The following is a 57671-nucleotide window of genomic DNA, read 5'->3' as shown; positions in this document are numbered from 1 at the left end:
TGGGAAGGTGCAGTAATGCGTGCAAAACTAACCAAAACCCCCTACCCACTAACGCTCTACACAGAAATGTTTTTACGCGCATTGCTTAGGTAATTGCGCATTTTATTTCCCAATTAAAAGACGATCGGTCTAAAAGGATTCAACATGAAAAATGAATTTAAAGCCATTGTTATTAATAACATTGATAATACCTATACAGCCGCGTTGCAAACAATAACAACAGATCTATTACCCAACAATAATATTGAGTTAGACGTACTTTTTAGTACCCTTAACTACAAAGATGGCTTAGCCATTACAGGAAAAGGCCCTGTTGTACGTACTTTTCCAATGATCCCCGGGATTGATTTAGTAGGTAAAATCACCAAAACTACGTCTAATGAATTCCAAAACGGTCAACTCGTTTTGCTCAACGGTTTTGGTGTGGGTGAGAAACACTGGGGTGGACTTGCACAGAAAGCATCGTTAAACTCAGAGTGGCTTATTCCACTCCCCGTAAAATTATCACCTAAACAAGCGATGCAGATAGGTACAGCAGGATACACTGCTATGCTCAGTATTATAGCACTTGAAAAACAAGGCATAACACCTGACTCTGGTGATGTACTCGTCACAGGTGCAAACGGTGGCGTAGGAAGCTTTGCCGTGTATCTATTAAACCTATTAGGATACAGCGTAGTTGCTGCGACTGGGCGCCTTGAACAAACAGATTACTTAAAACAACTTGGAGCAAAACAAGTAATTCATCGTGATGAATTATCAACTCCAGGTAAGGCGTTAGCTAAAGAACGATTTGCCGCGGCTATTGACTCTGTTGGCAGCCACACACTTGCTAATATTTGTGCATCATTAAAATATGGCGGCGTTGTGACAGCGTGTGGTTTGGCACAAGGTATGGATTTACCTGCGTCCGTAGCCCCATTTATTTTGCGCGGGATTTCATTAATGGGTATTGACAGTGTTATGCGCCCAAAACCTGACAGAGTAGAAGCATGGCAACGTTTAGCTGAGCTTGTAGAAAGTAGCTACTTAGATAAAATATCGACCGAAATTAGCCTACCTGATGTCATTGAAGCAGCTAATAACTTAATGGCAGGAACAATACGAGGTCGAGTTGTAGTTAATTGCCAAGCCTAACACTAACAAGCCGCAATACGATAATCGCGGCTTTTATAAATTAGCTCAACGTGTTTATGCACCTAAAGCGGCTAGCTTTTCTTTAAGCTCTTCTTTTGATATCAAATTCATTTCGTGTTGCTTTTTAACTTTACGGATAGTATCAAAATTATCTAATTTGAAGCGTGCTTTAGCTAGTCTCTCAGTCATTTCATCTACAGAAATCACATCAAGCTTTACTGCTTTTTCAAGCTTTTCTTTTTCTTGGTCATATTCTTTTTGAAAAAGTGCTTTTTCTTGGATTATAATTTGGTCTTTTAGCTTTTTTTCGATTTCTATCGCTTCATCTTCAAGCTCTAGTTTCTTTTCAAGTAAAGGCTCTACGCGATTCAATGATTCTTGTAATGCGGCGTCTATATTTTGACCTTCATTCTCTAATAGGTTCTCAACATATTTTTTACCAATATCTTGATAACCAATATTGAGTTGCCCTTCAATTGATGTTATTTCTGAGCGAATTGCTGATAATTTTGAATTTTCTTTAAGTGATGTGCTCATATCTGAGCTTAATTTTGACGTTGATTCGCTGATATTTGAACCAATTGATGTAGCTTGTGTTTTAATTTTGTTGAAAAGTCCCATGTATACTATTCCTTAAATCTATCATCCGATGTAGTTGGCGTCATGCCTAATCTTATTAAAGCTTCGTAAGCTTACCCATTCCTCTGACGTTTGTAAAATCGCAATTTTAGATATTAGTAATTTTCTTGTATCAAATTTTGCTCATAAAAATTATAATTACTTTATTAGATATTTGAAAAGAATGTACTTATGAGCAATGAAGATTTATTCGGAAATAACCCACTGCAAGGTGTAAAACTGGAGCAAGTTGTATCAGAGTTAGTCGAGCAATATGGTTGGGAACTTTTACACGCTTATTTACAACTAAATTGCTTTAAAAATAACCCTGATATCAAATCTGCAGTTAAGTTTTTACGAAAAACTCAGTGGGCCCAAGATAAAGTTGATAACTTTTATCTTTATCGTCTAAAAAATCTACCAAAGCCTGATGACGTACAGTATGAGCTCCCACCCCGTGATCGTATTATTCCTGAAGGTGATAAGCCTGGTGAACCTTGTGAACTAAGCTTTAGTGATGCAAAACGTATTCAGGCTAAAAAAGAAGCGAAAGACCGCGCTCGCACCCGTAAAAATCGCTCAAATGCAAGTAACCCTTGGGGTAACTAAGCCCTTATAATTATAAATCCGCTTTTGAATAAATCATAAAAGTCGGCAATCCTGACTTTTATGATAAGAGCAATTAAACTACTATACTTGGTGTTCGCTCAAGCTAACCAGTTTAATGCACCTCAGCTTTATTTTTAGACATAACGATTAGCACCAATCGACTTAAATATTTAACCATTCTATCGGACTAAATAAAGCGCTAACTGCGTTAGTAATTTTTCATGTACGACTGCATGGATTCAGGAGGTAGAGCAATGCAGGAGCAATTGCCGAGAACAACACCATGTCAAAATTTCAGCCTTGTTATCACTGTATTTATCTTTCGCTATAAATGGTCATTACCTCAACACGATTGGTATAAAAACCAAATCCATCCTACATTTTATATCGCTATGCTTATTATACTGAAGCTATTGACTAGAAGCCTCTAACTTTGCGGATCACAATGCACTTACCTCTTGATTTAAACCTAGCTCTTTCTGCCTTTTTTTAGTTAACCCTAAAGAAACTAAGCGATATGATTCTTTAAGGTAATATTGCAGATCTTCTTTGTTTGTATTATTAAACTGCTGAATCCACTTCATTCCACGATTAGCAAAATATGGGGCTGGTTTATAGCCTTCACTTTCACTTAGAAAAACGAAATTTTGCTCTGAAGCTTTAAATGTAAAAGCTGGTGATTGATTATCTGACCAGCCACCTATAGCAAATACTTTACCGTCAACTTTCCAGACATGGCAATTACCCCATTGAATTATATAGGTAGTAGCTGGAAAGGATCTGCAAAACTGATTAAACTCTTCGTAGTTCATTATAAATCCTGAGCGTCATAATAAGCCACTAGAATGACTTATTTTACCTTGTTGATAAGCAAACCATAGCTGAGTTGCTATTTGGGTTCAATAACTTATACCAATCTGGATAGATATGGAGTCTATTTAATGACAAAAAAATTGCGCTATAACTAGAGCCTGTTGACCTTTCGTGATTAATTTTGCAGCAATAATCTATTTAGTATTTAGGCAAGGCAGAGCCTGTGTATGTGGTTGTACCCCATGAATAGGCGATAACGCAGTATAAATGCCAAACATGCGCTGCCCAAAGGGTTGTTCCTAGGGGCGTGAGCAGGACGCACAAGCTTTGCTCGGTTTTTACTTATTCTCACATGGATGTGAGCTAGTAGAATAACGCAGGAGCAGTTATCGAGCCCGCTAGGTTACAAACCTCGCGCCGCGATTAAATCGCCCCTAGATTGAACAAATTTCAATCCACAAAGGTCAACACGCCCTAGGCAAAAAAATTTATATCTAATTGTTCTAAAAAAAATTTTTTAACGAAGTTATAGTCTTGATTTAATTAGTTAAATTGTTCAAATATTTATGCAGATTGGTATTAATAGCTTTTACGTTTTTACTTACCTTTAGTCGCTTCGTTATCCCTAAATTTAAGCTGGTACTACCTCGAAAAATCACTGACAAAAAAACAATTTGAATTACCATCATTTACAATCTAGTATCTAATACAGATACTAATTTAGTATCTAATATTATTATAATTTTAAGGAATGGAATAAAAATGAAAAAATTAATCTTAGCAGGAACAGTAATAGTATTATCGTGTATGAGCAACTCTGCAATATCATCAAATGGCGCTAATTTTTCTAGAGGTGATTGGGTTGTTGAATGTAGATTAGATAATGGTAGAGTTTGGCACTTTCAAAGTTCTGATTTAGGAGAGGCATTGGATAAGTCACTAGAATGCGAAGGCTCATCAACTGTATTTCAAATAAGATTTTAAGATCTTTATTATAATAAATTATTACGAGTCACTTAGTGAGTTGAAGTTAACCTACACTATTATATTTTTTAATTAACCCTAAGGCACCCCTTAGTTACCTTTTGGGTCAGTAGCAGCACTGTCAAAACGTTTTGGATCTTTTGGGAAGTAAAGTTCAGACTGTTGATCACATAATGAAAACTCTCGAGTATTTTTATACGGTAACTTCATAAAGCCAGCAACTCCTACGTCTATAATCCCCACCGCATATTGCATCAATTTATTTAACAGCCGTTTAAATTCAGTTTCTTTGCTTGCATCCAATAAACGATAGTAATGATGTATTTTCATTCGATCTGGTAGAGCTTCAAAAATAATACACCCCGTATGATGGATCTGATTAAGCTCAAATACACATTTTATCACTTTATTTGGCAGTTTTAATTGCTCATCAGGATCTTTACCATCTTCAAAATAAGAATGCGGTCTCGTTACATCTGAACTTTTTAAATTCATAACTTCATAATCAAGTTCAGGAAGTTGTTCAAATTTAAATGCACCGGTGCCATCTCGCTCTAATTGAATCGTCTTACGTGCATCAAACAGGCAACACTTAAATAATCCTTTTTGGCTTATACCTTGCGCTAGCATCACCGTATTATTAATAGCTTGCGTGAATGCATGACCTAAACTCTTATCATGCATAATTAAAGATGATTCCACATACAACGAGTCTTCTTTCCAATGAAAGCTTAAACCTCCTACTGCGGGATATTTCGCTAATCGACTAATTGATGCTAAAAATGCTTTTTCAGTATCACCAGTATCAAATAGAAACTCTTTATAATAGCGATCAAGTTGGGCATCGTTTACATCTAATAATTGCTGATTATGATCTGCTTGGCGCAAAAATTGTTTTCGTGAGCTGTAAACAACTGTATCTGGGTGCTCATTATCACTGCCGTACCAAAATGGAATATGTGCTCTTAGCTCTTTATTTAAAGTTACTGGCGGTAAATATGCTTTTGCCATACTTGGCATATTACGTATAAAATAATCACCCGCGTGATCGCGTATTGCTTTGTCTTTTGACAGCATGCCATCAATCACTTTAGCAAGCTCTATAGGTAATCCTAATGAACTTGCAGGAATAACTTGAGCGCCAAACCGGCATGACTGTGCAGAAGCCAGTGCATATAAGGTAGAAGCCACCCCTTGTTCATCAAATCGCGGGGATGATTTGGCACCTGACATTTGCTCATCACCTATAAAGTACACATCCCCCATTCGCGCATTAGTAGTACTTAAATCACCAGACATTAGATCCATAAAATTACTGGCTATCGGGTTACCCGCACTGTCGACTTGGGCATACACAGAACTCCCCCAATCCACCAGCGATAACCCTTGGTTAGCTTCATCCCACACTAAGTTAGAAGGCTTGATATCACCATGAACTATAGGCTGAGGCGTTAGCCCATTTTTTTGATTACGTAGATCAATTAATACATTACGTAATTTAAGCGCAAGATCTGTAATTGCAGCAGCACTAAAACGCCCTCGTTTTAGTGATACCTTTTCTAAGTCTTCTCCTAAAGCGCGGGCCATCATTAGGATCCCTTGCTTTTTTATTCTCTCAAAAGCATAAAATTTCGGTACTAGTGGGTTATCAACCTGAGAAAGCATATACGCTTCATCTTCAAGCCTATCACGCACACTTTGAGCGAGTGTAATACGAGAAAATTTGAAAACCCATGGTTGTTTTTTGTCATCTAGTCCTGCAAACACAAAGCCAAATGCGCCAGAGCCAATCATTTCTACATCAGAATAACCAAGTAAGGTAAGCTGTTTTATACAGATATTAAGCCATTGGCGATGTTTTTTAGCATCATGATGCGAAAGCAAATACACAGACTGCTCTTCATTGATGTAAAAATTACGGATTTCTTTGGCTTTCACTGAATATCTCAATAATGTGGTTTTTGATACGTTATGAGCTCAATTATTCTTTTTATAGCATTGAATTACAAGAAAACCCCACGACTATTTAGCACCTGCTGGCACAGCAGATTAAAAATCATTCAGCTCAGTGAGCAAATCAAGACATGACGTATGTAATCGAGCAAAATAGCAAACCCCCCTTAGTGAGACTTAAAGGTGTTAGCTTGGTTTTGTAAGGTGTAGCTAAGTATTTTATGCAGGCTTTATTAAGAGAGTCAATATAGTATATAAACCTAATTAACTGGTATTTAAACAGCTAGGGCGTGTTGACCTTTCGTGATTGATTTTGCAGCAGACTGTTTGGTATTTAGGCAAGGCAGAGCCTATGTCGTGTGGTTGTTCCCAATAAATAGGCGATAACGCAGTATAAATGCCAAACATGCGCTGCCCAAAGGGTTCTTCCTAGGGGCGATTGACTCTTTGTCGCTCGGTTTTTACTTATTCTCACATGGATGTGAGCTAGTAGAATAACGCAGGAGCAGTTATCGAGCCCGCTAGGTTACAAAACTCGCGCCGCGATTAAATCGCCCCTAGATTGAACAAATTTCAATCCACAAAGGTCAACACGCCCTAGTGCTCGCTGTTTAAATAATCAATTACATCCTCTTGTAGATCAACGTACTCATCATCATTCATATGTAAAACATCGAGTGCTTTCACCTCAATTGTATTCCATTCAGTTAAGGGGGTCCCCCGCTTAACTAAGTTGACTAAATTCTCTGACATCTTAAGGATTGCAAAGCTAATTTGCATATCACTGTCTGTAACATCGTCTAGAATACTCAAGTCATGGTGGTTGAGTATTAATTTACATATCTCTTTTGGTAAGTGCCAACTGTTTGCAAAATAATACCCAACAATCGCATGGTTTGTATTGTATAAACGCTCTTCAATCTCAGTGATACTTTCTTTACCGGATTGGTTAGATAAATGAAGTGCTTTTAAGTAGCTATCGTATTTAATAGCCATTGGCGGAACACCGCAATCATGAAAAAGACCTAAAGTGTACAAAGATTCAATGGCTATTTGCTTCTTAAATCGCTGACCAATCATCATATTTACATTAGCTATTTCTGTCGATGTGTCCCAAAATCGCTCTAAACTGATACAGCTATTTTCTGCAGCGAACATATGCTTTAATTTAAGCCCTTGTACCAGCGCGTTAACACCATCCCAACCAAGAAACATAACGGCTTGCTTAATATCTGACACAGTACGAGATAGACCATAGGCGGGGGAATTTATAATTTTTAGTATCGCTGATGAAATCGCTAAGTCTTTAACAACAACATCTGCTGCATCAGCAATAGAAGCATCCTCTAGTGCTGCTAAATTTTGTAAATCACTGAGTATTTGCGGTTTTGGTGGGATAATAAAATTTCTGTTTATATCTGTTAATATTTGTTCATTAATTTCTATCATATATATTAAATCCCAAAGTCGATTATTAAATAATACCGAAGAACAAATAGAGTATTAATATTAGAAGGTGATCGAGACAATGGCAAATTGGCTTTAAATGTATAAATACAGCAAATAAATACATGATTAGTAGCATTAGCATGGCACCAAAAAAATACTGTACATACATACAGTCAATTTGAATCGCGAGTATATTTGTACCAATCGTGTTAAGTTAATGACCATTTATAGCGAAAGATAAATACAGTGATAACAAGGTAGAAATTTTGACATGCAGTCGTACATGAAAAATTACTAACGCAGTTAGCGCTTTATTTAGTCCGCTAGAATGGTTAAATTTTTAAGCCGATTGGTATTAGCTACTGCCTTAAAAAAACGGCAAGCCAAGGCTTACCGTGTAATAATAACTATTGCTTGCTTAGCTTTACAAGCGTATACCACCATCAATTTCTACAACGCGACCGGTGAAAAAGTCGTTTTCGATAATGTACTGCGCAGTATGGGCAATTTCCTCCGCTTCACCAAAACGCCCAACCGGCGTTACTGCTAACATGCGCTGCTTTGCCTCTGGTTTCATGGCGTCGGTCATTGCTGTGCGAATAACACCTGGCGCAATAGCACCCACTCGAATACCAAAACGGCCAAGTTCTTTAGCCCAGCCTGTAGTCATAGCAACAACACCCGCTTTAGATGCTGCATAGTTAGTTTGACCAATATTTCCAGCACGAGCAACACTGGACATATTTACAATCACGCCACCTTTGCCCGACTCAATCATGTGACACGCAGCTTCACGGCCCGCTAAAAACACACCGGTTAAGTTCACATCAATTACTGACTTAAATTGATCAAGTGCCATTTTAGCAACCACTTTGCCTTCTTTTGCTTTGATAAACATACCATCGCGTAAAATACCGGCATTATTAATTAATACCCCAATATGACCAAAATCATTGTTGATTGTATTAAACGTACTCACTATGGCGTCTTCATCCGTTACATTGGCAACGTATGCTTTTACAGTAGTGCCATGCCCCTCAAGTTCAGCCACTGCTGCATCAAGTAAGTCTTGCTGCATATCAATCAAGGCAATGTTAGCGCCTAACTGAGCAAATTTATGCGCCATTGCAAAGCCTAAGCCTTGTGCGCCGCCGGTGATCACTACGGTGTTGTTTTTAATTTCCACCTGTTACTCCTTTGAGAATAATTTAAATATGGCACTAAAATCATCACTGCCAGCACCTTGATGCTGCAACATAGTATAAAGATTTTTTGCCATTGACCCCATTGGGGTTGATGAATTACTTTGCTGCGCTGCTTCCATCGCAAGGCCTAAATCTTTTGCCATTAAATCAACCATAAAGCCCGGTTTATAATTGTTACTTGCGGGAGCTGTGTCCATTACGCCTGGACACGGGTTGTAAAGTTCAAGCGTCCAGTTGCGACCCGAGCTTGCCGTCATAATATCGCTCAGTACTTTTGGATCTAGACCATTATTAATACCCATTTGAATTGCTTCGCTGGTACCTGCCATTAAAATGCTCAGTAGCATGTTATTACAGATTTTTGCGACTTGCCCCGCACCGATATCTCCAGCATGAAAAATATTTTTACCCATATCAGCAAGTACAGGTTGTGCTTTAGCAAAGTGATCATCAGCACCGCCTACGATAAAGGTCAGTGTGCCTGCTGTTGCGCCTGCAACTCCACCCGATACCGGCGCATCTACAAAAGCAATGCCATGTTCACTAAGTTCAGCCCCTACTTCACGCGCCGATGCAGCATCAATGGTCGAGCAATCTATTACTAAGGTCGATTTTGCTAAAATATGTACAAGGCCAGTCTCACCTAAGTACAGTGATTTAACGTGCTTACTCGCAGGGAGCATACTGATCAACACATCAACATCACTTGCACAGTGTTTGGCGTCTGTCGCTTCAATCGCGCCCTGCTCGGCAAGTTGATTTACGACCGATTGGTTTAAATCAAACACCTTAACCTGATGGCCTGCTTTAACAAGGTTTGCAGCCATAGGGCCGCCCATATTTCCTAAACCAATAAAACCGATAGAAAGTGACATATCATTATCCTTGTGTAAGTTGTTTAAGTGGATGCGAGTCATTATCCCAGCGAGCAGTAAAGAAACTCTCAATTAATTGCGCAGGTAATTGCTCAATTGTTTTAAATTGCCAGTTGGGTGCACCGTCTTTATCAATCAGTAACGCGCGGATACCCTCTTGAAATTCACCGACTTCACCACAGCGAACCGACATAGCCAATTCCATTTGAAAACACTCGCCTAAGCTTTTACCTTTTGAGTTAGCAAGTTGGCGCTCAACTAGAGCACAACTTAATGGGCAACCATGCTTTAATGATTTTTGCGCACGTGTAATCCAAACGTCATCAGTGTCTAGGTTTAAAATGTAATTAACTTTCTCTTTTAAATCTGTAAACTCAGCGAGTTTTTGAATAGTCGCTAAATTAGCTTTTACATTTCCTTTTGGCATGCGCCCGGATATGTTATCAAGCTCGGTTAGTAATGTAGTGAGTTTATCGTGATTTAACGCAGCAGTTTTTCCCCACTTAATCGCAGCGAGTTGATCAATCATACTGTCGTACTTATCAGCTTTAACGTAGTGATCAGCCAACGATACAAACATCGCATCATCGCAATTAATAGACGCTGCGGTTAGCCCTAAAAACAAGCCAACATGCTGGGGCATTTTATGTAAAAAGTAACTTCCGCCTACATCAGGGTATAAACCAATTGTTAATTCTGGCATGGCAATACGGGATGTTTCGGTCACAACACGGTGGCTAGCACCCGCCATTAAACCAAGGCCACCGCCCATTACAATCCCGTTACCCCACACCAAAATCGGTTTGTCGTAACAATGGATTAAATGATCAAGACGATACTCTTGGGTAAAAAAATCTTCAATTAAGTTGGCAGGCTCGCCAGTTTTCATTGCGTTATGTAAGCTAACTACATCACCGCCAGCACAAAAGGCTTTCTCCCCTGCACCTTTGAGTATAACCATGGCAATATTACTATCATCTGCCCATGCAATTAGCTGCGGCTCTAATAGTTTGATCATGTCAAAATTGAGGGCGTTTAACGATTTAGGAGCGTTGAGTGTTGCAAAGCCAATCAACGAGCCATTTTCTGCACGCGCTGTTTCAAAAACGACGGGGGCATCCTGTGTGTTTAATAGCGTTAACTCAACCATTAGCCGTTCACCCAATTTGCCTTACGCTTTTCTAAAAAGGCGTTAACCCCTTCTTGCTGATCTTCTGTATCAAACAAACCAACAAACAACTCGCGTTCGAGTGGTAATGCATGTGCCATGGGTTGAGTGCGACCTTTTTGTATCAACGTTTTACAAGCGCTTACAGCAACAGGGCTTTGATCGGCTACTTGGTTAGCAAGTTTAAGTGCTGCGGAAAAGCTTTCACCTTGTGGTACCACTTCTTCGACTAAACCTATTTGCAGGGCTTTATCCGCTTTTAAGCGCTCGCCACACAAAATCATCCGTTTTGCCCAGCCTTCACCAACAAGCCAAGCAAGGTTTTGTGTGCCACCAGCACACGGCAGTAAGCCAACTTTGGCCTCTGGCAATGCCATTTGTGCTTGCTCTTCCGCTATACGAATATCACACGCCAAAGCCACTTCTAAACCGCCCCCCATGGCATAGCCATTAATTGCAGCAATTGATACACCTCTAAACGCTGTTAATGCTTCAAATGCTTCGCCAAATACCTGCGACATGGTCGCTGCTACGCCTTTATCACCACCTGCGAATACATTTAAGTCAGCGCCCGCACTAAAAAACTTTTCACCTTCACCAGTGATCACTAATGAATAGACGTTTTTATTATCGTTTAGCTCATTTACCGTGTCTTTTAAGGCTATCAAGGTGTCTTTAGTCCAGGTATTCGCTGGCGGGTTAGACATGGTTAAAATCGCTACGTGGCCTTCAATGGTTAAATCAATACTTGGGTTTGACATTTCGCGTTCCTTATAGAATATCGGCTGCTGATTGCGCTAAAATACGACGAGCAATAATCACCCGCATAATTTCGTTAGTACCTTCAAGAATTTGATGAACGCGTACATCTCGGACATGGCGCTCAAGTGGGTATTCTTTGATATAACCGTAGCCACCATGAATTTGTAATGCATCATTACACACTGTAAAGCCTACATCGGTGGCAAAACGTTTTGCCATGGCGCAATAAGTGGTTTTTTCACTGTCGCCTGAGTCGAGCTTAAACGCTGCTAATCGCACCATTTGGCGCGCTGCAACAAGTTCAGTATTCATATCGGCTATTTTAAATTGCAGTGCTTGAAACGCAGCCAGTGGTTTACCAAATTGCTCGCGTTCTTTTAAATATTCACGGGCTGTTTGTAGTGCGGCTTGGGCAGTGCCAATTGAGCAGGTTGCAATGTTGATGCGTCCGCCATCTAGGCCTTGCATTGCAAATTTAAAACCTTCTCCCTCAGCGCCTAATAAGTTGTGTGCAGGAATACGCACATCTTCAAAACTAATTAAGCGTGTAGGTTGTGCATTCCAGCCCATTTTTTCTTCAGCTTTGCCATATTCAACACCTTTAGCATCAGCAGGGACTACAAAAGCAGAAATACCGGCAGCGCCATCACCGCCAGTACGTGCCATGACTACCAATACTTCGGTTTCACCCGCGCCAGAGATAAACATTTTTGAGCCGTTGATCACGTATTCGTCGCCATCACGCACCGCTTTGGTTTTCAATGATGCAGCATCTGACCCAGAGCCTGGCTCTGTTAAACAGTAAGACGCTAGTAACTCGCCCATAACTAGTTGGTCACAATATTGCTCTTTAGTTTGCTCAGTACCAAAGCTTGCGATCATCCAAGTGGCCATATTATGAATGGTCAACATCGCAGTTGTAGCTGTACAGCCCATCGCAAGCTGTTCAAAAATAATGCTTGAATCTAAACGCGATAAACCTAAACCACCGGCTTCCTCTGGCGTATAAAGACCACAAAACCCTAACTGACCTGCGGCTTTAATGGTGTCTTTTGGAAAAATATGTTCGCGGTCCCACTTTGCTGCGTGTGGAGCGAGTTCTGATTCAGCGAATTGGCGAGCGGTTTGTGCAAATGCTTGTTGATCTTCAGTTAAATTAAAGTCCATAGCAGGCCTCTTATTTATAATTTGTTGTCGGTAAAATCTATTCGTGAAGAGCAACGAAGGCTGAAAATGTGCCCGCCTTCGCGCCCCTCTTTTTTATTATGTGGAGTAAGTTAAATTAATTACTTAAGGTTGATACTCATATTGGGGCCTGACGCAATATCGTCTTCAAACCAGCGTGAGGTAATGGTTTTAGTTTCAGTGTAAAAACGAATACCTTGTTTACCGTAAGTATGCGTGTCACCGTAAAAAGAACCTTTCCAACCAGTAAATGAGAAGAACGGCAGCGGCACAGGAATTGGCACGTTAATACCCACTTGGCCAACTTCAATTTCGTGTTGGAACTTACGTGCAACAGCGCCACTTGATGTAAATAACGACGTGCCGTTACCAAATGGCGAATCATTAATAAGTGCAATGGCTTCATCTAGCGAATCAACAAACATACATGCCAGTACAGGACCAAAGATTTCTTCTTTGTATAAATCCATGTCTGTCGTTACATCAGTAAATAAGGTAGGTCCTACCCAGTTGCCTTGCTCAGAACCTACAACAGTAAAGTCAGAACCATCAATTAAACACGTTGCACCTTGCTCTTTACCTTGGGCAATCAATGATAAAATACGCGCTTTGGCAGCCGGTGATGTTTGCGGGCCGTATGCCGCATCTTTATCATCCCATACACCTGGACGAACATTAGCAAAGCCTGCTTTAATGTCGTCAACCCAGTCTTTTGCTTGACCAACGAATACCGCCACTGAAATTCCCATACAGCGCTGACCTGCAGCACCAACAGATGCCCCAACGAGATTATTTACCACGTGCGAACGACTAGCATCAGGCATGATCACCATGTGATTTTTTGCACCCACACACGCTTGTACACGCTTTAAATTTGCAGTGCCTTTAGAGTAAATGTATTCACCTACACCACAAGAACCCACGAATGAAATTGCGCGCACGGCTGGATCTTCTAATAAACGGTCGACCTGTGGCTTAGTACCATGTACCACTTGTAATACGCCTTTTGGCGCGCCCGCTTCAATAAACAGCTCGGCTAAACGCATAGGCGTTAGTGGATCTTGTTCAGACGGTTTTAAAATAAAGGTGTTACCGCACACAATCGCCAGTGGAAACATCCACAGTGGGATCATTGCAGGGAAGTTAAACGGCGTAATACCTGCGCATACACCCAGTGGTTGCATATATGAATAAGTGTCGATTTTGCGTGCCACATTCTCCATCGTCTCGCCCATCATTAACGAGGGTGCATTTGCTGCTTGCTCAACCACTTCAATACCGCGCCAAACATCACCTTTGGCATCTTCAAACGTTTTACCAAGCTCATGACAAATGATGGTCGCTAATTCGTCATGATGTTCTTTTAATAACGCAGCGTATTTCATCATAATGCGCGCACGCTCAGTGATTGGTACATCTTTCCAGGTTTTAAAGGTGTCTTTAGCTGATGTAATCGCTGCATCCATTTCTGCGTCTGTGGCACACGGAACTTGTGCTAACACTTCTTGGTTTGCTGGATTAACAACATCAATAAGTTGATCTGATGTTGATTGAATAAATTCGCCGTTGATCAGTAATGGTACTTGGTGCATAACGCACTCCTCCCCAGAGGGTAATTGGTTAAGCCGCAGTAGTTATTATTAAAAGAGCCTGCGGCTGTGAGAGTTTAAGTTTTTTAAAAATTAGAGTGTTTCGACTGCTAAGGCTACCGCTTCACCGCCACCAATACATAAAGAGGCAACGCCTTTCTTAAGACCACGATTTTTAAGTGCATGAATAAGGGTAACTAAAATACGCGCACCGCTGGCACCAATAGGATGACCCAGTGCACAGGCACCGCCATTAACGTTAACTTTGCTTTCATCAAGTTTTAACTCGTTGATGGCAAGCATAGTCACCATGGCAAAGGCTTCATTAATTTCCCAAAGGTCAACGTCGTTCGTTGTCCAGCCTGCTTTTTCAAGTAAGCTATTCATAGCGCCAACAGGCGCAAGTGTGAATTCACTTGGTTTTTGTGAGTGTGTGCTGTGCGCTACAATACGACACAGTGGCGTAAGCCCTTGTGCTTTAGCATGTGATTCACTCATCAAGATAAGTGCAGCGCCACCGTCAGAGATTGACGATGAATTTGCAGCAGTAATAGTACCGTCTTTTTTGAATGCAGCACGTAGACTTGGGATTTTTTCTGGGCGTGCATTACCTGGTTGTTCGTCAATGCTAACTGTCACGTCACCTTTACGGCTACTCATAGTATGCGGTGCAACTTCGCTATCAAAATCACCATTTGCAATCGCTGCATTGGCTTTACTAAGCGAGTTAAGTGCAAACGCATCCATTTGTTCACGGCCAATACCGTATTCATCAGCAGTATCTTGAGCAAAACAGCCCATCGCTTTATTATCGTAGGCGTCTTCTAGGCCATCACTCATCATGTGATCTTTAATTTCACCGTGACCCATACGCATACCGCCGCGTGCTTTTGGTATAAAATACGGCGAATTAGTCATGCTTTCCATGCCACCTGCAATCGCGCTATTAATTGAACCCGCTTTAATTAAATCATGCGCGAGCATCGCCGCTTTTAAACCCGACCCACATACTTTATTAATTGTGGTAGCACCCGTGCTACGCGCAAGGCCTGCTTTTAACATGGCTTGACGTGCGGGTGCTTGGCCTAAACCAGCTGGCAATACACAGCCCATAATGACTTCATCAATAGCATTATCGCTTAATCCCGTATCAGCAAGCGCGCTGGCAATGGCTGTTGCACCTAACTCAGTGGCATCTGCACCGCTAAGGGCACCCATAAAACCACCCATAGGGGTACGTTTTGCTGCTACAATAACAACGGCTTCGGTAGTCATAAAAAAGGCTCCATTTTATAATTGGCAATATTCATGTGTGAGCGATAAGCCAAACACTGTATTTATAATCTGCTTATGAGCATACATAATATTTACGTTTACGCCAACGTAAATCTAAAATCAAGATTTATACGCTCAACAAAAGTGTAAACATATCTTTATTTTTCTGTAGATTAATACAAACAGTGTAGCCTCAACCCCTGCTATAACTGATAACTGCCTTCAATACACTGCACATTATATTAGTCTAAAGTATAAGTTCTACAATCCACTTTACCTTTACGTAAACTTCACTTATATTGGAGTTATTCGAATGAGGTAAAAACACTATGAATCAAGATAATCAAACAAATTTTGCAAGTTCTGCCGCAGAGCCTGCAAGTAATGAACAAACTTTTAGTATCAGTGAACTGGCTAAAGAGTTTGATATAACCACCCGCTCAATTCGCTTTTATGAAGATCAGGGCTTAATTTCACCTGAGCGTAATGGCCAAACCCGTATTTATTCAAAACGCGACAAAGTGCGTTTAAAACTTATTTTACGTGGTAAGCGTTTAGGTTTTACTTTGGCTGAAACAGGCCGTTTGTTTGAACTTTATGATGCAGATAAATCCAGCGCTAAGCAGTTAGTGACTATGCTTGACTTAATTTCAGATAAAAAAGCTGATTTAAGCCAACAAATGGATGACATTAAAGTAGTCTTGATGGAATTAGTCACCGCAGAGCGTCGTTGCCGCGATACCTTAAATAAATTAGATGAATAAAAGAGCTTTAAACTATAACGATTAAATGACTATTCATTAACAGTCTCTCACACAGGAATGAATCATGAGCACTATTTCACTATATAAAGAAATGAACTTTGGCCTAGGCGAAACAGCCGATATGATCCGCGATCATGTTAATAGCTTTGCCAGCCAAGAAATTGCCCCTTTAGCAGAGAAAACCGATCTTGATAACGCGTTTCCTAACCAGCTTTGGCCACAATTAGGCGAAATGGGTTTGTTAGGTATGACAGTATCTGAAGAGTTAGGTGGTGCGGGCCTTGGTTATTTAGAACACGTAATCGCGATGGAAGAAATAAGCCGCGCCAGCGCGTCTATTGGCCTAAGCTACGGTGCTCATTCAAACTTGTGTGTTAATCAAATTAATCGTAATGGCTCGCAAGCGCAAAAAGAAAAATACCTACCTAAATTAATTAGTGGTGCACATATTGGTGCGCTGGCGATGAGTGAGCCTAATGCTGGCTCTGATGTCGTATCAATGAAGCTTAAAGCTGAGAAAAAAGGCGATAAGTACATTTTAAACGGCAATAAAATGTGGATCACTAACGGCCCTGATGCCCATACTTTAGTCATCTACGCAAAAACTGATTTAACCGCAGGCGCTAAAGGCATTACCGCATTTATTGTTGAAAGTAACTTCCCTGGTTTTTCTACGGCGCAAAAACTCGACAAACTGGGCATGCGTGGTTCAAACACTTGTGAACTGGTTTTCGAAAACTGCGAAGTGCCAGAAGAAAACATCCTTGGTAATTTAAATGAAGGCGTTAAAGTACTCATGAGCGGCCTTGATTACGAGCGCGTAGTACTTGCAGCAGGCCCACTGGGCATAATGCAAGCCTGTATGGACATCGTTGTACCGTATATTCATGAACGTAAACAGTTTGATACACCTATTGGTCAATTCCAACTTATTCAAGGTAAAATTGCCGACATGTATACACAAATGAATGCAGCTCGTTCATACGTATACACAGTAGCGCGTTCGTGTGATCGTGGTGAAACAACCCGTAAAGATGCTGCTGGTGCAATTTTATATGCCGCAGAGCTGGCAACCAAAATGGCATTAGATGCCATTCAAATCCTCGGTGGCAATGGCTACATTAATGAATACGCAGCTGGACGTCTATTACGTGACGCAAAACTGTACGAAATTGGTGCAGGTACGTCTGAAATTCGCCGCATGTTAATCGGCCGCGAATTATTCACTGAAAGCCGTTAAGGATAAACGCGATGACTATTTTAAAATCAAGCGTTAACCCCCACGATCCGCAGTTTTTACAAAACCATAAAAACATGGCTGCGCTGGTTGATGATTTACGCGATAAAGTAAGCGAAATTAGCCAAGGTGGCGGCCTTGCTCTTATTGAGCGCCATGAAGGTCGCGGTAAAATGTTTGTTCGTGAACGTATTAGCACATTAATTGATGAAGGCTCACCCTTTTTAGAAATTTCACAATTTGCAGCCTTTGGTGTATATGAACAAGCCATTCCGTGTGCGGGTGTTGTTGCCGGTATTGGCCGCGTAAAAGGCGTTGAATGTATGATCATCGCCAATGACGCCACAGTCAAAGGCGGAACGTATTTCCCGCTAACAGTAAAAAAACACCTACGCGCGCAAGATATTGCTGAGCGTTGTCATTTACCCTGTATTTATTTGGTTGACTCAGGTGGTGCAAACCTGCCAGAGCAAGACGATGTATTCCCAGATAAACTGCATTTTGGTCGTATTTTTTACAATCAAGCCCGTATGTCTGGAAAAGGTATCCCGCAGATTGCTGTGGTTATGGGCTTATGTACCGCAGGTGGTGCATATGTACCCGCCATGGCTGATGAAAGCATTATCGTAAAAGAGCAAGGCACTATATTTTTAGCCGGCCCGCCGCTCGTTAAAGCGGCCACTGGTGAAGAGGTAACAGCCGAGGAACTTGGTGGCGCTGACGTGCACTGTAAAACATCTGGCGTGGCTGACCATTACGCTGAAAACGATGCTCATGCGCTATCAATTGCGCGCCAATGTATTGAACGCATTAACTATCAACGCCCTACTTCACCATTATTGGATGATGCGCTCAATAAAGTAAAAGCGCCACGTTACGACATTAGCGAGCTATACGGCATCGTCGGGACTGATCTGAAAAAGCCCTTCGATGTACGCGAAGTAATCGCCCGCACTGTGGATGACTCATCATTTGATGAATTTAAACGTTACTTTGGTGACACATTAGTGACTGGTTTTGCGAAAATTTATGGACACCCTGTTGGCATTGTTGCTAACAACGGCATTTTATTTAGTGAGTCAGCCCAAAAAGGCGCACACTTTATTCAACTGTGTGCCCAACGCAATATCCCCCTCGTATTTTTACAAAATATCACCGGTTTTATGGTGGGTAAAAAATACGAAGCAGAAGGTATTGCTAAACACGGCGCTAAAATGGTGATGGCGGTATCATGTGCTGATGTACCAAAATTTACCGTTTTAATTGGTGGCTCTTATGGCGCTGGTAACTATGGTATGTGTGGCCGCGCATTTGAACCTACCATGATGTGGATGTGGCCAAATGCCCGTATTTCGGTCATGGGCGGCGAACAAGCTGCAGGTGTAATGGCACAAGTTAAACAAGATGGTTTAGCGCGTAAAGGCCAAAGCATGACTGATGAGCAAGTTACTGAGTTTAAAAAGCCCATTATTGATCAATATGAGCAGCAAGGTCATCCGTATTATGCCAGCGCCCGTTTGTGGGATGACGGTATTATTGACCCCGCTGATACGCGCAATGTGCTTGGCTTAGCGCTAAGCGCAGCAGCTAATGCACCTAAACGTGATTCGCAATTCGGCGTATTTAGAATGTAAGGAAGTGAGTATGTCAGTAACACTACAAATAACTAAATCAAATGTGGCTGTCCTCGTTTTAAGTCGCCCTGAAAAGCGCAACGCCTTTAACGAGCAAGTAATCCAAGAGCTAATTCAATGTATTGAACACGCCAATACCTTAGACGTGCGCGCGTTGGTTTTAAAAACCGAGGGCGAGCACTTCTCGGCTGGTGCGGATCTCAATTGGATGAAGTCGATGGCAGATAATGACTTTGCTGAAAATCTTGCTGACTCAAAACAACTTGCCAAACTTATGCATGTATTAGCAAGTAGTCCACTGCCCACAGTCTGTGCCGTGCAAGGTGCCGCTTTTGGTGGCGCACTGGGTTTAATTGCCTGTTGCGATATTGCCATTTGCCAAGACAACGCACAATTTTGTTTAAGCGAAGTTAAACTCGGCCTAATACCTGCGGTCATTAGCCCTTATGTAATAAGAGCGATTGGCGAACGCGCTGCAAGACGGTACTTTTTAACCGCAGAGATTTTTGATGCACACACAGCCAAACAGCTAGGCTTAATACATCAAGTAACGGGCAAACTTGAATGCGCCCTTGATCAGCTACTTGAAACATTGATCAATAACGGTCCTGTTGCCGTACGTGCTGCCAAACAATTAATTAACGATGTTGCCGGGCACGAAATTAATGGTCAAATTGTAAACTTAACCGCTGAGCGCATTGCTGAAATACGCGTATCTGAAGAAGGCCAAGAAGGGCTTACTGCCTTTTTTGAAAAACGCCCGCCAAATTGGCAAAAATAGGGATCCCCATGAGCACACAATCATTACAAAAAATTCTTATTGCTAATCGCGGCGAAATTGCATGCCGTGTGATGCGAACTGCAAAACAAATGGGTTTAACCACTGTTGCGGTTTATTCAGATGCCGACAAAAATTCACAACATGTAAAGCTTGCCGACGAAGCCTACCATATTGGTGCAGCGCCAAGTAAAGACTCCTATTTAGTCGCTGATAAAATTATGCAAGTAGCGCTGGCTGCTGGCGCTGACTGTATACACCCAGGTTACGGGTTTTTATCTGAAAACAGTGAGTTTGCAAAAGCTTGCGAAGCAAATAATATTGCCTTTATTGGCCCACCAGCCAGCAGCATTGAAGCCATGGGTTCAAAAACCCGTGCTAAAGAAATTATGGCAGCGGCCAATGTGCCCTTGGTGCCTGGTTACTATGGAGATAAACAAGATCCGGCCTTTTTGCAAGCAGAAGCTGAAAAAATTGGCTACCCAGTACTAATCAAAGCAGCCTTTGGCGGCGGCGGTAAAGGCATGCGTGTTGTAGAGCAAGCAAAAGACTTTATCAGTGCTTTGCAAGGCGCACAACGTGAAGCAATTGCTGGCTTTGGTAACGACTTAGTGTTACTTGAGCGTTACGTAAACAAACCGCGCCATGTTGAAGTACAAATTTTTGCAGATAACCACGGTAACTGTGTGTATTTAGGCGATCGTGATTGTTCATTGCAACGTCGCCACCAAAAAGTGATCGAAGAAGCCCCTGCGCCTGGTTTATCTGATGAACTACGTAAGGAAATGGGGGAAGCCGCTGTTCGATGCGCCCTTGCGATTAATTATCGTGGTGCGGGTACTGTTGAGTTTTTGCTGTGTGGCGATGAATTCTTTTTTATGGAAATGAACACCCGCCTGCAAGTCGAACACCCAGTGACAGAAATGGTGACCGGTGTTGATCTAGTCAATTGGCAAATAAACGTCGCCGCTGGTAAAGCATTACCACTTGCGCAAGATGACATCCAGTTACAAGGTCACAGTTTTGAAGCGCGTATTTACGCAGAAGATCCAAGTAATGACTTTATCCCCTGCTCTGGCACGATTAATGGCTTGTATATACCAGCTCAATCTGAATATGTACGTATTGATACCGGTATTTTACAAGGGGATGAAATAAGCCCTTTTTATGACCCTATGATCGCTAAATTAATTGTTCATGATGACACCCGTGAACACGCATTAGCACGATTAAGAACAGCACTTGAGCAATTCCATTTAGCGGGCTTTAGCTGCAATGTAAGCTTCTTACATAACCTTGCTGATCACGTCACTTTCAAACAAGGTGCGCCAGATACGCATTTTATTGAAGAGCAAGGTGACACCTTACTTACAGTTGATAACAAGCAACGTTTGATGAGTACCGTAATCGCGGCATTTAGTTATTTATCTGGCTTAAATAATATAGCCAATAGCAGCCCATGGGATCGTCTTTCTGGCTTTAAACTCAACATAAAAGCGGCAATTAACATCCCGTTTTCTGATCATATTATAACTGCAACCCCACAGCAAAACGGCTTTATAATCACGATTGACGGAGTTGACTATACAACCTCCGGCAGCATTGAAAATAGCGTATGCAGCATGTTTATTAATGGCGATAAGCACACAAGTCATGTTGTAAACACTGACAATGTAATTACAGTGATGTACAAAGCGCTACAAAGCACGTTTGATGTAATAGACAAACATTATGTGAGCGAGCACGAAAGTGATGCTCTGCCACTTGCAGCGCCGCTCAATGGCACTGTCGTTAAGCACCTAATTGACATTGGTAGCGCAGTCACTAAAGGTGACGCTGTGGTTATCATCGAAGCAATGAAAATGGAATACACCCTCACCGCCCCGCATGATGGCGTGTTACAGAGTTATTGTTTTGCTGAAGGCGCATTGGTTAGCCATGGGGCCTTATTGGCAATTGTCACCGATGAGAGCTCAGCAGATGAATAACACACTCCCAAGCCATGTTCGCATTGTTGAAGTGGGCGCACGTGATGGTTTACAAAACGAAAGCGCTGTAAGCACCCAAGATAAAATAAAGCTTATTACAGCCCTTGCTGATGCGGGTATTACTGATATAGAAGCCGGGGCGTTTGTATCACCCAAATGGGTGCCGCAAATGGCAGACTCAAGTGAAGTAATAAGCGCGCTTACGTTACCTAATACAAATTTAACCGCGCTTACGCCCAATTTAAAAGGCGCAGCAGCCGCGCATGCGGTAGGTATTAAAGAATTTGCTATATTTACTGCCGCAAGCGAAGCATTTTGCCAAAAAAATATTAACTGCTCGATTGACGAAAGTATTGCCCGCTTTGAAGATGTAATGGCGTTTGCCAAAGCACATAATATTCGTGTGCGTGGGTATGTAAGTTGTGTACTTGGCTGCCCGTATGAGGGTGATATAGACCCACAACGTGTACTTGAAGTAAGCCAAAAGCTATTAGCCCTTGGTTGTTACGAAGTAAGCCTAGGCGACACCATTGGTATTGGCACAGCTAAAAAAGTGGACGAGCTGTTAGATGTATTATTAGCACACATTGACAAATCGTTGTTGGCTGTTCATTTTCACGACACTTACGGACAAGCGCTCACAAATATTTACACTGCCCTAAAACGAGGTATAGCAACGGTTGACAGTGCAGTTGCAGGCCTTGGTGGCTGCCCTTATGCAAAGGGAGCGTCAGGAAATGTTGCCACCGAAGATGTAATTTACTTACTCCAAGGGCTTGGCATAAACCATGGTATTGATTTACAAAGGCTAGCTCAAGCTGGTTGGGCAATTTGTACGGCATTAAATAAACAACCTGTGAGCAAGGTTTCCTTGGCACTTAAAAATCAAACTACTGATTAATAGTCTATATTTAACACGTTGATCAGCAGTCATATTAATAAAATGAGGAGTGGGCCCATGGCCGGTTTCGATAAAGTAGTTTCAAGTTATGAAGCTGCAATGGAAGGCTTAAAAGATGGCGATACTATTATCGCTGGTGGTTTTGGTTTATGCGGGATCCCTGAAGGGCTAATTAGCGAAATCAAACGTAAAAAAACCACCGACTTGACCGTTGTGTCTAATAACTGTGGTGTAGACGATTTTGGTTTAGGCTTATTATTGCATGACAAACAAATTAAAAAAATTATTGCTTCCTACGTGGGTGAAAACGCCCTATTCGAACAACAATTATTAAGCGGTGAAATAGACGTAGAACTAACACCTCAAGGCACACTTGCAGAAAAAATGCGTGCTGGCGGTGCTGGTATCCCCGCGTTTTATACAGCCACTGGTTATGGTACGCCTGTAGCCGAAGGCAAAGACGTTAAAGAATTTAATGGCCGTCCTTATATACTAGAAGAATCAATTACCGGTGAATTTGCTATTGTTAAAGCATGGAAAGCAGACCGCTATGGTAATTTAGTATTTCGCCACACTGCCATGAATTTTAACCCAATGGCCGCAACAGCGGGTAAAATAACCGTCGCTGAGGTTGAAGAAATTGTTGAACCAGGTGAACTTGAGCCAAGCCAAATTCATACCCCTGGTATTTTTGTTAATCGCGTGATCAAAGGCAGCTTTGAAAAACGCATTGAACGTGTCACCACTCGCGATTAAGGAGCAATAATCATGGCATTATCACGTGAACAAGTCGCAATGCGCGTTGCACAAGAACTACAAGACGGTTATTACGTCAATCTCGGTATTGGTATTCCTACTTTGGTAGCTAACTATGTACCAGATCATATTGAAGTGATGTTACAGTCTGAAAATGGCTTACTCGGCATGGGTCAATACCCAACAAAAGCAGAACTTGACGCAGATATGATCAACGCGGGTAAAGAAACCGTGACAGCAGCCAAAGGTGCGGCCATATTTAATAGTGCAGATAGTTTTGCAATGATCCGTGGTGGTCATGTAGACTTAACAGTCTTAGGTGCATTTGAAGTTGACCAGAACGGCAGCATAGCATCGTGGATGATCCCAAAAAAGCTGATTAAAGGCATGGGCGGCGCGATGGACCTTGTCGCTGGTGCAAAAAATATTATCGTTACTATGACTCATGCAAGTAAGCATGGAGATTCAAAACTTTTAGAAAGTTGCTCATTACCTTTAACTGGCGTTAATTGTGTAAAGAAAATAGTAACAGATTTAGCCGTACTTGAAGTTAGAGACGGCGCTTTTCATCTGCTAGAACGCGCACCTGGCGTATCTGTCGATGAAATAATTAGTAAAACAGCAGGTAAATTACTTGTTGATGGTGAAATCCCAGAGATGGTTTTTTAAACTAACTCTTAATTTCACTCTGTACCGACCTCATTCCCAGTGCCAATGGCGCTGAGTTACCCAAAATCCCTCGCAAGAGGGATTTTTTTTGCCTATTAATTTTTACAAGTTCGTAATGCTTAAAACTAATGACTATTCACTGATATGATGATTCTCATATTTATCTGCCAAACGAGGGGGCGCTGACTGTTCATACAAGTCGATTAACTCATCAAGCGTTTTTTTAGTGGTAAGAAAAGCGGACAAGCTTTTATCTTTTAGTGTTTCACCGCCACTGTCTTTAATGCGAAGTGGATCGATTGCACGCCCATGCTTATGTATTTCATAATGCAGATGCCTAGCTTGGCTGAGTCCGGTATTGCCTAAATAGCCGATTGTTTGCCCTTGCTTTACATGCACCCCCTTTTTAATTCCCTTTGCAAACCCGTTAAGGTGCGCATATAAAGTCAGATAACCCCTTGCATGTTTTATTTTTACTACGTTACCAAAAGATCCTTCTCGGCCAGCTTTGGTGATTACACCTTTCCCTGCAGCAAAGATAGGTGTCCCAACCGGAGCTCCAAAATCAATGCCCTTGTGAATACGTGTATAACCTAATACAGGGTGCTTTCGTTTACCAAAGTAAGATGATAATCGCGCTCCATCTAAGGGGGTTTTCATTAAAAAACTACCCATTTTACGCCCAGCGTCATTATAAAAATCATTGTTACCTTGTTTATCAGCAAAGGCGTATAAACGAGAGATTTTATTACCTAATACTAATTTTGTGAATTCAATACTTGCAAGTTTCGTTATCGCTGGATTTTCCACTAAAGCGTGTTGTTTATAAATAACAGCGAATTGGTCGCCCCTGCGCAGCTCACGTTGAAAATCGACCGTATACGAATACAGAAGTAGAAACTGCTGGATCACATTCACCGGTATATTATTTTCTAAGGCACTTTTATATAAGCTCGTTTCAACACGTGCAGTAACATAAATGGTGGCAGTTGTGGTTGCCAACTTTTGGGTTGTAACTTGCCAGTTTACAGCTTGCTTTTCTATCACAATACGCTTTTCAAACGCAGCAAAAAAAGTCACTTTTTGTAGAACCCCTTGCTCAAGATACACGGTAAACTGTTCACCTGCGCGTAATTTATTGGCTGGATAGACTGGCTCTAGTTGCTCTGCTATTTGCCAAATTTCTTGCGCAGTTAAACCATAATGCGTGAGTAAATGCGCCAATGTTTGCCCTTTGGCAAGCGCTATTGTCTGCATAGTTGTTTTAACGAGCAATTTTTCTCGATTGTTATTCACGTTGTAATTATTCACTGATTTATCGCTGTGTGCTGTGCAGCAACTCTTCTCAGGTACGCGATTAATACTGGGATCAGTACAGGCACACAAAAGTACCAAGCATATAAAAATAAAGCTTTTCATAATTCTCTCTATTAAATTTTGGGCGCAGTGATCCCCAGGGCATGCCCTGAGGTAATCATTATTAAAGCGCTACAGGTTTAAATATAAATTGGGATTGAGACGTTGATTATTTTCTAATAGCTCAAAATGTAGATGAGGCCCCGTTGTGCGCCCTGTTTGCCCTACCTTGCCAATTACATCGCCTGATTTAACCATCTGGCCGGTTTTAACATTAAGGGCACTTAAATGCGCATACAGAGATTGTTTACGATCATTGTGCTCAATTAGAATCACAGTGCCGTAATTTTTGTGCAGACTCGTATTATCAGCAATAACCACTTTGCCACTAAAGCTTGCAATAATATTTGTACCTGTGGGCGCAGCAAAATCAATGCCTTGATGGGGTTTATCGCCACGAAAACTATTTACATCATCAAAATCAGAGCTGATCCAACCTATCATTACAGGGTTAAACCCTTTCTCTTCATTGACAGTCATATTTGGCGATTGTGCAAACACCATAAAACCTGACGATATAACGCAAAAGCACAGCAGGATAAATACATTCTGTATTTTAAATCTAAATCGGGGTTGATCCAACATGGCAGCTCGGATCCGTTGTTCAAATTCGGCTTTACTCCCTAGAGGATCGCCAAAGAAAGAGCTGCTGGCTTGTGGGATAATCGCTTTGTTTAACCTTAAGCTAACCAATAATGTTTTGGCATAATCCATTTTATGATCTGGATTTTTTGCCAATACAGCTGCGTCACAGTTTAATTCCATGGCCATTAAAAACCGCCGTTCAAACCATTTTATAAAAGGGTTAAACCAAAATACACAACAGATAAGCCGAAACAATAGTACAGTGCGATTGTCATTACGATGTATGTGCATTAGTTCATGCTCTAACAAGAGTTGCTGCTGCACAGGTGACATTTTCTCAATTGTATTGGGTAATACAAGTACATGGGAAAACAAGCCAAATACAAATGGTGAATGGTTTATTTCACTTACTTTGATATTTATATGCTTTTTCATAATAAAAGCTTGTTGGTTAATTGAAAAAATACTGAGATTGGTAATATTTTTAGCATTATTTATCACGCGTTTTATTGCAACCACTCCTGTAATAAAAGTGTAAAAACCGTATAAAAATGAACATAATAAAATACCAAATACACAGTAAACACTATTAACAAACACATTGTTGTGTATCTCTACTGCATCAAAATTAGCATGTGTTCCTACTAACATGGGCGATGCACCTTCAATACTTTGCAGCAGTGCCACAGGTATAACCGTATCAATTGCTAATATTGACAACGGCAGTATAGGCAGTAATGAAAGTCCCGCGAGTAACAGCCAAAACCTTGACCACTCGAAAACACTTTTGGCATGTTTTTTTACCAATACACTTAACCCTGCTAACACCGCACTGCTTATAAAGCACACCAATAATGGGATTATAAAAGTGCTTAGCAACCCATAAACACTCATTCGTTTATTCTCCCTTTACTGGCTGCTGTAAATCGTTTAGCAATTTTTCTAAATCATCAATCTCGGTGTTACTTATCAATTTGCTGTCGGCAAACATCGCTATAGGAAGCGGTCCATCGAGCTCAAGTACACGTGTCGCGAAATCTTTTGTGATACGTGCTAACGTCGTCATTTTATCGAGCTTTGCAAAGTAGATTCGCTTATTTCCTTGTGCTTCACTGTAGATGAATTTTTTTTCACCCATTCGCTCTAAGGTTTTTCGAGTTGATGAGTAACTCCAATCATAAAGTGGTGCAATATGATCATGAAGCTCTCTGGCAGTACGTGGTTGCTTGTACCAAAGTTGCTTTAAAATTTCTAATTCTGGCGCTGTTGGTTGCATAAACCACCTATAAATTCACAATTCTAATTATACTGCGACATAAGTCACACAAAGGCAAGTTAAAACTGCGACAATTGTCACATTAAATATGACAAACAGATAACGCGTTATCATTTTGGGATTTATAGTGCTGATGAGTCGAGGTGTTTAAAAATCTATTTAACCTGAGCTAGAGCATTAACTTCTCTTTAGTTCAGGTTAAATAGCCTTGAAATTTGCGCAGTTCCCTTAAGTAGTCACTACTTTAAAAAATATGTCTCTGCTAAGCCATTATGGATATCGGCTAAGTTAATTTGTATTTCATCAATAAAATCGTGGAGTAAGCCATTTTTTAACGCACGTACATCGTCGCTGGCCAGTTCGCCTGTTGCTTTATCAATTGATTTAATAATATCAGCTGAATTAGGTAGCTGTTGAATTAACGTTTTTAATTCATTCATACAAAATAAAATTGATCGCGGAAACACTTTGCTTAGCATGACAAATTCAATAACATCTGAACGTTGTACTCGAACACCCATTTCTTGGCGGTACATTTGGTATGCGCTGAGTGAGCGCAATAGGCTGATCCATTGAATATTTTCGTACGGTTTTACTTCTTCTTCATTTGTTATAAGCGTCGCCGAGCGAATATCCAATATTCTGGAAGTCATATCTGCACGCTCTATCAGTGAACCAAATCGTATAAAAATATAACCCTGATCATGGTTAATCGTCGCATCCAATGCACCAAATATTTGGTGGGCAGCCTCAATGATCTCTTTTAAGTAATTAAAACGACCACGCTTTGTTAAGCCTTCGTTTTGATTATCTTTGACATAGTAGTACAGTGAATTTATCGCTTCCCATACATCTCTTGGCATTACATCTCGAATAGTACGAGCACTTTCTCGTGCCGAACTGATAGAGTTAAGAATTGATGAACTATTGTCACGTCCCACTAGCAAATATTTTAAAGCATGCTGATCAGAAAAATCAGTATGGTTTTCTTGGTAGTTTTTACGTACACCAATAATATCGATAAGCGGTTGCCAACCAGTGCAAACACCTTTGGGTAAGTCCATCATTAGTAAATTATTAACATTGATAAGACGGGCAATATTTTCTGCACGTTCAATGTAACGAGATACCCAGTATAAAGTTTCACCTACTCTTGATAACATATTATTTAGCCTCTTCGTCAACAATCCACGTGTCTTTACTGCCACCACCTTGTGATGAATTCACCACGAGCGATCCCTTAACCATTGCAACTCGCGTTAAACCACCCGTTGTAACTTGAGTGTCTTTTCCTGATGATAAAATAAACGGTCTTAAATCTACATGTCGACCATCTGGTTGATTATCATCAAATGTCGGAACCGTTGATAAATCTAATGTTGGTTGTGCGACCCAGTTGCGAGGATCTGCTTTGATTTGCGCGATGCACGCTTCTTGCTCTTGCTTGGTTGATTTGGGACCAATCAACAATCCGTAGCCACCTGATTCATTGGCAGGTTTTACAACAAGTTTGTCTATATTTTTAATAACATGATCACACTCTTTAGGATCAAGGCATTTAAATGTAGGTACATTAGCAATTTTAGCTTCTTCTCCTAAGTAATATTTAATCATCTCAGGAACATAGGCATAAACAACCTTATCATCAGCAACACCTGCACCTGGCGCATTAACTAAAGCCACATTGCCTTTAGACCAAGCACGCATTAAGCCAGCAACGCCGAGTTGAGACTCTGGTAAAAAGGCTTCTGGGTCTAAAAACAAGTCATCTATACGGCGATAAATTACATCTACTCGTTGAAGTCCTGTTATTGTTCTCATATATACACAGTCGTCTTTTTCAACAACGAGATCGCGCCCTTCAACTAATTCACACCCCATCTCTTGGGCAAGGTAACAATGCTCAAAGTAAGCCGAATTAAACACCCCCGGGGTTAATACAACTACCTCCGGTTTATCATCTGGGCGAGGAGACATGGCAGCTAACATATCAAATAACTGAGAAGGGTAATCATCTACAGGTAAAATAGACACTTCTTCAAATAGCTCAGGAAATACGCGCTTCATAACAGAGCGATTTTCCAGCATATAAGAAACCCCAGACGGAACACGCAGGTTATCCTCCAATACATACATGGTGCCATTGCCATCACGTACTAGATCTGAGCCACAAATATGCGCCCATATTTTATTTGGCGGATTAATACCAACACATTGCTTACGAAAATTCACCGATTTTTCTAATAAACCTTTGGGGAAAATACCGTCTTTTATTATTTTTTGATCGTGGTATAAATCATCTATAAATAGATTAAGTGCTTCAACACGCTGCTTTAAACCAGTCTCAACACTTTGCCATTCTTTTTTGCCAATAGTACGAGGAATGATATCAAACGGCCATGCTCTATCGATCATGTTACCTTCATTGTAAACAGTGAAAGTAATGCCCATTTCTTTGATGGCTAAATCAGCAACTGCCCTGGCTTTGACCAGCTCTTCCGCCGATAAACTCGAGAAGAATTGCGCTAATTGTTTTCCGTGTGTTCTGATATTTCCTTTGGCATCAATTAATTCATCAAAAAAACCATTTGTTTGGTACTCTTTCCAATCAATTTTCATACACTACTCACCTTATCCATCATTACTATGACGTTATTTAATTTATTCTAATCGAATCATATCCACAGCTACGTCCAGCAGCTGACTACCGCCGCCAAACACGACTCCTTTGAGAGGAGTCACATCAGAAAAATCTCGCCCTACAGCGAGCGTAATATGCTGATCGCATGGCAATACATTGTTAGTAGGATCAAAATCAACCCAGCCAATATTTGGGATAAACACGCCAAACCAAGCATGAGTCGCATCTGCTCCCTCTAATTTCACTTCTCCCTCTGGCGGCATCGTTTCAATATACCCACTGACGTACCTTCCAGCTAAACCAATACTGCGCAAGCACGCAATTGCAAAGTGCGCAAAGTCTTGGCAAACGCCTCTTTTTTGTGAAAAAACAACACTCAACGGGGTGCTAATGGTTGTAAAACCAGGATCATAATGAAACTCATGAAAAATCCTTGCCATCAAATCTTTACATGCGGCAATAATTGTTACTTCAGGCTTAAACGAGATTAATGCATAGTCTTTTATGCCATCATCAATAGGAATAAGCCCTGAGGGTAATACAAACTCAGAGGTTTTTAACAGCTCAGTAGTATTTGGCTTAGCCAATAAATTACGTACATCTTGCCATGGGACGTCTACTCGTTTTAAATTGTCGTTCGCATCGATTAACAACTCAACCTCACTAATCATAGTTACTTTGAGTTTTTTATGCTGTATTGCTATTTCAAATGCGGTTACTTGGTTATTAAAGTAATCACTAAATGATCGTATGTAATTGGGTGTTGGTTCAATTTCAATACGACTACTGTGGCATATTTGCCCACGGTTTGTTTTTGGTGTTAATCGGGCTTGGTTTTGACATAAACTGACATAGTCAGCATAGTTATAGGTTGTTGAATGTTTTATTTTATATTTCACGATTGAGCTTGCTCAATATTAGTCCAGTTTAATTTGTTTGCGGTCTGAGTATGTGAAAAATATTGCAGTAACAACACATCGCAAAACGTTTCTAAATTCATCCGCGTGTTATGATTAAATTCTATTAATTGCTTACGCAACCCACCATCACTTTTTTGTAAGTAATCTTTTTCAGTTACATAACAACTTGTTTTAGATAATAATATAGCTTTTTCATGTGCCGCAATTACTCCTTGACGTCGCTTATTAGGTAAATGAATACACAGCTGATGAATTTGCTCTAATTGAAATAATATTGAACGCGGATACTCCGCATCTAAAAGTAATAACTCCAACCCAGTACCAATGGTTTGATACACTCTATAACGACGCTTATGCGTAATTAAACTCACTTGGCAGCTTAGCGCAACTTCAAGCAAACCGAGTTCTTCTGGCTCTTCTAATTCTTGAGTTAACAAAGCTGCACTTAACGATGTTATTTGCATGCTTCGTTCAACTCGTCGCCCCATTTCTAATAAAAACCAGCCATTACTATTTGGCATACAATCGGTGATAGAACCATTAAACGCCATAATCGTACCAATAACGTTGTCTAAGCTACTTTGCATAGCGCGAGTTGGCACGTTGAGGTTAATATTCTTAAATATTTTAATTTGATCATTAATGCTGTCTATAATTCGCCGACTATCATGAGATAATAGCTCTTGTATTTGTACAGATGCATTGGCGATATACTTGAGTGTATTAACAATACTGCCTGCGCATTGCTCATCTGCTAACAGTTTAAATGCGGCTTCTTTGGAAAAGCTAACATCAGGTAGCTCACGTGTTAAATCAGGTTCAATATACGGATACACGATATATTGCAGATTAATCGCATTCAAAAGTCTCGCTACAATATTTTGCCTTATTAAATCGGGATAAATAGAAAGCTCAGTGTATTTATCGATAAAAATACGTAAAATACGAATGGTATTTTCACATCGCTCTAAGTACCTGCCTAGCCAGAATAGATGCTCTGCCGTACGACTTGAGACCACGCCTTCTAATAAAGTGACGTCCATTCTTTTTCTGATCGGGGCAATATTATGCTCACTGGCCTCAATGCGATCGGCGGTATTTATCCACGTATCTTTTATCCAACCTGAGACGTGTGGATCACTGCTTGTTTCGTTAGAAAAACATAATGCTGAGGGTAAAACCTCTATGCCATTTTCTGTTGTTAATGCATAACAGCGAAATACAACCGGTCTAGCAACTAGCTGACCATCATGCCAAAATGGCGCACTGCTAAACGATGGTTTTTCTTGGAAAAAATAATTATCAGGATCATTACTAATAAGTAATTTAATTTCCTGCTCATCAAGAACCCCGTCTAACTTTAGTTTCGGGTTTAAATGACACAACAGTTCAAGATTATCCCATGATAATTTTTTAGCCTCTAAGACACTATAGTAATTAGGCTCTCCAAGTAACAATGGCTGCTTTAGAAGGTACTGTGATAAATCTGCTAGATGACTCTTGATAGAAGAAGACGATAATACGCCGCTACCAAAAGGATTTAATACCTTAACCGATCCTTCTCGTACTGCCTGTAGTAAACCAGGAATACCATGCAGTGAATATTCTGTTTGCTCTAATGAGTCAATACTACGGTCTGTAACCCAACGCAAAATAACATTTACTTTCCCCAGCCCTTGCAACGACTTTAAACACACTTCCCCACCACGCACAGTAAGATCGGCGCTTTGTACTAATGTGTAGCCAAAATAAGTAGAGAGAAAAGCGTGTTCATTGTAGTTAGGATCGTCGATCCCTTGTGTAAGAATAACGATCCGTGGGTCATCCATATAATGGGTATATTCATCAATCCCTTCTTGAAATAGATTTAAAAACTCTTTGATTTGCTGAACGTTGCAATCGGCAAACTCTTCGGCCATTACACGTCTTGCGATAATACGATTTTTAAGTAGCAAGCCTAAACCTAATGGGCACTGACAATGATCGGCAAGTACTTTAAATTCACCCGCGGATGTTCGGTAAACATCAAGCGCCGTAAAGAAAAGAGATAACTCATTACTTGGTAAACTAAAACCTTCACGTAAATAATTTGGATCCTGAAATAATTGCTGTGCTGGAATATGCCCATCAACGAGAAGTGTTTGATCGCCGTAGATATCTTGCTGTATTAGATTTAATAAACGGGTTCGTTGTTTAATGCCTTCTTCAAGTATTGCCCAATCCGATTTTGATAACATAAAAGGCAATGGGTCAAAATGCCATTGCTTATTACTTTCGTTTTTTATATTACCATTTTGAAGTAGCTGCCTAATTTCAATGGCACGACTATTTACATCATCCGCTGTTAAACTTGCTAAGCGGTTAAACAAGGTATCCCAATGCGCTGGGTTTGAGCCACTGTGATTTGCAAGTTCATCATGAACATGTGTTTTATTAAGATATAAAGATAACCAGCTAGGCAACTCTGGCATCGTATTTGTATTTATATACAAGCTGAACGTGCTCCAATTTATAGTAATTAGCCAACATCAATGCGCCGTTTTACAATGTGAAATACACAGTAAAACGGCATATTCCCAACAACTATCTATGCTTATTTAAAGCTTGGCTGCCTGCGTAAGTCTAATGTATTTGGATAATCCGAATTCATACTTTCCTCATCTGGTACTACGTATTCATTCACATTTTGCACAGCTTGAAAGCTATGTGTAACCGCAGAAGGACTCCAGCTAGGCTCTGTAGATGCCAATAACGATGGTGTATGACCATGCTCCCAAAACCTGGCAACGCGGCGTCCTTCAGCCTCAAATGCGTTAACCGGAAGCGTTTCAGGGTTACGACCACCAGCATGACTTACATGGTACACAAAACCGCCAACAGAACGTCCTTCCCATGTATCAATCAGATCAAATACCAAGGGTGCATGAACACCTATTGTAGGGTGAAGAGCTGTGGGTGGCTGCCACGCTCTATATCGGATCCCAGCGACCATTTCATCTTTTGCTTTTCCTTTTACGGGTCGCAATGGCACTCTTCGGCCGTTACAACTGACGATATAGCGGTCACTCATTGTCCCTTGTACTTTTATTTGTACTCGCTCAAGTGAGGAATCAACATAGCGTGCTGTACCCGAGGCACTCGCCTCTTCACCCAGTACATGCCAAGGTTCGATAGCTGTTCGTAATTCGAGTGTGACGTTATCAAGCTCACGCGTACCACAAACAGGGAACCTAAACTCGAAAAATGGGTTAAGCCAACTTAATTGAAATTGAAAACCAGCTTGTTGTAGATCACGACTTACTTCTGCTAAATCGTTCTCAACATATTGTGGTAATAAAAATTTATCGTGTAATTCTGTACCCCAACGAATTAATGGCTTGTGATAAGGCTTTTTCCAAAACCATGCAAGCAAAGTTCGTAGCAATAGCATTTGTACTAGGCTCATTTGTGAATGCGGTGGCATTTCAAAGCCCCTAAACTCAACAATACCTAAACGCCCAGTTGCTGAGTCAGGTGAATATAATTTATCAATACAAAATTCTGCACGATGTGTATTACCCGTTAGGTCGACTAATAAATTACGAAGTAATCTATCGACTAGCCAAGGTTCTGGCACTTCCCCTTCTGGCATATGAGAAAAAGCAATTTCAAGCTCATAAAGTACTTCATCTCTGGCTTCATCCACGCGAGGTGCTTGGCTTGTAGGCCCAATAAATAAACCTGAAAATAGATACGATAAACCAGGGTGGTGCTGCCAATAGGTAATAAAGCTTCTTAAAATATCAGGCCGACGTAAGAACGGACTTTGTTCAGGCGTTTCACCACCGAGAGTGACATGGTTACCGCCACCGGTTCCGGTATGACGACCATCCGCCATAAATTTGTCCGTTCCTAACCGGCATTCTTTTGCTAAGCCGTATAAGGTGGTTGTGCGGTCAACTAATTGATCCCACGATGTAGATGGATGAATATTAACCTCAATAACACCGGGGTCTGGCGTTACCGCATATTTCTCAACACGACTATCTTTAGGTGGGCTATAACCCTCTATGACTAAAGGCATTTTCAATTTTTTAGCAACAGCTTCTATACTGTTTAATAGTCCCATATAATGTTCAAAATGACTTGTTGGCGGCATGAACAGGTATAATCGCCCCTCTCTTACTTCCATAACAAGCGCAGTTTTTACCATTTCTTGACCAATAAATCCCTTTTTAAGCTTTTTAGGCTTGCTAAAGGTGTCTGGTATATCAAATGGGTCGCGATCAATTATATTGCCACTCCAATCAAGGCTATCTAAAGGTAGACGGTAGCCTAGCGGTGATTCACCCGGTAATAAAAAGCAGTGACCACGCTTAAATTCCCATGTACAAGATTGCCAACAATTTTTACTGTCATTCCACTTCAAAGGAAGCACATACCCGACAGGCTTTTCAATGCCTTTATCCATTTTTGCTAAAAAGCCTTTTCGGCTCATAGCATTAAGTAACTCAGGTTGATCAGGTTTTATCTCTGTTGGTAGAGAAGCCTCTTGCCACATATGATACAAAATATCTTCATAGGCCGTGGTGAGTGCTTTATTATCTAATCCCAATGATTCACATAATGTGTCGGCGAATTTTTTGGTATCTGTATGATCGTATTTATAGTCTTTATTAGGATCCGCTAATAATGTTGCATCTTGCCAGAGTGGCTCACCATCTTTGCGCCAATAACACGCATACTGCCAACGCGGTAAAGGCTCACCTGGATACCATTTTCCTTGTCCATAATGCGTAAAGCCGCCTTTTGTGTAAACCTTGTTCATTTCTACAAATAGGTTTTGCGCAAGGACACGCTTTTCTTTGCCATCTGCGTCTGTGTTCCACTGGGGATGCTCCATATCATCGATAGAAATAAATGTCGGCTCGCCCCCCATAGTAAGATGTATGTCTTCTTCTTGGTAAACATTATCAACATGCTGACCTAAGCGATTAATTGCAGCCCATTGCGCCTCAGAATATGGTTTAGTTACTCGAGGGTCTTCATGAACACGCGTTACTTTGTTGTAGAAACTAAATTCTGATTTACAATCGTCAATGCCGCCAGTAACTGGGGCAGCTGAGCTTGGCTCAGGCGTGCAAGCAAGCGGTATGTGTCCTTCACCTGCAAACAAGCCTGATGTAGGATCAAGTCCTATCCAACCCGCCCCCGGAATATACACTTCAGTCCAGGCATGTAAATCTGTAAAATCTTCTTCGGGACCACTTGGCCCATCTAATGATTTTTGATCTGAAGTTAATTGCACTAAGTATCCCGATACAAACCGAGACGCGAGCCCTAGGTGACGAAACAATTGCACAAGTAACCATGCAGAATCACGGCATGAACCAGTTTGTTTAGTGATTGTTTCATTTGCTGTTTGTACGCCGGGCTCTAAACGAATGCCGTAACCGACTAAATTATATATAGCCTGATTAATGGCCACTAGATAATCAACGCTTCTTAACGGTTCTTTAGGCTGCAAAGAGTTAATTAATTCTAAAAATTTTGGGCTGGCTTTACGTTTTTTAAGATAGGGAGCCAATTCAGATTTTGAAACCGCATCATATACAAATGGGAACTCTTCTGCGTAATCTTCCAAAAAGAAATCAAATGGATTAATTACAGTCATTTCAGCGACTAAATCAACTGTAAAACTGAATTCTGTGGTCGGTTTATTAAACACAACTCTTGCTTGGTAGTTTCCAAAAGGATCTTGCTGCCAATTTATGTAGTGATCTTCTGGTACTATTTTTATTGAATAACTTTTAATTTTAGTTCGGCTATGAGGCGCCGGGCGAAGGCGAAATATATGCGGTCCCATATTGACTGACCGATCGTATTTGTACTGAGTATGGTGCGAAATACCAACTGTAATCGTCATCTATTAATCCCTTTTATAATGTATAGTCATAACATAGTGCATATAAATATGACTTGGCCTAATTTCATTCAGTAATTCTTGTATAAGTACACTTACCAGTTTTGTACTTTATATACATAGCCACTTAAAAACACAGACTATGCAATTATCATTTTGGCCTAATTAATAGGAAGACACGTTAATTAAATATATTTGTAATTTTTTTGATATTGCAATTATCATTTTCAATCGTAAGGTCCGCACACTAACGGAGAGTTATTAATTTAAAATCAGCAACTTAATCGATTTTATAGATAACTCAGCAATAAAAAATGAAACACTTCAACTGCTATTCGAGCAAAATAGGCATGACTAATCATTGCATATCTATCTATAATAAAACTAAAAAAATAGTTCATAATAAAGCTGCGAGTAAATTCTATAACAATGTTATAGTGGATCGATTTTTAATCACTTACGTTACATCAAAGTTAACAAGCCCAGTAAAATAAAACAAGCTGTTTTATTTTCAAGGTGTTAGTTTTGTTATCACCCACGCCTAGGCTAAAGCGTGCATTACCATTTCTATTCATATTTAAAACAAACCAATTTACCAATAGGATATTTTCGTATGCAACAGCTAACAGATGTCGGTCATAATTTAGTTAACGGTATCGCCTCTCGTTATGGCCTTAGCCAAAATGCGGTACTTCACATGCTTATTGCAGTGAATAATGGTGGAGGATCAATGGCACAATTTAATAGTCCTGAACTCGGTGGCTCTGGCCAATGGATGCGCGGTGGGATGACAATGGTTGGCGATATGTTTAATTATGGCCTCAAATCAACTGTCGATAACTTGTGTAATGAACTTTCAAATGTTCTAAGTAGCAATCAAGTATTTCCAACTATTCCTGCAGGGACTCCTGGTAGTAATCAATGGTGGCCAGGTGATTTGGGGAGCCCATTTAGTAGCGGCGCGCAAAATAATATTCGCTACGCTATATTCCCTAACCGACTAGCCGTTGAACTCAATGGACTTGTGAGTGTATACGACACGCTAGATCACAATATTGGTGGCGTCAGTCAGCAACAAGGTAGCAATACATCGCTCACATTTAGTAGCCAGTGGGGAACCATTAATGTGGATACATTACCATTAATATCAGGGATACAGCCTAGCGCTGCTCAGCAGGACGTTGCTGCGCATTTTACACAACAACAAGCAGCGCAATCTACACAACAAGCAGCGCAGTCTACACAACAAGTAGTAGAGCAAAACTCTATACCTGCATCAGTAAATAATGTGGACGCTCCTGTGAATACACATCCGCAGTACTCAACAAACGAGACGTTACAAATTATAGAAAAACTTGCGCAATTACGTGACTCTAATGCACTGAGCGATGAAGAGTTTAATTCCAAAAAATCAGAGCTATTAAAAAGGCTCTAATAAATCAGGTATTAATACGCTATGAAGATAACCTCATAGCAGTTTATTTAATTTTGGTAAAAAATATGAAAACATTTAAATGTAATTGCAAAGAAGAGCTCATTTTATTTTTTGAAAGTAGTCACTGCTTAGCGTGCGGCAAAACAGTGGGAATTGATGATGAGTTTGAGCAAGTCGAGCCTTATGAGCTTGATGAAGCATCAGGGCTATTTTATAAATCTGAAAGCCCAGAAGTCCATTATAAAAAATGTGATAATAATGCCCAATTCAAAGTGTGTAACGGTATGGTGAATTTAAGTACATTTGTGCCTGTTGCAGATAAAGATGAAGTATTGTGTTTTGCGTGTCGCTTTAACGAAACGGTGCCCGATTTAAGTATTGTTGACCATATCCCCCTGTGGAAAAAAATGGAGACCGCGAAGCGCCGAGCCCTGTACACATTAAAGTCATTATCACTGCCACTTAACACTATAACTCAAGTTCCCGAGGGCGGATTAAGTTTTGATTTTATTACAGATCGAAATGTAAACGATCACTTTGTTAGCCCTATTGTAGGTCAAGAAACCGTGTTTACTGGGCATAACGATGGTCACATCACAATAAACTTAGCTGAAGCCGATGATGTAGCGCGATCACACACTAAAATGGCGATGGGCGAGCATTACCGTACATTACTTGGTCATTTTCGCCATGAACTTGGTCATTATTATTTTGATCAATTAATTATACATTGCCCAATCAAACATGCTTTGTGTAAACAGTACTTTGGTGATGATGAGTTAGATTATCAACAGGCACTTGATACACATTATAAACAAGGCGCACCTGCTAATTGGCATGAGAGTTTTATCAGTGAATATGCCACCATGCACCCATACGAAGATTGGGCTGAAACATGGGCGCATTACATGCATATTATCGATACATTAGAAACAGCAAAAAACTTCTCTATTACTGGCTCAACAACAGGCAATGAGTCTGATGTTGAAGATACCGACGAATTACAATTACCCCAAAACGCACGCTATTTTTATACTCAAACATCAATTGACACTATTTTAGATGCGTGGATGGAGTTTTCAGTTATTCTAAATTCATTAAATCGTAGTATGGGCCTCGCCGACGCCTATCCATTTGTATTAACTCAAGCGGTACGTACTAAGTTAGCTTTCATTCATCACGCCATTCATAATAGGCTAAATTTGATGCCAGACTTAAATGTAGAAGTAAAGACTAGTAGCGAAAACGAGATTTCAGCAGCAAAATCATGATTTAGTAACGCCTTATTTTAAAAGGAAAAGCACACCTAAAAGGGTGTGCTTATTTCATAATTAATGAGTTTAATTTGGGTTTAGCTAATTTTAAACTCTTTCGCTATCATTTGTAGTGCATGCGCTAGTTCAGCCATTTTCTCACTCGCCATTGCCGCTTCAGTAGCACTTTGAGACGACGCATCTGATGACTCTGATATCCCAGTAATATTTTGATTGATATCCTCACAAACGGTTGACTGCTCTTCTACTGCAACAGCAACTTGGTTATTCATATCATTAATATCACTGATCATGGATAAAATACCATCTAGTTGTTGGCGTGTTTGCCCTGATAACTCAACGGTGCGATGTGCTTCATCACTGCTGGTAGACATACTACTTACGGCGGTATTTGTTCCTGCTTGTAGTGCTTCAATCATTGTTTGAATTTCGTTGGTTGATTCTTGCGTACGTTGGGCTAAATTTCGAACTTCATCAGCAACGACTGAGAAGCCCCTGCCTTGTTCACCCGCTCGCGCGGCTTCAATTGCGGCATTTAACGCTAGTAAGTTTGTTTGTTCAGAAATATTTCTAATAACCTCAACAACAGCGCCAATATCATGGCTGCTTTGTTCCAGTTTATTGATATCTTTCATGGCATTTTCAATTGTTTCTGCCAAACGGTTTATAGCACCTACCGTTGAATCAATAACTGTAAGGCCTGTCTCTGCAGCTTTTTTAGCTTCATTTGCAGAACTTGCTGAATTCGTTGATAGCTTAACAACCTCTTGGATGCTGTAAGCCATTTCATTAATTGCGGTTGCAATTTGTGACGTTCGCTCTCGTTGTTCATTAACGACATTGTTGGTATTTTGCGCAATTTGACTCGAAGTAATTGCCGCTTCGCTGATTGAGTCTCCATTAGTAACGATGCGTGAAATAACACTTTTCAAACTATTAGACATATAAATGATAGATTTAAATATACCTGTCGCATCTTCTTGGTGTTCGAATTTTTCTGTTAAGTCACCTTTAGCAATTCTCTCTGTAACAGCTGCTATTTCCTTAGGCTCTCCACCAATAGGTCTGCGGATCATTTTAGGTAATGTGACCGCGAATAATAAGCCTAAAAATAGCGCGGATATCGATACTATCTTAACGATATAAATCATCATTTCACTGTTCTTTTGTACCTTCGGGCCAAGTTCATCTTGCTCATTTTTAACTGATAACTTCACGCTTTCTAAATTATCAGCGATACTAGGGCCAATCTTATTTAGTTTGTTATTAATAATATCGTTACGCTTGATAATTGTTTGCTCTATATTTTTTAAGGCATTTAAATACTTTGCTAAATTTGTTTTTACATTCTCCAGACTTGAATCTGTATTAAGTGTTCCTTTAAGCAATTTATCTATGTAAGAACTTGTTTTAGCAAGCTCTTGCTCAGCCCGTTCGATATCAGAGTGTTTGTTTGAAACCAAAAATTTAGTTACATATAACCGACCAAGTAAAAGTGATTCTTGTACTTGTGAGAGCAAATGAGCATCTTCGTAGTCAGTATTCTTACTAATTTGATTAAATAAAGCTGAGATGCTAATGCGCATTGCTTTTCCTGCGGGATCTAAATCTTCAGACACTATCTTATTTCTATCTTTAATTAACTGAACTACTTTTATAAAGTTTGATTTATAATTTTGAGTAAGTTGCGATGATTCCTCTATCAACTTTAAACGAGTTGGATCATTCGAAGCGGTTTTTATTTCTCTCAAAAACTGCTCAACAAGATCTAATCGGCGTGTATATTCTTTAAGGGTTTCAGGGTCGTCTTCTTTGATGTATTTTAAAACATTCAAACGTGTATAAAGTAGATTAGCTTGTAAACGCCCTGCTAAATTTGTTTCTATAGCAAGTTGCCTATAATCAACAAATCCTTGCTGGCTTTTTGTAAAACCATAAAGGCTAAACCCAGCCACTACAGCCAAAAGAACAAGTAAAAAAAAGAATGAACCACGCAGCTGAGAGGCTAATCTCATATTTTTTATATAAACAATCATAAAGGCCTAACGATTAAATAACACAGATATTTAAACTTTAGGCGTATTTTTGAAAAATGCCAATAGGAATTTTCCTATAGTGCATTACTAAAACTAAATATAACAATAAGTTATGATTTCAATCAAAAATAAATAGTATTAACTGCTGTATGTAACTTTAATGTACGACTTTGCAAACTCATAAAGGCTATAAATTATTATAGTAATCAATATAACCTTTGTAGTCGTGAGTTAATTTTAACTATTTTTTCGAGGCACAAATTCCAACACGGTGGCATTAATACAATACCTATCTTCTCCTTCAGGCCCTTCACCAGGAAATACATGGCCAAGATGTATGCCTGTTGACTTTGAACGTATCTCAATACGCTGCATACCATAACTGTTATCTTCGTGCATTGTCACACTCTCACCTATCGGATTAGTAAATGATAGCCACCCTGTGCCTGAAGTAAATCGATCATCTGTATCAAATAAAGGCGCCCCGCTTAGCTTATCAACAAACTGACCATCGGGCGTGTTTTTAAATATATCGTATTGTTTGCAAAATGGGCTGTCGGTACGAGCACTAAAGGCAACACGATATGCTTCACTATCGCCTAGTTTAAACGCACCTAATGCTTTATAAAACTCCTCTTTAGTGACATACCCTTGGCGAGCGTACACTTCTTTTCCATTTTCGAGAAACAAAATGGTCGGTGTAGCCCATGTCGCTGACTTTATAGTAAGTCCAGAAAGTTGATCGGCTTTTCTAAACGTTAAAGCAATTGTTCCTTGATAATCATTTAACACGTCTTTTTTCAGTTTTTCACAGTATGGGCAATAGCTGCGCGAATCAATAATGACTATCTGTTTTCCTTTGAATAAAGTCGAATTGTCAATATTTTCATCGGCCGTTTTGTCAAACACAACGCCTGTTGAATGATCTGGGCAATAGCCATTTGGGTTTTTTGCCAAGTAATTTTGATGATATTCTTCTGCTGGAAAGAATTCTGCTAATGGTTTGACTATCGTTTTTATAACCCCAAAACCTGCATTTGTTAACTTGGCTTGGTATTTCGTCTTTAAGGCATTTGCAACAGTTACTTGTTGCTGTGTTGTGGTTAATACAATTGAACGATACTGCGTACCAACATCATTACCTTGACGGTTTTTTTGTGTTGGATCGTGGCTTTCAAAGTAGTTTTTAAGGAGTGTATCTACACTTATAATATTGCTGTTATAAGTTACCTGTACCACTTCCGCATAATTATGTTCATCAAGTCGACGGGAATGTGCTGTGATATTACGATACGTCGCTTTAAAGCCTTTACCATCTGCGTAACCGGATTCAGCATCGATCACGCCTGGTAATGCTTCATACCGTTTTTCCGCCCCCCAGAAACATCCAGATCCAAGTACGATTTTTTCTAAATGCATAGTTGCTTGTACATCACTTGATTTTATTTGTTCAAGAGAAAGTCCGTAACTCGCAGCACTGAATAAAAGCGCGAATGTTGCTAGTCTAAGTAAACTTTTTGGTTCCAACATATTTTACCTTTTAGTGTATTACTCCACAGTCATAAAGTGAGACCTTGACGTGAACTAATTTATTTCATCTATTTAAATAGTTTTATCGCTGTTTATTGCATATCCACCGTATCCGACTTAACCTATGAACCTAAATAAGGTAAAAAGAGCTTTTATTTTATTTGAGTTTAAACATGAAAAAAATCCTTAAAGCTTCGGCATTAACAATCGCCCTTTCCCTTTCTACGCAATCATATGCAGCTGAGTTTAATTTTTCTTCAAAAATAGATAATACAGCCCAAACTTTAGTGCTTTTTTACAGTGAAGATGGCAAAAACACACTGTTTAATTCAACAAATAAACAATTAAATAACCAATTGCAACGCGCTGTCGAAAGTGAAAGCTTTACAGGTAAATACGCCAGTGTTATTGAACTACTCGCCCCTTTTAATAGTGATTTTAAACGCGTACTAATCGTTGGTACTGGCGAGCAAGAAAAGCTCGATAAAGCACTTATCGCTAAATTAGGTGGCAACATCCACGCGCGTCTAATCGCTAACAAAACAACGACGGCCTCTATCGCTTTTGATAGTGTTAAAGGAGCTGTTAATAATAGCGAGCTGGCTGCTAACTTTGCCCATGGTGCTAACTTACGTGATCACCGGTTTGAAAAATACAAGCAAAAACCAAGCACAAATACAGTTAGCTATACAATTGATGTTGCAAGTACTAAACAAACGCGCAAGCAATATACACTGCTAGAAAGCATTCAGGCGGGTGTTTTTCTCGCGCGCGATTTAACATCTGAAGTTGCCACAGAGATGACCCCTGTTGATTTTGCCAATGCCGCAAAAGAACTTGAATCATTAGGTGTCGAAATTACAATTTTAGAACCTAAGCAATTGAAAGAACTAGGCATGGGTGCCTTAGAAGCCGTTGGCCGTGGCAGCCAACAAGGCGCACGCTTAGTTGTTGCGCATTATAAAGGTTCAAATGACACTCCTATTGCTTTGGTCGGTAAAGGGATCACCTTTGACTCTGGCGGCTATAGCATTAAAACAGGTGCGTCTATTGCGCGTATGAAATCTGATATGGCTGGTGCAGCAGCCGTTTTAGGCACTGTTAAAGCAATGGCTTTGGCAAAAGCGGATAAAAATGTGGTTGCTGTTATGGGTATGGCTGCGAATATGGTGTCGCAATTTGCAGTCGCTCCTGGTGACGTCGTCAGAACTGCTGAAGGCTTAAGTGTAGAAATAGTGAATACCGATGCCGAAGGCCGTTTAGTTCTAAGTGATGCGATGTGGTATGCACGCGAACACTTCAAGCCAGAAATCATGATTAATGTTGCAACATTAACGGGTTCTAAAATTAGAGCCGTGGGTAATGATTACGCCGCAGTATTTTCTGATGATGATACTTTAGTGTCACAACTTACCTTTGCTGGTAAAAACGTAAACGAAAACCTATGGCGCTTACCGCTAGGCTATAAGGATACTCTAAGCTCTGATATTGCCGACCTTAAAAATATTGGATCAAGTGGTCCAGGCGCGACAACTGCAGCAAGCTTTTTACAGCACTTTGCAGATGACACTCGTTGGGTTCATATAGATATTGCCGGAAATGCTTTAGCTACAAAAGGTAAAGATGAAATATCGCCAGGCGGTACTGGCTTTGGCGTGCGTTTATTATCTGAATGGTTACTCAATAACTAAACAGCTATCTATTTAAACTGCGCCAGTTTTTTTGGCGTAGTTTAAATTTAATGCATTTGTAATGCCGACTCGTAATTATACACTTAACAGGTACTTAAAAAGGAGTATGCTAATCGTATTGTTATAAACATTTACCTTCGAGTGTGCTAGCTTGCTGGTATGATCTACTAATAAAAATAATTAATGATGGACAAAAAAGACCAACCAACCATCCATATTCTAAGCAACTCAAGCGTACTTTTTGACGCCACTACCCTACTTGGCGATAAACTGGCCATTCAAAAACGTATCTGGGCCTTAGCATCACAGTGCAAAAAAACCTATCAATGCATTGATATTGTCCCGGCAATGAACTCTTTAACTCTTTATTTTTCAAATGAAACTAAATTCATTGATTTAAAAGAGCAATTATTAAATAGCTGGAAAACACTCCAACCGGAGGACTTTAAAGGACGCCATCACAAACTAATAACGCGTTATGGCGGTGAAAACGGACCTGATATTGAACACGTAGCGCGTTTTCATAATATGCACACTGAAGATGTTATCGCACGCCACTCTAGCGTGCACTATCAGGTTTTATTTCTTGGCTTTCAGCCCGGTTTTACTTACCTACATGGCTTAGATACGCAATTACATACACCTCGACGAAGTGAGCCAAGAACCCATGTTCCAAAAGGTTCGGTTGCAATTGGTGCCGATCAAACGGGTGTTTATCCAGCTGACTCCCCTGGTGGCTGGCATATTATTGGTCATACTGATTTTACTTTGTTTGATTCAAACCAAAGCGTGCCCAGCATTATCAACCCAGGCGATACCATTGAGTTTATTGCGAAGGACATTGCATCATGATCACAGTAAACAAACCGGGTATGCAAATGACGATTCAAGATTTAGGCCGTAATGGGTATCGTCATATTGGCGTTGCTCGTTCAGGTGCTTTAGATCCCTATGCCATGATCATCGCAAACCGACTACTTAACAACCCCGATAATACACCTGTCATTGAGATCACTCTTGGACTTGCGCAACTTACGTTTACAACCGATTGCGTAGTCGCATTAACGGGCGCTGATATGAAAGCCACATTGGCCAATTCTCCATTGGCACCTGGGTGGACATACCAAATAAAAGCGGGCCAAAAATTATGCTTTGCCACATCTCGAAGTGGTTTTAGAGCCTATTTAGCTGTTAAGGGCGGTATAGTGTGCAGTCCTACAATGGGGTCATGCGCGACTGATGTAGCAGCCCAGTTTGGTGGATTAACCGGTCGCGCCTTACAAGCTGGAGATCACATCCCTATAACCCCTTATAATGGTATTTGGTCACAAAGAGGGGCAATTTCACCAGCGGCAAGACAACATATTAGAGTTCATTCAAGTCCACATAAACACTTACTAACTGAACAATCTTTAACAGCATTTTGCCAAACAACATGGCATATAAGCCCTAATAGTAACCGAATGGGTTTACGTTTAAAAAATCAAGCTTGTGATTTAACACACATTCGTTCGCTCCCTTCTTTAGCTGTGGGCCCTGGCAGTATTCAACTTCCGCCCAGTGGTGAGCCAATAGTACTTTTAAATGATGCGCAAACAACGGGAGGATACCCATTGTTGGGTACTGTTATTAGTGCTGATTTACATCAGTTTGCTCAGTTAAAACCCGGTGATACAGTAAAATTTAGTTATGTAGATTTAGCCGTCGCAGCACAAGCTCAGTCAAAATTAAATGCCCATCTGCAACAATTAAAACTTGCGCTAAACACATTAAAAATAAAGAGGTAGGAATTATAGTATGTTTGAACTTAATTTTTGGCCACTCATTGGTATACCAGTTGTTGTGCTAGGTTTTGCATTGCGCTTTAACCCCTTAATGGTCGTAACGATCGCTGGTATTGCAACAGGCTGGGCGGTTAATTTAGATATCATCACTTTGTTGCAAACTTTTGGTGAGAAATTTATGAACTCGCGTCAGCTTGCTAGTTTCATTTTAATCTTACCCGTCATTGCTTTACTTGAACGTTATGGCCTGCAGCAACACGCTAAAAATTGGATAGCAAAAATAAAAAGCGCCACTAGCGCACGCATATTGGCCTTATACTTCATTGTTCGTGAGTGCTCTGCTGCTCTTGGTTTATTAAGCCTTGGCGGTCAAGCACAAACTGTTCGTCCATTATTGGCTCCAATGGCATTAGGGGCTGCGACGAATAAATATGGTGAATTACCAAAACCAATTAAGGACATGATCAGTGCGCATGCTGCGGCTGTTGATAATATTGCAATGTTCTTTGGTGAAGATATTTTTATTGCTTTTGGCGCAGTACTTTTAATGGATGCTTTTTTAAAAGAAAATGGGATCGCAGGTATCGAACCATTGCACATCGGTTTATGGGCAATCCCTACGGCTATTGCTGCACTGATTATTCACCTATTTAGATTATCTCGCCTAGAAGCAAAAATTGCCTTAGCCGTTGCCGCACACAAACAGCAGGAAGCAATATGAGTAAAGTATCAACAACGGATATAAGCAGCTCAAGCACTGCGATAATTACCATAGAAAACATTTATTTATTGATTGGTATCATTGTAATGTTCTTAGTCGTACGCACGTTACAAGATAAAAACCACCCGAAAAGACTCACTACAGCACTATTTTGGTTTTTATTCGGAAGTAGTTTTTTATTTGGTGATTTGTCTATTGCCATATTAGGTGGAGCCACTACTTATTTATTAGTTGGGGTGAGCGTAATATTAATTGCTCTTCTGGCAGGGTTTAATCTTGTTAGTATGGGCAGTTATAAACCTCTAACAGAGCGACAACAAACTGAGTCTGCCTCACGTCTTGGCAATAAGTTATTTATTCCTGCATTAATGATCCCCGTAATCACTGTATTACTTACAGTATCATTTGATGGGGTCGCTATAGGTGATTATTACTTACTAGACCAACGCCATCTAACGCTAGCGTCTTTGACAGCAGCCTGTATTTTTGCACTTTTAATTGGCTGGAAAATTACAGGAGGTAACCCTGTTGAAGCGATCACTGAGTCTCGCCGACTGGTTGATTCAATTGGTTGGGCTGCTATTTTACCGCAAATGTTGGCCATGCTTGGCGGCGTATTTATTGTGGCGCAAACAGGCGATTCTATCAAAGAATTAGTCACTTTGTTTATTGCACCCGAAAATCGTTTTATGTTGGTGGTTTTGTATTGTGTTGGCATGGCATTATTTACCATGATAATGGGCAATGCATTTGCCGCATTTCCGGTGATGACCGCAGGTATTGCAATGCCATTTCTAATTGAAGGTCACGGCGCTAACCCTGCACCATTAGTAGCAATTGGTATGTACAGTGGTTACTGCGGCACGTTAATGACGCCCATGGCAGCAAACTTTAATATTATCCCTGCTGCATTGCTCGACTTAAAAGACAAATACCATGTTATAAAGGTGCAAATACCCACTGCACTGACCTTGTTAACTGTTAATATTATTTTAATGTATATGGTGATTTTTAATGACTAAACTAACATCGAGTATGCCGTGTGTGATTATCACCGGCTTTGAACCATTTGGTGGCGAATCAATTAATCCCTCATGGCAAGCTGTAAATAAACTAGGCGATGACTTAATTGCTAAGCATCGAGTGATTGCTTTAGAGCTACCGTGTGAATTTGACCGCTCATTAGATATGCTTTACAAAGCGATAGAACAGCATCACCCCGTATTAGTGTTATGTGTTGGTCAAGCAGGTGGGCGCAGTGAAATAAGCATAGAGCGTATTGCCATTAATATTGATGATGCCCGCATTGCAGATAACGCCAACACTCAGCCTATTGATAAACCAGTGATTGAAGATGCTCCAGCGGCTTATTTTACAAACCTCCCCATTAAACGCATGCTCGTCGACTTACAAAAAAGCCATATCCCGGCTGCTATCTCTAATTCTGCAGGGACGTATGTCTGTAATCATGTTATGTATGGCTTATTACACTATATTGCAGAGTATGAACCGCAGCTCAAAGGCGGCTTTATTCATATACCGTATTTACCAAGCCAAGCGGTGCACCACCACGGTGCACCAAGTATGAGTGAAGATACCGTCATCAATGCTCTAAAAGTACTGATTACGGCAGCGTTGAGTACAAAAAAAGACGTTAAGGTGGCCGCAGGCACTACACACTGATCATTGTGGTGCACTGCAGTTCATTGTGGTGCATAAATTATTCTTTAAATATTGTAAAAGCTATGTGACTTAGTTAATTGTTTCTGTTAAAACAAAGGTTAGCGCTTAGGAAAATGTACCTATGCTACACACATGATAGGAATGAGGAGTTACTATGTGTTCAATTTTTGGTGTATTAGACATAAAGTCTGATGCCACACAATTGCGTAGTCAAGCAATTGAAATGTCAAAATTACTGCGTCATCGCGGCCCTGATTGGTCAGGTGTCTATTCATCTGACAAAGCGATTTTAGTCCACGAGCGTTTAGCTATCGTAGGTGTATCTAGTGGAGCGCAGCCACTATATAACCCAGAGAAAACCCATATTCTTGCAGTGAACGGTGAAATTTATAATCATAAAGAACTCGCTGCTCAACTTGAAACTGACTTTACGTTTCAAACACAATCAGATTGCGAGGTTATTCTTGCGCTATACAAACAAAAAGGCCCCGACTTTTTAGATGATTTAAACGGAATTTTTGCTTTTTGTTTATACGATGAAGAGCAAGACGCTTATTTAATTGGCCGTGATCACATTGGTATTATCCCGCTTTATACCGGCCATGATGAACATGGTAATTTTTATGTTGCCTCAGAGCTCAAAGCACTGTCACCTATTTGTAAACACATAGAAGAATTCCCTCCAGGGCATTTTTTATGGAGTAAAGATGGCGCGCTCACAGCTTATTACCAACGTGATTGGGAAACATTCGACGCAGTTAAAAATAATAGCGCAAAAGCAGAAGACGTAAAGGATGCGCTTGAAGCAGCCGTTAAGCGTCAATTAATGTGCGATGTACCATACGGTGTTTTACTCTCAGGTGGATTAGACTCATCGGTGATCTCAGCCATAACTCAGCGATTTGCCGCAAAACGCATAGAAGACAACGACGAAAGTGATGCATGGTGGCCAAAATTACATTCATTCTCTGTTGGTCTTGAAGGATCACCAGATTTAGCGGCTGCACAAAAAGTAGCTGATATGATTGGCACAGTGCATCACCCTATTCACTTTACAATTCAAGAAGGGATAGATGCATTAAAAGAGGTTATTTACCATATTGAAACCTACGACGTAACAACTATACGCGCTTCGACGCCTATGTATTTAATGGCACGTCAAATAAAAGCAATGGGTATTAAAATGGTACTTTCAGGTGAAGGGGCCGATGAACTATTTGGTGGCTATTTATACTTCCATAAAGCACCTAATGCGCAAGAATTTCATGAAGAGCTAAATCGTAAAGTATCTAAACTGCATATGTTTGATTGCCTACGTGCTAATAAATCAATGGCAGCTTGGGGCGTAGAAGCGCGCGTGCCATTTCTTGATAAAGAATTTGTTGATGTAGCCATGCGAATAAACCCAGAAGCCAAAATGTGTGGCAATGGCAAAATCGAAAAACATATTTTACGTGAAGGTTTTGAAGGTTATTTACCTGACGAAGTACTATGGCGTCAAAAGGAACAATTCTCTGACGGTGTAGGCTATAACTGGATTGATACCTTAAAAGAGTTTGTTGCTGAGCAAGTGAGCGATCAAGACTTAGCGAATGCTAAGTTTAAATATCCAATAAATACCCCTGATTCTAAAGAAGCCTATTTTTACCGGACTATCTTTGAATCACATTTTCCGGGAGACGCAGCCGCTAAGTGTGTGCCTCATGGTAAATCAGTGGCCTGCTCTACGCCTGAAGCGCTAGCATGGGATGCTTCATTTCAAAATAATGCAGATCCATCAGGACGAGCTGCGGGTATACATAACGACGCCTACACGCAAAAAAGCTAGGTATATACCCAAATCACCTCAAGATGTGAGGTGGTTTGAGTATATTGTTTCCGACTTAATTTAAGTTGAACTCTGGTAATGTCCCCACTTGCCATAGTTCAACTTAACTAAAACAATAATTTTTTATGCGATAGAAGCAACGCACAACAAACGTGTTTTTTCACCCGCACTAAATGAAACATCATCACCTACTTCTTTATTCAATAGGGCTTTACCAAGCGGCGATAATGGTGTGAGAACATAAACAGAAATGCTTTTAATCGTCACTTTTAAGCCACCTGAATAAGGCCCGATAAAATACCAATTAAGTACATCATCTTCATCACTTAAGCATACTAAAGACCCTATTATCACCTTCGTCGATGAGGGTTCTTTAAAGGCTTTTTCGAATGCTTTAATACTCATATGGCATTCATTCACACGCTGCGCTTGCCCTTGCGCTAAATACGCTGCTTCAAGCCCTAGCGTATCATATTTGTTTTCTGCAACATTTTCTTCGTGAGTGGCAGTATCGTGAGCCGTTTTAGCCGCGGCTTGTGCTGTGGTTAATTGCGCTTCAAGAGCAAAACGTAGGTGTTCTATAACATGGGCTTTATTCATAGTCTGTGTTCATACGTGCTATAAAAATCAATAATATCTCTATTTTAACGTGCTTTGAGTGCGTTGTAACTGAATTGACAAAAATGACTGATACCTTACCTAGTTGTATCGAAATAGCACTGTTAGTGATATTCGTAGATTAAGTAAATTATTGGTTGATATCTTTTAGGGGTATTTATTACATGATTTAAGTAACCAAAATCAATATGATACTAAACGAAAGAGGCTTAAGCAGATAAAATAATTAAGCACTGCACACAGTGCTTAATAAAATAAGTTAATTGGCTATCCAAGGAGTGACTCTAACAAGCGTTGCGGTGATATTAAACGCTGTTTTATCGCCTTCCCACTCGTCAGAGATAGCGACATGGCAAACCACACCTTCACATGTAAAGGCAGGATCAGCAACTACGATAGGTTCTGCAAACGTCAACACAACACCTTTTTGTTCCGGTAATAAAAAGCTCATTAATTTACTAATGAAAAAACCTGACAAGTTAGATAGTAATTCATCAAACTCTTGATCAAGTTGATAAAGATGCTTTTTATTTAAATAGCTTGCGTTAAATTCACGCGCTTCTATTTGTAATTTTAATTGGCAATCATGATTGTCATTTTGTGGTTCAATGACAACGACCGCTTTATCAGAATCTAGTTGTTTATCAAACGGTAATAGCATTTGAGCTTGATCGGTGTAGTTTAACGGGAACTCCTGTCGCTCAGTAATAATACTCCCAGTTTTAATTAAACAGGCATCATTTGTTGCAATGTCTGTGATATAGAAATTAACTTGCGCAAACTGAAAGTCCCCTTTGTTTACCACTTTTAAACGGTCATAAAAGCCATCATAAGAAACAACAAACTCTTTGGCGTTAATACTAAAAGTACCTAACAGCATGAATGTAATAATAATATAACGGGGAAGGCTGAACATTAACTTATTCATCAAAATACGCTCGGTTTTGGTTTATCATTTGGTTTAATTCCTCAATGTATGCTTCTCTTCGTTCTGAATACGATATTAAACCATAGGTTAACTTTGTTGCAGATACAGGTTTTTGTTGGCGACGTAAATCAGCACGAATCGAGCGTAATTCTTTATATGCACCATGCGTGTTAATATTTTTAAAATATGAGTTTACCGCTGCACGAACTGATTTAAATGCTGCAACTTCATGTTTTGCTTCGGCATTACGTCTATTTGGTACCATGCCACAGCCTTTACTGTAACACCACTGGCCAAAAAAATTCAATCCAATACGGGCAAATCGTGATGTTCCCCACGCAGATTCGTTGGCTGCCTGCATTAGTGCCAATTCTTTTGGAATAATATCAACACGGCGTAAGGCTTGATTTAAAGACAAACTATTAATCGTGTCAGGCAATTTATAGCTATTTAAAATTGCTTTTACTTGCTTGGTTTGTTTCTCATTAAGGGGCTCATCGTATTGCAACATCATTAACGCAATTTCTAATGTTGCGCGTTGCTGGCGAATTTTTTTATTTTCAGCCTCAATATGTGGGCGAATAAAGTCGAAAAAAGCATGCTTTTTTTCTTTCACATCAGTGAAGCTGTCAAACTTAGGTAATTTTACCGAATGCAATGGCTTTTCTATTTTCTTAACGACAGGTTTTTTTTCTGCTGTCGTTTGTGGTTCGCTTAGCGAAGTTGGACGTTGTATAAATGGGTAACTTAATGCCCAGATAAAAAAGAGGCTCATTAGAAAACGAAAAACGTATTTAAGCATGTATCATCTCAAAAAAACTAGCAGTTATGCATGGTAAATACACATGCACTCGACAAATCATTATACCTAAGCATCTAAATAAAGGCGAATTAACACAATTGTTATAATTCAAAAATTTCAGCTACAATTCGCTCATCAAACGTGTAAGTTATTATTAGGTATTGAATTCATGAATTTAGACTGGCAAAAGCGTATTATTGATCAGCAAAAAAATCGACCAAATGATAACCGCTCGCCTTGGCAAGTTGATCGCTCTCGTATTATCCATGCAGCTGCATTTAGGCGCTTACAAGCTAAAACGCAAATAATGGGGATTGGCTTAAACGATTTTTATCGTACCCGCCTTACACATTCTTTGGAGGTTGCGCAAATAGGCAGCGGTTTGCTGCGTCATTTAAAAAATCAACATACAGATTTTCATCATTTCCCCACAACCAGTTTACTAGAGACCCTTTGCTTAGCACATGATATTGGTCACCCCCCCTTTGGCCATGGTGGTGAAATAGCGCTTAATTATATGATGCGTGATCACGGGGGCTTTGAAGGCAATGCACAAACGTTGCGTATAGTTGCTAAGTTAGAGCCATACAGTAATGGCCACGGTATGAACTTGACTCGCCGCACTTTACTCGGGTTCATCAAGTACCCAGCACTCATTGATGATTTATGGCATACAATCCCTTCGCACTCCACTAGTCAGCGATTTATTAAGGCCGATGATTGGCGCCCTGCTAAAGGCTTATACAGCGACGATAAAGAAATTCTACATTGGATAAAAGCCCCGCTATCAGTTCATGACCAAACGCTTTTAGCTAGCCACAAAAAAGTTGATAACTATCGTTCTAAAACTAATTATAAATCCCTTGATGCAGCGATTATGGAACTTGCAGATGATATTGCCTACGCAGTACACGACTTAGAAGATGCGATCGCAACACACACTCTGACTTTAACCGATTGGCAAAATCACGCCGTTCCTGCACTAACAGCCATTGACTCACCTTGGTTAAAAAGCAATTTAGCTTCGATAACTCAGCGCCTGTTTTCACCGTTTGATTATGAGCGTAAAGATGCCATAGGCGAACTGGTTAATACGTTTATTATTCATGCCCATTTAACAGAGCAAAACAGTGTGTTTGAATGCCCAATTTTACAAGTTGGTGTAGAGTTACCAGATCAATATGCTGGTGCACTTCAGGTACTAAAGCAATTTGTGTTTAATCAGCTAATTCGAGAGCCACATATGCAACAGATTGAATTTAAAGGCCAAAACTTACTAATTGAGCTATTCAATGCCTTTGCAAGTGATCCTTTACGATTATTGCCGATAACTACACAGCATATTTACTTACAAGCAAGTAAACAAAATCAAGGCATGCGAGTTATTTGTGATTACTTGTCTGGCATGAGTGATGAGTATGCGTATAAAACATACGAGCGACTTTTCTCACCAATTTAAGTTTTTAAATAAAAAAAGCCACTTACGACAAGTGGCTTTTATACTTATTTATTTTATAACGATTAAAGTGATTTAATGCCCATATTATAAAGGGTAAAACCATAGATATCTGCGTATTGATCAATGATTTTACTCGTTGGCGTGCCCGCACCATGACCTGCATTCGTTTCAATGCGGATAAAGTATGGATTTGCACCTGCGCCTTTTGCTTGTAATTCTGCCGCAAATTTGTATGAATGCGCAGGAACAACACGGTCATCATGATCGCCTGTGGTGATCATAGTAGCTGGGTATTTTACACCCGCTTTAACATTATGAACTGGCGAATAACCATGAAGGTAGTCGAACATTTCTTTACTTTGCTCACTTGTACCGTAGTCGTAAGCCCAACCAGCACCTGCAGTAAATGTATGGTAACGTAACATATCAAGCACGCCTACCGCCGGTAACGCAACTTTAAATAATTCAGGGCGCTGAGTCATAACAGCACCGACTAACAAGCCACCGTTTGAGCCACCACGAACAGCTAAATAGTCACTTGATGTGTATTTTTTCTCGTTAAGGTATTCAGCTGCAGCAATGAAGTCATCAAACACATTTTGCTTTTTCAGTTGCGTACCAGCGTCATGCCACTGCTTACCATATTCACCACCGCCACGGATATTTGCAACGGCGTAAACACCACCTTGCTCAAGCCATGCGGCTACAGTAGAACTAAAGCTTGGTGTTAAGCTTGCGTTAAAGCCACCATACCCGTACAAAATTGTTGGGTTAGTACCATCAAGTTTTACATCTTTTTTGTACGATATAATCATCGGTACTTTCGTGCCATCTTTTGATGTATAAAAAACTTGCTCTGACGTGTATTGCGCAGAGTCAAATTTTGCACCCGATTTACGATATACGTCAGATTGTCCTGTATTTACGTCAAACGAATAGGTATTTCCTGGTGTCGTATAATTTGCAAAAGAATAATATAAGGTACTGCTCTCTTTTTTACCACCAAAGCCACGTGCTGTACCAACACCCGGTAGGCTAATTTCACGTACCAACTTACCTGCTTTATCAAATTGTTTAACTTTTGAAATTGCATCTACCATGTATTTTGCAAAGAAAAAATCGCCGCCTTTTGACATACTTAAAACGTTGTCAGTTTCAGGGATAAGATCTTGCCAGTTTTCAGGTGTTGGGTTTGCAGCATCAACAGTAACTACTTTTTTGTTTGGCGCATTAAGATTAGTCACCAAATATAGTTTGCTACCGTCATTATCAAACACGTATGTATCTGAATCAGTGTGCCCTAATATCGTTACGAGTTTACTGTCAGGTTTTGTTAAATCTTTAATAAACAGTTTATTACCAGATGTTGATACACTGGCTGATATCACTAAATATTTATTATCTCGTGTTACTGATGCGCCAATGTAACGGTGTTTCTCGTTATCTGTACCACCAAAAATAAGTTCGTCTGCTGTTTGCGCAGTACCTAACTTATGATAGTAAACTTTATGTTGATCAGTCTTTGCTGATAACTCACTGCCTTTTGGTTTATCGTAGCTTGAGTAATAGAAACCATCGTTACCAACCCACGAAATACCGCTAAATTTAACATCGATTAACGCGCTTTCAATTTGTTCTTTTGTTTGGGTATTAATAATAATAACTTTGCGCCAATCACTGCCACCTTCCGAGATCTGATAAGCCGCTAATGAACCATCTTCAGAAAAAGTTAAGCCAGACATTGAAGTCGTACCATCTTCACTGAATTTATTCGGATCTAAAAACACCTCAGCATCACTTTCACCTTTACTGCGATAAAGGACATATTGATTTTGTAAGCCATCATTTTTATAAAAATACGTGTAATCGCCTTCGATAAAAGGGGCCGTCACTTTTTCATAATTCATTAATTTTTCAAGGCTGGCTTTTAATTTGTCGCGGTATGGAATATTTTCAAGGTACGAAAAAGTAAGGTTATTTTGTGTTTTAACCCAATCAGCCGTGTCACTGCTCATATCATCTTCTAACCAGCGGTAAGGGTCAGCCACTTTTTGATCAAAATAAACATCAACTACTTCACCCTTTTTCGTCTCAGGGTAAGTAACACTTTGTGCCTTTTGATCTTTGACCTGCGTATTTGTTGTCGCAGAACTTGATGTGTTGTCAGAACAACCACTGAGCGCAACAAGCACGGCGCAAGCTAAAACTTTTTTTAACATCGTATTATTTCTTATAGGACAATTTATTAGATCGAGTAACATATTTCCTTAGTGCCTCCTTGTCTAGCGTAATGCGACTAATAAAAGGCTAGACTGTAAATATATGTAAACCTATAACGGACATTTAGATGAACTTGTTTGCACTTTTAGTGCCATTGCGTTAACAATAAACACTTCACTTGAAGCTGGTATAAATATAATGAAAAAGCAAACCACAGAGCAAGGCACAATCCAATTTACTAACTTTAAAGACTTTTATCCCTATTATCTGCAAGAGCACACTAATACAACAAATAGACGTTTGCATTTTATTGGCAGTTGTTTAGTTGTCATAGCTATTTGCTACGCTTTGCTCACACTAAACCTCAAAGTATTTTGGTTATTACCCATTATTGGCTATGGTTTTGCTTGGGTTGGGCACTTTTTCTTTGAAAAAAACCGTCCCGCTACCTTTAAACATCCTCTCTATAGTCTGCTTGGTGATTGGGTGATGTTTAGAGATATACTAACAGGTAAAATTAAGTGGTAAATAAGACTTTAAATCCCCCTGTTTTTGTCCCTTTTCAATGATATA

48 protein-coding genes (1 of these 48 only partly in view) are annotated in these 57671 nt (G+C 40.1%); 23 read left to right on the top strand and 25 right to left on the bottom strand.

Annotated features, from left to right (window positions below; all coding sequences use genetic code 11):
• Together ACJJVX_RS13375 and ACJJVX_RS13370 are read left to right on the top strand one after the other, a co-directional pair.
• Nucleotides 1-93, top strand: the final stretch of a protein-coding gene (locus tag ACJJVX_RS13375) for a TetR/AcrR family transcriptional regulator (protein ID WP_082355623.1). The gene continues 543 nt to the left of window position 1, outside the view; the window shows 93 of its 636 coding nt (coding positions 544-636); the start codon falls outside the window, past its left edge; its stop codon occupies nucleotides 91-93.
• A gap of 51 nt (nucleotides 94-144) precedes the next feature.
• Nucleotides 145-1137 (top strand): MDR family oxidoreductase, encoded by a 993-nt coding sequence (locus ACJJVX_RS13370; RefSeq protein ID WP_054204566.1) that lies wholly within the window; start codon nucleotides 145-147, stop codon nucleotides 1135-1137.
• Between the two features lie 54 nt (nucleotides 1138-1191).
• Here the strand turns inward: ACJJVX_RS13370 and ACJJVX_RS13365 are convergent, their stop codons facing one another.
• Nucleotides 1192-1758 carry a hypothetical protein gene (locus tag ACJJVX_RS13365; protein ID WP_054453531.1) on the bottom strand — a complete coding sequence of 189 codons (567 nt, stop codon included), beginning with the start codon at nucleotides 1756-1758 and terminating at the stop codon, nucleotides 1192-1194.
• Between the two features lie 189 nt (nucleotides 1759-1947).
• Between ACJJVX_RS13365 and ACJJVX_RS13360 the strand changes: the two genes are divergently transcribed.
• The gene (locus ACJJVX_RS13360; protein ID WP_054204564.1) at nucleotides 1948-2364 is read left to right on the top strand and encodes a VF530 family DNA-binding protein; all 417 of its coding nucleotides are present in this window, start codon (nucleotides 1948-1950) and stop codon (nucleotides 2362-2364) included.
• Between the two features lie 440 nt (nucleotides 2365-2804).
• Here the strand turns inward: ACJJVX_RS13360 and ACJJVX_RS13355 are convergent, their stop codons facing one another.
• Nucleotides 2805-3176: an MmcQ/YjbR family DNA-binding protein gene (locus tag ACJJVX_RS13355; RefSeq protein WP_054204563.1), complete on the bottom strand. Its 372-nt coding sequence runs from the start codon at nucleotides 3174-3176 to the stop codon at nucleotides 2805-2807.
• A gap of 763 nt (nucleotides 3177-3939) precedes the next feature.
• Between ACJJVX_RS13355 and ACJJVX_RS13350 the strand changes: the two genes are divergently transcribed.
• Nucleotides 3940-4161 (top strand): hypothetical protein, encoded by a 222-nt coding sequence (locus ACJJVX_RS13350; protein WP_405631850.1) that lies wholly within the window; start codon nucleotides 3940-3942, stop codon nucleotides 4159-4161.
• Between the two features lie 90 nt (nucleotides 4162-4251).
• Here ACJJVX_RS13350 and ACJJVX_RS13345 read toward each other — a convergent pair whose 3' ends face one another.
• The 9 genes from ACJJVX_RS13345 to ACJJVX_RS13305 all read right to left on the bottom strand — a co-directional run bounded on the left by ACJJVX_RS13345 (nucleotide 4252) and on the right by ACJJVX_RS13305 (nucleotide 15622).
• The gene (locus ACJJVX_RS13345; protein ID WP_405631848.1) at nucleotides 4252-6099 is read right to left on the bottom strand and encodes a protein kinase domain-containing protein; all 1848 of its coding nucleotides are present in this window, start codon (nucleotides 6097-6099) and stop codon (nucleotides 4252-4254) included.
• 612 nt (nucleotides 6100-6711) lie between these two features.
• Nucleotides 6712-7563, bottom strand: a complete 852-nt coding sequence (locus tag ACJJVX_RS13340; protein ID WP_342884180.1) for an HDOD domain-containing protein — start codon at nucleotides 7561-7563, stop codon at nucleotides 6712-6714.
• A gap of 424 nt (nucleotides 7564-7987) precedes the next feature.
• Nucleotides 7988-8749, bottom strand: a complete 762-nt coding sequence (locus tag ACJJVX_RS13335) for an SDR family oxidoreductase (RefSeq protein WP_169326377.1) — start codon at nucleotides 8747-8749, stop codon at nucleotides 7988-7990.
• Between the two features lie 3 nt (nucleotides 8750-8752).
• Nucleotides 8753-9643 carry a 3-hydroxyisobutyrate dehydrogenase gene (gene mmsB / locus ACJJVX_RS13330; protein WP_054453511.1) on the bottom strand — a complete coding sequence of 297 codons (891 nt, stop codon included), beginning with the start codon at nucleotides 9641-9643 and terminating at the stop codon, nucleotides 8753-8755.
• Nucleotides 9644-9647: 4 nt separating this feature from the next.
• Entirely contained in the window at nucleotides 9648-10793 is a 1146-nt protein-coding gene (locus tag ACJJVX_RS13325) for an enoyl-CoA hydratase/isomerase family protein (protein WP_054453508.1), read from the bottom strand.
• Nucleotides 10793-11572, bottom strand: coding sequence for an enoyl-CoA hydratase (locus tag ACJJVX_RS13320; RefSeq protein ID WP_054203670.1), 780 nt, complete (start codon nucleotides 11570-11572; stop codon nucleotides 10793-10795). Before ACJJVX_RS13320 ends, ACJJVX_RS13325 begins: the two co-directional genes overlap by 1 nt.
• Before the next feature lie 10 nt (nucleotides 11573-11582).
• The gene (locus tag ACJJVX_RS13315) at nucleotides 11583-12740 is read right to left on the bottom strand and encodes an acyl-CoA dehydrogenase family protein (protein ID WP_054203669.1); all 1158 of its coding nucleotides are present in this window, start codon (nucleotides 12738-12740) and stop codon (nucleotides 11583-11585) included.
• A 119-nt stretch (nucleotides 12741-12859) separates the two neighbouring features.
• A complete protein-coding gene (locus ACJJVX_RS13310; protein ID WP_054203668.1) occupies nucleotides 12860-14350 on the bottom strand; it encodes a CoA-acylating methylmalonate-semialdehyde dehydrogenase in 1491 nt (496 codons plus the stop codon).
• Between the two features lie 90 nt (nucleotides 14351-14440).
• Nucleotides 14441-15622 (bottom strand): acetyl-CoA C-acyltransferase, encoded by a 1182-nt coding sequence (locus tag ACJJVX_RS13305; RefSeq protein ID WP_054453499.1) that lies wholly within the window; start codon nucleotides 15620-15622, stop codon nucleotides 14441-14443.
• Between the two features lie 329 nt (nucleotides 15623-15951).
• On the opposite strand from ACJJVX_RS13305, the gene ACJJVX_RS13300 reads away from it, so the two are divergent.
• The 8 genes from ACJJVX_RS13300 (at nucleotide 15952) to ACJJVX_RS13265 (ending at nucleotide 24349) form a co-directional block, all read left to right on the top strand.
• On the top strand, nucleotides 15952-16386 hold the full coding sequence (locus tag ACJJVX_RS13300) for a MerR family DNA-binding transcriptional regulator (RefSeq protein ID WP_054203666.1): 435 nt from the start codon (nucleotides 15952-15954) through the stop codon (nucleotides 16384-16386).
• A 64-nt stretch (nucleotides 16387-16450) separates the two neighbouring features.
• The gene (locus ACJJVX_RS13295; protein ID WP_405631842.1) at nucleotides 16451-17626 is read left to right on the top strand and encodes an isovaleryl-CoA dehydrogenase; all 1176 of its coding nucleotides are present in this window, start codon (nucleotides 16451-16453) and stop codon (nucleotides 17624-17626) included.
• 11 nt (nucleotides 17627-17637) lie between these two features.
• Nucleotides 17638-19257 (top strand): carboxyl transferase domain-containing protein, encoded by a 1620-nt coding sequence (locus tag ACJJVX_RS13290; protein WP_054203664.1) that lies wholly within the window; start codon nucleotides 17638-17640, stop codon nucleotides 19255-19257.
• A 10-nt stretch (nucleotides 19258-19267) separates the two neighbouring features.
• A complete protein-coding gene (locus tag ACJJVX_RS13285) occupies nucleotides 19268-20038 on the top strand; it encodes an enoyl-CoA hydratase/isomerase family protein (RefSeq protein ID WP_054203663.1) in 771 nt (256 codons plus the stop codon).
• A gap of 8 nt (nucleotides 20039-20046) precedes the next feature.
• A complete protein-coding gene (locus ACJJVX_RS13280; protein WP_405631838.1) occupies nucleotides 20047-22023 on the top strand; it encodes an acetyl/propionyl/methylcrotonyl-CoA carboxylase subunit alpha in 1977 nt (658 codons plus the stop codon).
• The gene (locus tag ACJJVX_RS13275) at nucleotides 22016-22924 is read left to right on the top strand and encodes a hydroxymethylglutaryl-CoA lyase (RefSeq protein WP_054453492.1); all 909 of its coding nucleotides are present in this window, start codon (nucleotides 22016-22018) and stop codon (nucleotides 22922-22924) included. The genes ACJJVX_RS13280 and ACJJVX_RS13275 overlap by 8 nt, the downstream gene beginning before the upstream one ends.
• Before the next feature lie 57 nt (nucleotides 22925-22981).
• Entirely contained in the window at nucleotides 22982-23680 is a 699-nt protein-coding gene (locus ACJJVX_RS13270) for a CoA transferase subunit A (protein WP_054203660.1), read from the top strand.
• A gap of 12 nt (nucleotides 23681-23692) precedes the next feature.
• Entirely contained in the window at nucleotides 23693-24349 is a 657-nt protein-coding gene (locus ACJJVX_RS13265) for a 3-oxoacid CoA-transferase subunit B (protein WP_054453488.1), read from the top strand.
• A 132-nt stretch (nucleotides 24350-24481) separates the two neighbouring features.
• On the opposite strand, the gene ACJJVX_RS13260 is transcribed toward ACJJVX_RS13265, so the two are convergent.
• The 8 genes from ACJJVX_RS13260 to ACJJVX_RS13225 all read right to left on the bottom strand — a co-directional run bounded on the left by ACJJVX_RS13260 (nucleotide 24482) and on the right by ACJJVX_RS13225 (nucleotide 37092).
• The gene (locus ACJJVX_RS13260) at nucleotides 24482-25768 is read right to left on the bottom strand and encodes a M23 family metallopeptidase (protein WP_405631834.1); all 1287 of its coding nucleotides are present in this window, start codon (nucleotides 25766-25768) and stop codon (nucleotides 24482-24484) included.
• A 69-nt stretch (nucleotides 25769-25837) separates the two neighbouring features.
• On the bottom strand, nucleotides 25838-27244 hold the full coding sequence (locus ACJJVX_RS13255) for a M23/M56 family metallopeptidase (RefSeq protein WP_405631831.1): 1407 nt from the start codon (nucleotides 27242-27244) through the stop codon (nucleotides 25838-25840).
• A 4-nt stretch (nucleotides 27245-27248) separates the two neighbouring features.
• The gene (locus tag ACJJVX_RS13250) at nucleotides 27249-27626 is read right to left on the bottom strand and encodes a BlaI/MecI/CopY family transcriptional regulator (protein ID WP_054203656.1); all 378 of its coding nucleotides are present in this window, start codon (nucleotides 27624-27626) and stop codon (nucleotides 27249-27251) included.
• Nucleotides 27627-27865: 239 nt separating this feature from the next.
• The gene (locus ACJJVX_RS13245; RefSeq protein WP_054203655.1) at nucleotides 27866-28789 is read right to left on the bottom strand and encodes an alpha-E domain-containing protein; all 924 of its coding nucleotides are present in this window, start codon (nucleotides 28787-28789) and stop codon (nucleotides 27866-27868) included.
• Between the two features lies 1 nt (nucleotide 28790).
• Nucleotides 28791-30245, bottom strand: a complete 1455-nt coding sequence (locus ACJJVX_RS13240; protein ID WP_054453479.1) for a circularly permuted type 2 ATP-grasp protein — start codon at nucleotides 30243-30245, stop codon at nucleotides 28791-28793.
• A 42-nt stretch (nucleotides 30246-30287) separates the two neighbouring features.
• The gene (locus ACJJVX_RS13235; protein ID WP_054453477.1) at nucleotides 30288-31166 is read right to left on the bottom strand and encodes a transglutaminase family protein; all 879 of its coding nucleotides are present in this window, start codon (nucleotides 31164-31166) and stop codon (nucleotides 30288-30290) included.
• A complete protein-coding gene (locus tag ACJJVX_RS13230) occupies nucleotides 31163-33679 on the bottom strand; it encodes a circularly permuted type 2 ATP-grasp protein (protein WP_054203652.1) in 2517 nt (838 codons plus the stop codon). Before ACJJVX_RS13230 ends, ACJJVX_RS13235 begins: the two co-directional genes overlap by 4 nt.
• Before the next feature lie 101 nt (nucleotides 33680-33780).
• On the bottom strand, nucleotides 33781-37092 hold the full coding sequence (locus ACJJVX_RS13225) for a DUF2126 domain-containing protein (RefSeq protein WP_169326366.1): 3312 nt from the start codon (nucleotides 37090-37092) through the stop codon (nucleotides 33781-33783).
• 610 nt (nucleotides 37093-37702) lie between these two features.
• Here ACJJVX_RS13225 and ACJJVX_RS13220 point away from each other — a divergent pair.
• Together ACJJVX_RS13220 and ACJJVX_RS13215 are read left to right on the top strand one after the other, a co-directional pair.
• A complete protein-coding gene (locus tag ACJJVX_RS13220; protein ID WP_405631825.1) occupies nucleotides 37703-38524 on the top strand; it encodes an SHOCT domain-containing protein in 822 nt (273 codons plus the stop codon).
• A gap of 65 nt (nucleotides 38525-38589) precedes the next feature.
• Entirely contained in the window at nucleotides 38590-39795 is a 1206-nt protein-coding gene (locus tag ACJJVX_RS13215) for a putative zinc-binding metallopeptidase (protein WP_054453471.1), read from the top strand.
• Nucleotides 39796-39875: 80 nt separating this feature from the next.
• Here the strand turns inward: ACJJVX_RS13215 and ACJJVX_RS13210 are convergent, their stop codons facing one another.
• Nucleotides 39876-41813 (bottom strand): methyl-accepting chemotaxis protein, encoded by a 1938-nt coding sequence (locus ACJJVX_RS13210; RefSeq protein WP_405631823.1) that lies wholly within the window; start codon nucleotides 41811-41813, stop codon nucleotides 39876-39878.
• Nucleotides 41814-42071: 258 nt separating this feature from the next.
• Nucleotides 42072-43364: a peptide-methionine (S)-S-oxide reductase MsrA gene (gene msrA, locus ACJJVX_RS13205; protein ID WP_405631821.1), complete on the bottom strand. Its 1293-nt coding sequence runs from the start codon at nucleotides 43362-43364 to the stop codon at nucleotides 42072-42074.
• Between the two features lie 173 nt (nucleotides 43365-43537).
• Here msrA and ACJJVX_RS13200 point away from each other — a divergent pair, with 173 nt between their 5' ends.
• The 7 genes from ACJJVX_RS13200 to asnB all read left to right on the top strand — a co-directional run bounded on the left by ACJJVX_RS13200 (nucleotide 43538) and on the right by asnB (nucleotide 51071).
• Nucleotides 43538-45055 carry a leucyl aminopeptidase gene (locus ACJJVX_RS13200; protein ID WP_405631818.1) on the top strand — a complete coding sequence of 506 codons (1518 nt, stop codon included), beginning with the start codon at nucleotides 43538-43540 and terminating at the stop codon, nucleotides 45053-45055.
• Nucleotides 45056-45241: 186 nt separating this feature from the next.
• The gene (pxpB, locus tag ACJJVX_RS13195) at nucleotides 45242-45907 is read left to right on the top strand and encodes a 5-oxoprolinase subunit PxpB (protein WP_405631909.1); all 666 of its coding nucleotides are present in this window, start codon (nucleotides 45242-45244) and stop codon (nucleotides 45905-45907) included.
• Nucleotides 45904-46842, top strand: coding sequence for a biotin-dependent carboxyltransferase family protein (locus ACJJVX_RS13190; protein WP_405631815.1), 939 nt, complete (start codon nucleotides 45904-45906; stop codon nucleotides 46840-46842). Before pxpB ends, ACJJVX_RS13190 begins: the two co-directional genes overlap by 4 nt.
• 10 nt (nucleotides 46843-46852) lie before the next feature.
• Nucleotides 46853-47560: a DUF969 domain-containing protein gene (locus ACJJVX_RS13185; RefSeq protein WP_054203644.1), complete on the top strand. Its 708-nt coding sequence runs from the start codon at nucleotides 46853-46855 to the stop codon at nucleotides 47558-47560.
• Nucleotides 47557-48582 (top strand): DUF979 domain-containing protein, encoded by a 1026-nt coding sequence (locus tag ACJJVX_RS13180; RefSeq protein WP_054203643.1) that lies wholly within the window; start codon nucleotides 47557-47559, stop codon nucleotides 48580-48582. The genes ACJJVX_RS13185 and ACJJVX_RS13180 overlap by 4 nt, the downstream gene beginning before the upstream one ends.
• Nucleotides 48575-49243 carry a pyroglutamyl-peptidase I gene (gene pcp / locus ACJJVX_RS13175; RefSeq protein ID WP_405631812.1) on the top strand — a complete coding sequence of 223 codons (669 nt, stop codon included), beginning with the start codon at nucleotides 48575-48577 and terminating at the stop codon, nucleotides 49241-49243. Before ACJJVX_RS13180 ends, pcp begins: the two co-directional genes overlap by 8 nt.
• 154 nt (nucleotides 49244-49397) lie before the next feature.
• Entirely contained in the window at nucleotides 49398-51071 is a 1674-nt protein-coding gene (gene asnB, locus ACJJVX_RS13170) for an asparagine synthase B (RefSeq protein WP_054203642.1), read from the top strand.
• A gap of 123 nt (nucleotides 51072-51194) precedes the next feature.
• Here the strand turns inward: asnB and ACJJVX_RS13165 are convergent, their stop codons facing one another.
• From ACJJVX_RS13165 to ACJJVX_RS13155, 3 genes are all read right to left on the bottom strand, one after another.
• Complete coding sequence (locus ACJJVX_RS13165; RefSeq protein WP_405631810.1) at nucleotides 51195-51671, bottom strand: GreA/GreB family elongation factor; 477 nt, start codon at nucleotides 51669-51671, stop codon at nucleotides 51195-51197.
• Nucleotides 51672-51948: 277 nt separating this feature from the next.
• Complete coding sequence (locus ACJJVX_RS13160) at nucleotides 51949-52617, bottom strand: DUF2987 domain-containing protein (protein WP_405631807.1); 669 nt, start codon at nucleotides 52615-52617, stop codon at nucleotides 51949-51951.
• Nucleotides 52610-53419 (bottom strand): glucosaminidase domain-containing protein, encoded by an 810-nt coding sequence (locus ACJJVX_RS13155; RefSeq protein WP_054203639.1) that lies wholly within the window; start codon nucleotides 53417-53419, stop codon nucleotides 52610-52612. The genes ACJJVX_RS13160 and ACJJVX_RS13155 overlap by 8 nt, the downstream gene beginning before the upstream one ends.
• A 169-nt stretch (nucleotides 53420-53588) precedes the next feature.
• Between ACJJVX_RS13155 and ACJJVX_RS13150 the strand changes: the two genes are divergently transcribed.
• The gene (locus ACJJVX_RS13150; protein ID WP_054453458.1) at nucleotides 53589-54878 is read left to right on the top strand and encodes an anti-phage deoxyguanosine triphosphatase; all 1290 of its coding nucleotides are present in this window, start codon (nucleotides 53589-53591) and stop codon (nucleotides 54876-54878) included.
• A gap of 62 nt (nucleotides 54879-54940) precedes the next feature.
• Here the strand turns inward: ACJJVX_RS13150 and ACJJVX_RS13145 are convergent, their stop codons facing one another.
• Nucleotides 54941-57097 carry a prolyl oligopeptidase family protein gene (locus ACJJVX_RS13145; RefSeq protein WP_054203637.1) on the bottom strand — a complete coding sequence of 719 codons (2157 nt, stop codon included), beginning with the start codon at nucleotides 57095-57097 and terminating at the stop codon, nucleotides 54941-54943.
• Nucleotides 57098-57296: 199 nt separating this feature from the next.
• On the opposite strand from ACJJVX_RS13145, the gene ACJJVX_RS13140 reads away from it, so the two are divergent.
• On the top strand, nucleotides 57297-57626 hold the full coding sequence (locus ACJJVX_RS13140; protein WP_054203636.1) for a DUF962 domain-containing protein: 330 nt from the start codon (nucleotides 57297-57299) through the stop codon (nucleotides 57624-57626).
• The last annotated feature ends 45 nt before the right edge of the window (nucleotides 57627-57671 follow it).

It is taken from the genome of Pseudoalteromonas sp. Ld20 (assembly GCF_045064175.1).
Lineage (GTDB): Bacteria > Pseudomonadota > Gammaproteobacteria > Enterobacterales > Alteromonadaceae > Pseudoalteromonas > Pseudoalteromonas neustonica.
The sequence above is the reverse complement of the archived record's forward strand: the minus strand, read 5'-3'. Positions and strand labels throughout refer to the sequence as shown.

Excerpts from the sequence above, each read along its gene's own strand:
- ACJJVX_RS13270 (WP_054203660.1), top strand. The coding sequence starts at position 22,982 with ATGGCCGGTTTCGATAAAGTAGTTTCAAGTTATGAAGCTGCAATGGAA.
- ACJJVX_RS13305 (WP_054453499.1), bottom strand. The coding sequence starts at position 15,622 with ATGACTACCGAAGCCGTTGTTATTGTAGCAGCAAAACGTACCCCTATG.
- ACJJVX_RS13245 (WP_054203655.1), bottom strand. The coding sequence starts at position 28,789 with ATGTTATCAAGAGTAGGTGAAACTTTATACTGGGTATCTCGTTACATT.
- ACJJVX_RS13200 (WP_405631818.1), top strand. The coding sequence starts at position 43,538 with ATGAAAAAAATCCTTAAAGCTTCGGCATTAACAATCGCCCTTTCCCTT.
- ACJJVX_RS13225 (WP_169326366.1), bottom strand. The coding sequence starts at position 37,092 with ATGACGATTACAGTTGGTATTTCGCACCATACTCAGTACAAATACGAT.
- ACJJVX_RS13140 (WP_054203636.1), top strand. The coding sequence starts at position 57,297 with ATGAAAAAGCAAACCACAGAGCAAGGCACAATCCAATTTACTAACTTT.
- ACJJVX_RS13300 (WP_054203666.1), top strand. The coding sequence starts at position 15,952 with ATGAATCAAGATAATCAAACAAATTTTGCAAGTTCTGCCGCAGAGCCT.
- ACJJVX_RS13295 (WP_405631842.1), top strand. The coding sequence starts at position 16,451 with ATGAGCACTATTTCACTATATAAAGAAATGAACTTTGGCCTAGGCGAA.
- msrA (WP_405631821.1), bottom strand. The coding sequence starts at position 43,364 with ATGTTGGAACCAAAAAGTTTACTTAGACTAGCAACATTCGCGCTTTTA.
- ACJJVX_RS13190 (WP_405631815.1), top strand. The coding sequence starts at position 45,904 with ATGATCACAGTAAACAAACCGGGTATGCAAATGACGATTCAAGATTTA.
- ACJJVX_RS13210 (WP_405631823.1), bottom strand. The coding sequence starts at position 41,813 with ATGAGATTAGCCTCTCAGCTGCGTGGTTCATTCTTTTTTTTACTTGTT.
- ACJJVX_RS13240 (WP_054453479.1), bottom strand. The coding sequence starts at position 30,245 with ATGAAAATTGATTGGAAAGAGTACCAAACAAATGGTTTTTTTGATGAA.
- ACJJVX_RS13155 (WP_054203639.1), bottom strand. The coding sequence starts at position 53,419 with ATGCTTAAATACGTTTTTCGTTTTCTAATGAGCCTCTTTTTTATCTGG.
- mmsB (WP_054453511.1), bottom strand. The coding sequence starts at position 9,643 with ATGTCACTTTCTATCGGTTTTATTGGTTTAGGAAATATGGGCGGCCCT.
- ACJJVX_RS13265 (WP_054453488.1), top strand. The coding sequence starts at position 23,693 with ATGGCATTATCACGTGAACAAGTCGCAATGCGCGTTGCACAAGAACTA.
- pcp (WP_405631812.1), top strand. The coding sequence starts at position 48,575 with ATGACTAAACTAACATCGAGTATGCCGTGTGTGATTATCACCGGCTTT.
- ACJJVX_RS13165 (WP_405631810.1), bottom strand. The coding sequence starts at position 51,671 with ATGAATAAAGCCCATGTTATAGAACACCTACGTTTTGCTCTTGAAGCG.
- ACJJVX_RS13280 (WP_405631838.1), top strand. The coding sequence starts at position 20,047 with ATGAGCACACAATCATTACAAAAAATTCTTATTGCTAATCGCGGCGAA.
- ACJJVX_RS13285 (WP_054203663.1), top strand. The coding sequence starts at position 19,268 with ATGTCAGTAACACTACAAATAACTAAATCAAATGTGGCTGTCCTCGTT.
- ACJJVX_RS13360 (WP_054204564.1), top strand. The coding sequence starts at position 1,948 with ATGAGCAATGAAGATTTATTCGGAAATAACCCACTGCAAGGTGTAAAA.
- ACJJVX_RS13370 (WP_054204566.1), top strand. The coding sequence starts at position 145 with ATGAAAAATGAATTTAAAGCCATTGTTATTAATAACATTGATAATACC.
- ACJJVX_RS13290 (WP_054203664.1), top strand. The coding sequence starts at position 17,638 with ATGACTATTTTAAAATCAAGCGTTAACCCCCACGATCCGCAGTTTTTA.
- pxpB (WP_405631909.1), top strand. The coding sequence starts at position 45,242 with ATGGACAAAAAAGACCAACCAACCATCCATATTCTAAGCAACTCAAGC.
- ACJJVX_RS13310 (WP_054203668.1), bottom strand. The coding sequence starts at position 14,350 with ATGCACCAAGTACCATTACTGATCAACGGCGAATTTATTCAATCAACA.
- ACJJVX_RS13255 (WP_405631831.1), bottom strand. The coding sequence starts at position 27,244 with ATGAGTGTTTATGGGTTGCTAAGCACTTTTATAATCCCATTATTGGTG.
- ACJJVX_RS13215 (WP_054453471.1), top strand. The coding sequence starts at position 38,590 with ATGAAAACATTTAAATGTAATTGCAAAGAAGAGCTCATTTTATTTTTT.
- ACJJVX_RS13320 (WP_054203670.1), bottom strand. The coding sequence starts at position 11,572 with ATGTCAAACCCAAGTATTGATTTAACCATTGAAGGCCACGTAGCGATT.
- asnB (WP_054203642.1), top strand. The coding sequence starts at position 49,398 with ATGTGTTCAATTTTTGGTGTATTAGACATAAAGTCTGATGCCACACAA.
- ACJJVX_RS13145 (WP_054203637.1), bottom strand. The coding sequence starts at position 57,097 with ATGTTAAAAAAAGTTTTAGCTTGCGCCGTGCTTGTTGCGCTCAGTGGT.
- ACJJVX_RS13250 (WP_054203656.1), bottom strand. The coding sequence starts at position 27,626 with ATGCAACCAACAGCGCCAGAATTAGAAATTTTAAAGCAACTTTGGTAC.
- ACJJVX_RS13260 (WP_405631834.1), bottom strand. The coding sequence starts at position 25,768 with ATGAAAAGCTTTATTTTTATATGCTTGGTACTTTTGTGTGCCTGTACT.
- ACJJVX_RS13150 (WP_054453458.1), top strand. The coding sequence starts at position 53,589 with ATGAATTTAGACTGGCAAAAGCGTATTATTGATCAGCAAAAAAATCGA.
- ACJJVX_RS13275 (WP_054453492.1), top strand. The coding sequence starts at position 22,016 with ATGAATAACACACTCCCAAGCCATGTTCGCATTGTTGAAGTGGGCGCA.
- ACJJVX_RS13365 (WP_054453531.1), bottom strand. The coding sequence starts at position 1,758 with ATGGGACTTTTCAACAAAATTAAAACACAAGCTACATCAATTGGTTCA.
- ACJJVX_RS13315 (WP_054203669.1), bottom strand. The coding sequence starts at position 12,740 with ATGGACTTTAATTTAACTGAAGATCAACAAGCATTTGCACAAACCGCT.
- ACJJVX_RS13325 (WP_054453508.1), bottom strand. The coding sequence starts at position 10,793 with ATGGTTGAGTTAACGCTATTAAACACACAGGATGCCCCCGTCGTTTTT.
- ACJJVX_RS13160 (WP_405631807.1), bottom strand. The coding sequence starts at position 52,617 with ATGAATAAGTTAATGTTCAGCCTTCCCCGTTATATTATTATTACATTC.
- ACJJVX_RS13350 (WP_405631850.1), top strand. The coding sequence starts at position 3,940 with ATGAAAAAATTAATCTTAGCAGGAACAGTAATAGTATTATCGTGTATG.
- ACJJVX_RS13185 (WP_054203644.1), top strand. The coding sequence starts at position 46,853 with ATGTTTGAACTTAATTTTTGGCCACTCATTGGTATACCAGTTGTTGTG.
- ACJJVX_RS13180 (WP_054203643.1), top strand. The coding sequence starts at position 47,557 with ATGAGTAAAGTATCAACAACGGATATAAGCAGCTCAAGCACTGCGATA.
- ACJJVX_RS13355 (WP_054204563.1), bottom strand. The coding sequence starts at position 3,176 with ATGAACTACGAAGAGTTTAATCAGTTTTGCAGATCCTTTCCAGCTACT.
- ACJJVX_RS13340 (WP_342884180.1), bottom strand. The coding sequence starts at position 7,563 with ATGATAGAAATTAATGAACAAATATTAACAGATATAAACAGAAATTTT.
- ACJJVX_RS13220 (WP_405631825.1), top strand. The coding sequence starts at position 37,703 with ATGCAACAGCTAACAGATGTCGGTCATAATTTAGTTAACGGTATCGCC.